Origin of the sequence: Pseudomonas sp. P108, assembly GCF_032613195.1 — a bacterium.
In the GTDB taxonomy this organism is placed as follows: domain Bacteria; phylum Pseudomonadota; class Gammaproteobacteria; order Pseudomonadales; family Pseudomonadaceae; genus Aquipseudomonas.
Window position 1 is genome coordinate 6373207 of sequence record NZ_CP126691.1, and the last position, 56292, is coordinate 6429498.

Consider the following 56292-nt stretch of genomic DNA (forward strand, 5'->3'; position numbering starts at 1 on the left):
ACCGGCCAGCAGCTTGCGCGCTCGCGCATCGGCGGTGTAGCCGTCGGCGCTGTCGAGTTCGGCGTGCAGACGAGCCTGAGCGGCACCGTCATGCGCCGCTTCGGCGGCGGCGAGGTCACGTTGCACCTCGCGTAGACGCAGGTCGCCATCGAGCACATAGTCGACGGCAAGCCGCTCGAGCGTCTCGATCTCCTGGCGCATATGAGCGATGCGCCAGTCGGCCGGCAAGTAGCAGTCACCCGAATCCGGGTGCAGCTCACCCCGAATCAAGGCGAACAGGCTGGATTTGCCGGCGCCGTTGGCACCGATGAGGCCGGCTTTGTGGCCGGCGTGCAGGGTCAGCTCGGCGTCTTCTAGCAGACGTTGCGGGCCACGCTGTAAAGTCAGGTTCTGAAGTCGGATCATAATGGCGGCGGAGTCTACCAGCTTCGCTCACAACTGGCGCGAGTAGCACGATGTCCTCTGACCTGTGGAGCTTTTCCCTTGCCACCTACGCCCGAGCGGGTGTGGAAGATGCCTGCCTGCAACTGCAAACGGCGGGCGCCAACGTGTGCCTGCTGCTCTGCGGTTTATGGCTGGAACAACGCGGGGTGACCTGCGATGAACACCGCATTGGCGTGCTTCAGGCATTGACCGAGCCGTGGGATATCGAAGTGGTGCAGCCGCTGCGAACACTGCGCATGCAATGGAAAGCGCGTGCGCTGGATGATGCGGTGTTGAACGGCATGCGCGAGCAGATCAAATCACTCGAGCTGGAAGCTGAGCGAGCGCTGCTGTCACGGCTTGAAGGTGTGGCGCAGGAGTGGACGCGAAACGACGCAGGTTCAATGACCTGGCTTGAAGGTTTGGCCGGCACAGCGGCCAACCCGAACCGCGACGCGCTGCAAGTGCTGCGCGTCGCGGCTACCGGCACTTAGGAAGCGCTGGTTGGGTTGTTGCTGACGCTCGACACAGCGGCTGGCGTTGGCGCAGTCGAAGGGGTCGAGGTAGTAGCGGCAGGTGCCGGTGCAGCTGGCGCAGCCGAAGTTGTCGGTGCGGCAGGTTTTGCGGCGGGTGCGGTGGCCGGTTTGGCAGCGGCTGGTTTGGCAGCGGCTGGCTTTTTAACTGCTGGTTTTGCGGCAGGCTTGGCGGCGGGTTTTGCAGCAACAGGCTTAGCAGCAGTCGCTGGTTTGGCAGCAGCGGCCGGTTTAGCGGCTGGTTTTGCGGCAGGCTTGACTGCTGGTTTGGCAGCGGCATTCACGGCTGGTTTGGCAGCAGCTTTAGCTGGTGCTTTTGCAGCAGGTTTGGCGGCAGCTGGTTTAGCGGCAGTCTTGGCAGCTGGTTTTGCAGCAGCAGTTTTAGCAACAGGTTTTGCGGCAGCTTTGGCAGCAGGTTTAGCGGCCGGTTTGGCAGCGGCGGTTTTCGCTGGAGCAGCTTTTGCTGCAGCTGGTTTGGTGGCTGGTTTAGCAGCGGCGGCACGGGTAGCCGGCTTGGCAGCGGCAGTACGCGCAGCAGGTTTTGCCGCCGTGGTTTTAGCTGCTGGTTTTGCAGCGCTCGCCGCAGCAGGTTTCTTCGCTGCAGGTTTTGCGGCCGCTTTGGCAGCTGGTTTTGCAGCGGCTTTCACCGGTGCTTTTGCAGCTGGCTTGGCAGCGGTTTTAGCAGCAGCTTTTGCAGCAGGCTTGGCCGCTGCGGTTTTCGCTGGAGCTTTTGCAGCAGCAGGTTTGGCAGCTGCTTTCTTCGCCGGTGCCGCTGCCGGTTTGGCGGCGCGGGTGGACAACACTTTACCCACGGCTTCTTGAACGCGGCCCACGCCCTGGGCCAGCTTCAGGCTTTCCTGAGCATCGCGCTTGAGTTGCAGAATGTAGCTGCGAGTGTCCGACTGACGATCCTTCAAGGCATCGAGCAGGTCTTCCAGCTCTTTCACGGCGCCTTTGGCTTTGGTCTGTGCCTTGGCTTTACCGGCGGCAGCTGCGTCCTGCAATTTGGTGCGGGACTTGTGCAGTTTTTCTTGCGCCTTGCCGCGTTGCTTTTCCAGTTTGGCGAGCAGTTTTTCAGCATCAGCCAAGGCTTGCGAGCAAGCGTTTTCCAGATGCTCGAGCAAGCTGCCCGAGAGTTGTTGGAGTAAGTGCAACGGAGTATTTACAGGCTTCTTGGTGGCCGACATGGTTTACCTCCTGGCTGACGTGAGTGCGGCTCATACTAGACCTCTGCAGTTACCGCCGCTAGGGCATCTTGACAGTATCGATTGCGTTGCGTTGCACCGAATCGAAAATGTTCTGCGTGAAGGCAAAAGCAGTTCACCGTTGCAGACGTTCGCGCTGGCATAATCCACCGCATCTCAGGACGGAGTGTGCCCATGTCGCGCTACTTTTTTTTATCCCTCTGCATGCTTGTTTCGGCCGCTCATGCGGACGAAAAAACCACCGCGAACGATGCTCACGATCTGGCCTACAGCCTCGGTGCCAGCCTCGGTGAACGGCTGCGCCAGGAAGTCCCGCAATTGCAGATTCAGGCACTGGTCGATGGTTTGCAACAAGCCTATCAAGGCAAGCCGCTGGCGCTGAGCGAAGCGCGTATCGAACAGATTCTGGCCGATCATGAAGCGCAAAATGCCGAACATTCTGCGCAGCCTTCGAGCGACGCGGCGATGGAAAACGAGCAACGTTTTCTCACCGCTGAAAAAGCCAAACCGGGCGTGAAGGAACTGGCCGACGGCATCCTGCTCACCGAGCTGACACCTGGCACGGGGACCAAGGCCGGTCCCGATGGAAAAGTGCAGGTGCTGTATGTCGGGCGACTACCCGACGGCACAGTGTTCGACCAGAACACTCAGGCGCAATGGTTCAATCTCGACAGCGTGATTGCCGGTTGGCGCACCGCGTTACAGAACATGCCAGTCGGTGCGAAATGGCGACTGGTGATTCCCTCCGATCAGGCCTATGGCGCCGACGGTGCCGGCGACTTGATCGCACCGTTCACACCGCTGGTGTTTGAAGTGGAATTACGCGGCGCGACGAGTTGAGCAGGCAATAAAAAACGGTGCGCTTTCGGGCGCACCGTTTTTTTGTTCAGGGTTCGGGATCAGGCCTGAACCGGATCTTCTTCCTTGTGTGCTGTATGCAGCACTTCAATCAGGCAGTCTTCAAGTTCGAAGCGCTCGTGCAGCAGGCCTCCGAGCTCTTTGAACTTCTCCGCTACGCATTTGCCCTCATCGCACAGGTCGTTGAACGCGAGCAGCTTCTCGGTGATGACATCGATGCGCGGATAGATCGTCTCGGCGAGTTCGAGGCCGCGCTTGTCGTTGAACGCCTTGGCTTCGCCAGTCAGCTGTTCGTAGATTTCGAAGTGCCCGGCCGACACGTAATCGACCAACACGCCGCAGAACTCCTGCAAGGGCTTGCGGCTCTCGGACAGCGAATCAGGCTCTGCGCCGAGCTTGTCGTAGGCACCGATCAGATCTTCACGCTCCTGCAACCAGCGGTCGATCAGCAGATGAACTCCACCCCAGCGTTCCTGAGCATTCTGACAACTTTCGAGCATGGCGATCTCTCTTCCCTTGTGGGTCATGCTGCTCTACACCCGCGCCCCTCTTTTGATTTTGCCTTGGGGGTCGGCCGGGCAGAGCGTCATCGAGCAACATAAATCCAATGACACGTGCGGGCCAGATTATGCCCGCACGCCTATGGCTTCAAGGTACGCAGGAGATAAAGTTCATACAAGTGTTTAATCCCGCAGCAGCACCGGGTGCGACGCTTCGCCGCTGAGCGGTCGTTGCAGAGCACTCCAGACCAGCCGCAACAATTGATAAACCGCCAGAATCGATACCGCGACAAAGAACAGCAGGCTCCATTCCGGGATGCTCAGATCGAACAACGTCCAGGAAATTTCCGCACAATCGGCACCGCCGCTAAACATCCGCTGCAACGCACAGATCCAGGGCAGACCAGTGAACAACAGCTCCGGGGCAGGCGCGCAATTGAGCAGTTGCAGCAGCGGATCGCTCTGGATCAGCACCTGCCGCCAGGCAGCCGTGGTACCTCCCAGACTCGCGCCCAGCGTCAACAGCCAGTAGAGCCACAAACCGACACGCTTGGGGCCGTGCACCGCCGCCAGGCCACTGGATACACACAGCAACGTGAGGAACAGGCGCTGCACCAGGCACAGGCTGCACGGCGTCAGACCAACAGCATATTCAAGATAATAGGAAGCTCCCAGAGCAAAGGCCCCCGCAGTGAAAGCCATGAAGAACAAGGAGCGTGAGCAGGCCAACGACATGGCTTTTCCGTAACAGTAGAGACAGACGGTTACGGTAGAGGAAAGCGTGTCAGCCTTTCAAGGCGAGGCCCTGCCGACAGTTCACCAGAGGTGTAGGGAAAACCCGACAGGTTCGAGAGGAATCGGTGTAGTCAGTTGTAGGAATTCGCCTCGGGCGCTCACTGAAGTTGAAATTTCAACCACAAAAGGTAAGCGAGGGAGCTGCCTCCCCCGCCACTTCAGACGTGCGCCGGAACCGGCAATGGCGCGGCCAGCAGGCGCTCATCCAGCAGCCCCAGACCCTCCTGGAACAACTGATTGCTGCGCTCGGTATCGCCCAGCTGTGCGAGCAGCCGTGCCAGTTCCGCACAGGCTTCAGGATTGCGCTGCACACGCAGGCTGCTTTCCAGATAGTCCCGCGCCTTGCCCCACAGGCTGGTTTGCAGACACAGGCGGCCAAGGGTCAGCAGCAAGCTCGGATCGTTCGGGTGATCCTTCAGCCAGCCTTCGGCAGTTTGCAACTGACGGGCCGGATCGCTACCGCGCACCAGACCGTAGAGACGGGCCAGATGGCTGTCGTACTTGCGCTTGAGGGCCGTGCGCAGCACTTCTTCCGCTTCGACCTGAGCACCCAGCTGACGCAGCTGTTCGGCGTATGCCAGCACCAGCGGCGGCTCCTGACGCTGCGCCGAAGTGAGCTGCTGCCAGGCACGTGTAAGCGACTGCAAGCCAACACTCCCGTCCTCTTCGCGCTGCGCTGCCAGCGACAGGTTTTCCCCCCAGGCGCGGCGCTCAAGCTCTGCCAGTTCGGCGGGCGGCAGGACTTTGTCCTTGCGCAATTCCGGCAACAAACGAATCACCGCCGACCATTCGCCGCGCTGCTGATACAAGCGCTGCAACTGACGCAGCGTCTGCGCATTGTGCGGATGACGATCATGCATCGCTTGCAGAGTCACCAAGGCACCGTCGGTATCGCCACGGTCGGTCTGCAACTGCGCATGACTCAGAGCGATCGCCAGTTCCGCCTGCGGCTGACGCTCCAGTGCACGCTCCAGCAATCGATCGCACTCTTCGTAATTGCCTTGCTCATTGGCTGCGCGGGCAGCACCGAGGTAGTACAGCAATGGCTGACGCTCGGCTTCAGCCGCTCGATAAAGATGACGCTGAGCACTGGCCCAGCGACCTTCGGCCAGATCCAGTTGGCCATGCTCGATGGCCACCTGCACACGCCGGCTGCGGTTGCGTCGCGACCATGGATTGACCACACCGCTCGACGTCATGACCAGCTCGACCAGCGCCTTGATGCCCCAGATCAGCAACCACAGCACAGCGATTACCGCCAGTGTCGCCCACAGGCTCGACTCGTAGCGGAAGCTTTTGTAGGCCACCAGCACGTAACCGGAATGCTCGGCAATCGCCAGACCCAGCGCCGCCGTCGCCGCGATCACCAGAAACACGATCACATACAAGCGCTTCATGGCGTGGCCTCCTGCGCGGTGTTGGCGGCAGGTTTGGCGAAAGGTTTCACTGACTCTTCAGCGTTGACGTTGCGCCGCTCAAGATAGGCTTGCACCGCACTCAGCGTGCCGGTCAGGTCCGGCGTCGTGACCGTAACCGGTTCCTTGCTCAGCTCGGCGACCTGTTCCAGCATCACTTTGCTTTGCGCATTGTCCGGATTGAAATTGCCTTTGAGCACATCGCGAGCCTCGGCCATGGCTTGGGTGTAGACCGGCGCCTGCCCGTTGAGAGCGGCCCACTGCGCCTGCTCCAGCGCCAGGCTCAGGGCCAGACGCACTTGACTCAGGCTCTGCCCGGCCAGCAGCGGCCGCACGTTTTTGTCAGCGTTGAAATCGATGCGGATGTAGCGCGAAACCTGATCCCACCACTGCGCCCAACGACTGGCGCCGTCACCGTCGGCGGTCAGGCCCAGCAGCGACTCGCCGCGATCCTTGTACTCCGGCGCCAGCTCGGTGAGGTCGATGACCTGATCACGCAATGCGCCGAGACGCAGGAACAGACCGGTGCGATCCGGTTGTGCAGTGCTGCGCAGCGCTACGAGGGTTTTCGCCACTTGCTCGCGAGCGGCAAAAGAGCCGGGATCGTTTTGCTCACGGAGGATTTCGTCAGCGCCCTGCACCAGCGCCTGAGCGCTGCTGATGTCCTGCAACGCCGACAGCCGCAGGCTGGCCAGGCGCAGCAGATGCTCGGCCTCGGCCAGACGCCAGTCCTTGCGGCTGGCACCGAGAACCGTCTCCAGGCGTTGATTAAGGCGCTGTTGATCGCCCTGAAGTTGCGTCACCAGACGCTGGCGCTCGGCAAGTTCGTCGGCCCCCGGCAGTTGCGCGAGGCGCTCGGTCAGGCGCTGCTCATTGAGCTTCAGGCTCTGCGCCTGATCGTTCAATGCCTGCACTTCACCGGACTGCTGCTGAGTATTGGTCTGCAGGTGACGGACCTGCCAGACACCCCAGCCACCGATCGCGACGCCGGCGGCGCCGAGCAACAAGGCGACGATGGCCAATCCATTGCCTCGGCGCGGCTCTGTGGCCGGCGGTGGAGTTTCAACCTGGGTTTCAATCACAGGCTGGACATCATCTTTGGGCAAGGCTGTTTCGCTCACGTATCCATCCTTTGCATTAGTAAACGGGTTCGGGATGCTCCCGCAACGCCGTCAGCAAAGCCGCGGCACTCGCGCCGCGGCAATCCACAACTGTTTGAGCCCCGGCGGCACCTGCCAGCTCGACGACCCTAGGGCTTGGAACAAACAACGGCAACTGCGCGATTGTCGGCCAGGCATCACCGGCCATCTGGCGCAGGTGCTCGAAACCCTGTCCACTGCTGACCACCAGCCCGTTCAAGCGTTCCGCTTCGATCCGCCGCGACAGTTCGTTCGGGGGATAGGCCGGCAAGTCACGTCGATACAATTCCAGATACTCGACACTAGCACCAAGCTCACGCAGGCGCTCGGCGAGTAGCTCACGGCCGCCCTCTCCGCGCAGGATCAAGACCTGCGCCCCGGGCTGGCTCACCGCTGCACGCAGACGCGGCAATTGCAGCAAGGCTTCGCTGTCATCGCCGTCCGCCGGGAAGCTGACGTCCAGACCATAATCGCGAAGAATCTGTGCAGTCGCCGCGCCGACGCTGAACCAAGGCATCGTCAACGAGGGCGAGCCATCGAGCAGATCCAGCGCAATGCGTGCCGCCGGTTTGCTGACCACGATTACCGCGTTGCAACTCGGCAACTGCGCAATCGCCTGACGGATTTTGGCAGAGACCGGCAGCGGAACAATGTCCAGAAGCGGCAAACAGCTACTGAAAATCCCCTGCCCGGCCAACGTCTCGGCCAGCGCCACACAGTCTTCCGCAGGGCGCGTCAGCAGCAGGCGCCAGCCAGTCACTCGTTACCTGCCTCGCCGTAAACCGCTTTGAGAATATCGTCGGCGCCCTGGCTGAGCAGGTCTTCGGCGACCTTCACGCCCAACGCTTCGGCATCGGCACGCGGCGCCCGGGCTTCGGCGCTGAGCAGCTTGCCGCCACTCGGCTCACCGACCAGACCACGCAACCACAACTGCTCGCCTTCAAGTACGGCGTAGCAGGCGATCGGCACTTGGCAGCCGCCATTCAGATGTTTGTTGAGGGCACGTTCGGCGGTCACCCGCGACGTGGTATCGGCATGATGCAACGGTGCGAGCAAGGCGTGGATTTCAGTGTCGGCACTGCGGCATTCGATGCCGACTGCGCCTTGGCCACCGGCTGGCAGACTGTCATCGACGCTGATCGCCGAAGTGATGCGATCTTCGAAACCGAGGCGGATCAGACCGGCCGCAGCAAGGATGATCGCGTCGTACTCGCCAGCATCGAGCTTGGCCAGACGTGTATTGACGTTGCCGCGCAGGAAGCGGATTTGCAGGTCCGGACGACGGGTCAGCAACTGTGCCTGACGACGCAGGCTCGACGTGCCGACAATGCTGCCGGCAGGCAACGCCTCCAGGCTGGCATAGGTATTGGAAACGAAGGCATCGCGCGGATCTTCACGCTCGCAAATGCAGAACAGGCCGAGGCCTTCCGGGAAGTCCATCGGCACGTCTTTCATCGAGTGGACGGCAATGTCGGCTTCGTTTTCCAGCAGCGCAGTTTCCAGTTCCTTGACGAACAGGCCCTTGCCACCGATTTTCGACAGTGGCGAATCGAGCAGCTTGTCGCCGCGACTGACCATGGGCACCAGCGTCACCAGCAGGCCCGGGTGGGCCGCTTCCAGACGGGCTTTGACGTATTCGGCCTGCCAGAGGGCCAGCGCACTTTTACGGGTGGCGATGCGGATTTCGCGAGAGGACATGGATCAATCCGTACTGAATAGATACGGCGGATAATAACAGCTCAGCCAAATCCACTTTGACTTGAATCAGAAACGGCGCGGCCTCCCTGGCCGGCAATGCCTGGTAAAGGAAAGAGAGGCCGCCCGAAATGACCGGGCTACAGCCCCTGCATCATCTTGCGCACACCGGCCACATGCCGACGGCTGACAATCAGCGCATCACCATTGAGACCTTTGAGGAACAGCTGAAAATGTCCCAGTGGTGTGCGTTGCAGTCGTTCGATGCGGTCACGGGCGACCAGCGCGTTGCGGTGGATACGCACGAAGCGCTCGCCGAATTCGTCTTCAAGGGCTTTGAGCGGTTCGTCCAGCAGCACCTCGCCGGCTTCGTGACGCAGGGTCACGTATTTGTGGTCAGCGATGAAGTAGACCACCTGATCCAGCGGGATCAGTTCGATGCCTTTGCGGGTGCGGGCGCTGATGTGGCTGCGCGGGCCGGTGCCGCTTTCGGCAGCAGGACGGGTCAGGGCCGAGAGTTGCGCCCGATTGGGACGTTCAGCCCGTTTCAGGGCGTCATGCAGATGTTCGGTTCGCACGGGTTTCACCACATAGCCCACGGCGCTGGCCTGCAGGGCTTCCACGGCAAATTCATCGGGGCTGGTGCAAAACACCACGGCCGGCGGCGTTTCGCGTTCGCACAGACGGGCAGCGACTTGCAGGCCATCGAGGCCCGGCATGCGGATATCGAGCAGTACGATATCCGGCTTGTGGCTGTCGATCAGTACCAACGCCTCTTCGCCATTGGTGGCGCTGGGCTCCAGAACTGTATAACCCTCGAGCTCGCTCACCATTCGGCTGAGGCGCTCGCGAGCCAGTGGTTCGTCATCAACGATCAGGACATTCATATTGCGCTGGATTCCTGCGTGAGTCTCGCACAAGGATAGCGTAGACAGGTGAAGTGACGTCCGTCACCGCGATCCACGCTAAGACTAGCCCGAGCGCCAAAAAGTGCCGTACGTCGGCCAGCAATATTTGCCAGTGTCCGGGTCGTACTGCTCGAAGCCCGCTGTTTCCTGCGTTTCTCACGGGGATTGCCGAAGGACAATTACACCCACCCCCCTCTTCTTATAGTCGGCGGTCAGACCTTTGCGCGATCCGCAGCCGCGCCGACCCTTATGTCCTACTGTAGACGCTCGTCGGGCCGATATTGCTCAATCGAAAAATATCCTTGCGCAAATCCGCCAGGGCCAGCGCCGACTATGACTGAGCCGATGAGAAAAAAACGTATCGACCGGTGTCAGCGACAGTCTGGGCAACCCTGTTATTATCCGCGCCAGCGTTTCACGCCTTTTTTCTTCAAGCCGATACGAGCGAATTCATGAGCACTGACAAGACCAATCAGTCCTGGGGCGGCCGCTTCAGTGAACCCGTCGACGCCTTCGTCGCCCGCTTCACCGCCTCCGTCACTTTCGACCAGCGCCTGTATCGCCACGACATCATGGGCTCGATCGCCCACGCCACCATGCTGGCCAAGGTCGGCGTGCTGACCGATGCCGAGCGCGACAGCATCATCGATGGCCTGAAGACCATTCAGGGCGAAATCGAGGCCGGCCAGTTCGACTGGCGCATCGACCTCGAAGACGTGCACATGAACATCGAAGCACGCCTGACCGATCGCATTGGCGTCACCGGCAAAAAGCTGCACACCGGGCGCAGCCGCAACGACCAGGTCGCCACCGACATCCGCCTGTGGCTGCGTGACGAGATCGACCTGATCCTCGCTGAAATCACCCGCCTGCAAAAAGGCCTGCTGGAACAAGCCGAGCGCGAAGCCGCGAGCATCATGCCGGGCTTCACCCACCTGCAAACCGCGCAGCCAGTGACTTTCGGTCATCACATGCTGGCCTGGTTCGAAATGCTCAGCCGCGACTACGAGCGTCTGGTTGACTGCCGCAAGCGCACCAACCGCATGCCGCTGGGCAGCGCCGCGCTGGCCGGCACCACCTACCCGATCGACCGTGAATACACCGCGCAACTGCTGGGTTTCGACGCCGTCGGCGGCAACTCGCTGGATAACGTGTCCGATCGTGACTTCGCCATCGAATTCTGCTCGGCCGCGAGCATCGCGATGATGCACTTGTCGCGCTTCTCCGAAGAGCTGGTGCTGTGGACCAGCGCGCAATTCCAGTTCATCGATCTGCCGGATCGTTTCTGCACCGGCAGCTCGATCATGCCGCAAAAGAAAAACCCTGACGTGCCAGAGCTGGTGCGTGGCAAGACCGGCCGTGTATTCGGCGCACTGATGGGCCTGCTGACCTTGATGAAAGGCCAACCGCTGGCCTACAACAAGGACAACCAGGAAGACAAAGAGCCGCTGTTCGACGCCGCCGACACCCTGCGCGACTCGCTGCGCGCCTTTGCCGACATGATCCCGGCGATCAAACCGAAGCACGCGATCATGCGTGAAGCGGCGCTGCGCGGTTTCTCCACCGCGACCGACCTGGCGGATTATCTGGTGCGCCGTGGTCTGCCGTTCCGTGATTGCCACGAAATCGTTGGCCACGCGGTGAAATATGGTGTGGACACTGGCAAGGATCTGGCCGAGATGAGCCTGGAAGAACTGCGCCAGTTCAGTGATCAGATCGAACAGGACGTGTTTGCCGTGCTGACCCTGGAAGGCTCGGTGAATGCCCGCGACCATATCGGCGGCACTGCGCCGGCGCAGGTCAAGGCAGCTGTGGTGCGCGGTCAGGCCCTGATCGCCAGCCGCTAAAGCAAAAGCTTCGCGAGCAGGCTCGCTCCCACAGTTGGATTTTTGTTGAACACAGAATTTGTGGCCGACAAAAATCCCCTGTGGGAGCGAGCCTGCTCGCGAATGCGATCTTCAGAACAGCAGAAAAATCACTTCTTCGCAGCAATCATCGCTAAAAACGCAGGCATCGCCGCTTCTTTGTCCGCCGCTATCCTCTGCACATGCGGATTCTGCTCAAGCCGCTCCAGCAACGCCTTCGCCTGCGGCATCTCCGCCAGTAAATCGATCCCGAACAGCTTCTGCCCGACCGCACAGGCCAGCGGCACGCTGTAAAGGAAGTACAAATCGGCAATACTCAAACTGTCGCCCGCCACGTACGGGGCGAATTTGCCATGCCGGCCCAGCGCCGCAAAACCCAGCAGCAATTCGGTTTTGGTTTTTTCCTTGATTGCCTCCGGCAGGGTCATGCCGAAGAACGCTTCGCCATAGCAGGCGCGTCCCGGCAGTTCGATGTACAGCTCGATTTCCTTGGCAATCGCCAACACCTGCGCGCGCTCGAACGGATCGCTCGGCAGCAGCGGCGTGCCTTTCTGGGTTTGCTCGAGGTATTCGAGGATGATCGCGGTTTCGTTGATGAAACCGGCGTCTACGCCGAGCACCGGGACCTTGCCGCGCGGGCTGATGGCCAGAGATTCCGGTGTCTGCGCCGGATAGAACGTGACCTCTTCGAACGGCAGGCCTTTTTCCAGCAGCGCCAGTTTGACCATGTTGTAGTAGTTGCTGACTGAGAATCCGTAGAGCTTGAACATCACATAGCCTCCAGGCCGTGCGGGGTGGGCAGGGCCTGTTTATAGATCGTGCAGGCGAATCGCGCCAGCAGCATCACCCCGCTGAATGCGGGTAAACTGGCGCCTTTCCATGAGGAGCCTGCCATGAGCGAGCCGACAGACATCGACAACGACGAAGAAGAGTTCACCGAGGCTACGTTGATCGAAGCCATCGAGAACCAGATCGAAAGCGACAACCCGCCAGCGGCGAAAGCGACGTTCAACAAGTTGACCCTGGTGGGCACTCCGCGCGAAGAGATCCTCAATCTGATGGCGCATGTGCTGGCTTACGAGATTGACGCGATGCTCGATGAAGACCGTGCATTTGATACCGAATGGTACGAAGCGGCGCTGCGTGCATTGCCAGAGCTGCCACCCGAAAAGCAGTAACAACACATTCCCCCCTGTGGGAGCGAGCTTGCTCGCGAAGGCGTTTTATCAGTCAACTTATTTGGTGAATGACACATCGCTTTCGCGAGCAAGCTCGCTCCCACACAATTTGTCACCCATCTATCGGCCCTGCGCCTGAGCCCCGACTACACTGGAATTCGCCTCAAGACAAAATCCCTGATCTGAGCACTGGACATGCCGCAAAAGCGGGTTCACCTTAGGGACGCTGTCGTCCAATTCCTAGAAAGTCTGGAGTCCTTATGTCGCTTACCCCTGAGTTGGTTGCCGAACTGGAAGTCCTCGCACTCTTTCCCCTGGACAGTTCCCAGGAAGGTTTGAAAATTCATCAGACCGCTGCCCCGAAACATATTTCTGCCGCCAAACGCCTCTTTGAAAAAGACCTGACGGATCAGCCTGATGGCGGTTATCTGACCAGCCTCGGTCGCGATGCCGCACAAAATGTGCAAACCGTGCTGACCATTCTGAGAGAGCAAGAAACCGCCTGATTCTCCCCGACTTCGCCCACGGGAACTCCTGCCACGGGATTTCCGCGGGCCTGCCCGGTCGTCCGCGATAGAAATCTGACGTCAAAAAACAAATTCAGCTTAAAAGTCCCGCTGCGCAAAGGCTAAACTGCCTCCCATTCCGAGACCCTCTTCGTCCGAGCTTGCGAGCCGGTTTGAGCTGACATGACGCGCACCCACGAAATCCGCCCCGACCTGGACGAAGGCATCGACCGCAAGGTACTCAGCCAGCTGCGTGCGCGCTTTCTCAAACTCAATGAAGGGCGCTTAGGTCGCGCACTGGAAGGCTTGTCGACACGCCAACAAGGCGTACTGACACTGCTTCCGCTGTTTTTCCACGTCAATCACCCGCTGCTGCCGGGTTATGTCTCGAGCAGTACGCCGGCCGGGGTATCCAATTACGAACCGGACGCCGATACACTCGCTGAAGCCCAACGCCTGACCCGCTCGTTCTCCTACAAACCGCGCCACGGCAGCAATCCACCGCGACCGATTCATGGCCTGTTTCTGATGGGCAGTCTCGGCACGCTGGCCCAGGCCGATCAGAGCGACATGGACGTGTGGGTCTGCCACGCGCCGGATCTGAGCGAAAGTGAGCTCGCCGAACTGAGCAAGAAATGTCAGCTGCTGGAAGCCTGGGCGGCGAGTCAGGGCGCCGAAGCGCATTTTTTCCTGATCGACCCGGAGCGCTTCGTCAAAGGCGAACGCGACACTCAGCTCAGCTCGGAAAACTGCGGCACGACCCAGCATTATCTGCTCCTGGACGAGTTCTACCGCACGGCGATCTGGCTGGCCGGACGTACACCGATCTGGTGGCTGGTGCCGGTTTACGAAGAAACCGCCTACGACCTTTACACCCATACCCTGCTGTCGAAGCGCTTTATCCGCGCAGACGAAACCCTGGATCTCGGCCATCTGGCGACGATTCCACCGGGAGAGTTCATCGGCGCCGGATTGTGGCAACTGTTCAAGGGCATCGAGTCACCGTACAAATCGGTACTCAAACTGCTGCTGACCGAGGTTTACGCCAGCGAACACCCACAGGTGCGGTGCCTGAGCCTGCGTTTCAAGAAAGCCGTGTTCGCCAATCAGCTCGATCTCGATGAGCTGGATCCGTACATGGTCGTGTACCGGCGCATCGAGGAGTATCTCACTGCGCGCAACGAACCGGAACGTCTGGAACTGGTGCGCCGCGCGCTGTACCTGAAGGTCAACCGCAAGCTCACCGGCAACAGCCGCACCCAGAGCTGGCAGCGCTCGCTGCTGGAACGGCTGGCCAGCGAATGGCATTGGGATCAGCGGCAACTGACACTGCTCGACAGCCGCAGCCAGTGGAAAGTCCGCCAGGTCAGCGCCGAACGCCGCGCGCTGGTCAATGAGCTGAACTACAGCTATCGCTTCCTGACCCAGTTCGCCCGCACCGAGCAGACCGTCAGCCTGATCAACAAGCGTGATCTCAATGTGCTCGGCCGCCGGCTCTACGCAGCCTTCGAGCGCAAGGCCGACAAGGTCGAGTTCATCAACCCCGGCATCGCCCCGGATCTGGCCGAAGACACCCTGACGCTGGTGCAGTCGCGCAATAAAAAGGAGCCCGGGCAAACCCAGTGGGGCCTGTATAACGGCAGCCTCACGGCGCTGGAGTGGGAACACTTCGCGCCGATCAAGCGCAGCCGCGAATTGCTTGAATTGCTGACCTGGTGCCACCGCAACGGCGTGATCGACAGCAGCACCCGCCTGGCTTTGCATCCAGGCACCAGCGACCTGAGCGAGTTCGAGCTGTTCAACCTGCTCGGCAGCCTGCAACAGTGCATCGCCCTGCCCTTGCCTACAGTCGCCGAGGAGCCGCTGCTACGTGCCGCTGTGCCAAGCGAAGTGCTGATTCTGGTCAACGTCGGTATTGATCCGCTCAAACATCACCGCGACCTGAACATCCTGATGACCACCGAACGCACCGACTCGCTGAGTTACGCCGGCGTGCGCGAGAACCTCGTGCTGACGCTGGATCAGGTCACGCTCAACAGTTGGAACGAGGTGCTGGTCAACCGCTTTGACGGGCCGCATGCCTTGCTCGATTGCCTGCGCGATTACCTTAATAATCTGCCGCGCGGACCATTGCAGCCGACGCTAAAGGTGCGCTGTTTCTGCCACAACCGCGCGCAATTCATCGCCCGCCGCGTCGAGGAAATCATCGACACTGCGCAGAATCTGCTGCTCAGCGATTTGAATCACCGCTACCTGATCCAGGTGCAGCAGCACTATCACGTGCTGGAATTGGTGCCGGGCCAGGTCAACCACGTCGCCCTCGCCACCCTTCCGGCCCTGCTCGACTACCTCGGTGAAGAGCAGCCGCGCTACAGCCCGCTGCATCTGGATCCGATGGCGCTGGAGGATCACGACCTCGCACTGATCCTGCCGATGGGCCAGCCGGAATGTATTCAGGTGTTCTATCGGATCACCGAGCAACAGGCCGAGCTGTACGTGCTGGATGAGTTCAATGCGCTGTGGCAACAACATTTGCCTTACCACGACGAGCAGAGCCTGCTGGTGCCGTTGCAGCGCTTCCTGCAATCGATCCTGTTCCGCCGCGAAGCCGTGCTCCCGATGGACGCCGGCCCGGATGTCCGCCTCGAAACTTTGTATTACCAGTTATTGCCATCGGGCCCGCAACGCGCGCGCCGGGTCGAAGCGCGGCCGGCACCGCAGACACCCGTGAACAAGCCGTTCTACGACGTGCAGGCGATCGTCGGCAAAGCCGCACCGGGCGAAGTGCAGGTCACCCTGTATTGCAATCAACGGGAATTCAGCGAGCTGGAACATGGCGACCAGCTATTCAGCGTGGTCGCCCGGGAGATCGTCGAGCAGCGCCGCGACAGCGAACGCTATCGCTGCTACATCACCGACCTCGACCTTTCAGGCCTGCTCGGTGACGGGCAAAGTTCAAGCAATCTGTATCTGCGCTACAAGGCTGACCTGGAGCGCGCCCTGAACGAGGCGCTCGAACAGGTCTGAGGCGGATTACTCGGGAAACGCGCCACCGTTGGCTGGTTGCGATTCGACTTCCAGCAAAGTCAGTTTGAGGGTCTTGCCACCGGGTGCCGGCCAGTCGATGTGCTGACCGACTTTCAGGCCCAGCAACGCGCTGCCGACCGGAGCCAGGATCGAGATCTTGCCTTCATCGGCGTTGGCATCCTTCGGATAGACCAGCGTCAGGTGATAGTCCTTGCCACTGCCTTCTTCGCGGCAATGCACACGGGAATTCATCGTCACGACATCGGCGGGCACTTCATCGTGGCCGACCACGGTATCGGCGCGGTCCAGCTCGGTTTGCAGCGCAATCACGCCCGGCGCAGCCTGGTCTTTATCGTTCAGGCTATCGATCAGGCGCTCCAGACGTTGCACGTCCAGACGGGTAAGGGTGATGGAAGGTGCGGTCATGATCCGGGCAGACTCCTTTCTTCTGCACACAAAAAAAGCAAAACCCCGCCAAAAAAGACGGGGTTTTCACCAAGCCTCGATGGGTTGAGGCGTGTTCGGACACTATCACAGCTCAAAAAATATACAAGTCACCCACCCGGCAGCTCCTACATTGAGGAGTTGCGGCGGTCTGCGGCTTGGGCGCAGATGACCCGACGGCGTTGATCGTCCGCCGAACGCCACTCGCGAATGTCTTCGACATGGCGGAAGCAGCCGAGGCAGACCTTTTGCTCATCCAGCCGGCATACACCGCTGCACGGCGAAGGCACTGCCGGGCTGATGTTGCTGTAAAGCGGCTTCGGCGGACGAACAGGAGCGGTGTCAGTCACGGAATCACAGACCTTCGAAGTCGAATTCAGCGCCAGCCTGTTGCTTGACGATGCGCTCGAGCATTTCGCCCAGTTGCTCTTCGCTCTTGTCGCACATCCAGCGCTCGCTTTCTTCGTCGTAGTCGAAGTGGAAACCACCGGACACCGCCGCCAGCCACAGCTGACGCAGCGGCTCCTGACGGCTGAAGATCAGCTGCGAGCCGTTTTCGAACTTGACGGTCAGCACACCGGCCGAACTTTCCAGATCGATATCCAGGTCGCTCTCGTCAAAGATGTCTTCCAGTTTTTCCTGGGTTTCATCGACCAGATCGTGGAAACGGGCTTCGGACAAACTCATTGCGGCAACCTCAAAAAATGTTCTGATCAGGCTCAAGCGCCGAAAGATACGGACGCTGCCGGCCGATTGCAAAGATTAACGACCAAGCACCCTGCCCCACTCCTGACACCAAACCCTTGTAGGAGTGAGCCTGCTCGCGATAGCGGTGTGTCAGTCAGCATATAGGCATCTGACACTCCGCTATCACGAGCAGGCTCACTCCTACAGGAGATTGCGGCGGTTCGGGCAGCTTTAGGCAAGCCCCGCCGGACGGGAACCCCCTCGCATAGGCAAGCCGCCGGGTGGCCGGTATACTCCGGCGCAATTAACGCATTTTCAAGGATTTCGCCATGAAGCGCCTGATCTCTTCCCTTGCTGCGCTCGTCGCGGTCGCCTGCCTCGTTTCGGCCTGTGGTCAAAAAGGCCCGCTGTACCTGCCGGATGACGATCAGGACCCGGCCGAACAAGCCCAGTCTTCGCAGAAGCAGCCGTCCAAAGCACACAAGCACGACGTTTACCAATAAGGGATCGCCATGGACGCTTTTAACTACCGTGGCGGGGAGTTGTTCGCGGAAGGTGTGGCGCTGTCCGCCATCGCCGACCGCTTCGGCACGCCCACCTATGTCTACTCGCGCGCGCACATCGAAGCCCAGTATCTGGCTTACGCCGATGCACTGGCCGGCATGCCGCATCTGGTCTGCTTTGCGGTCAAAGCCAACTCCAACCTCGGCGTGCTGAATGTCCTGGCACGTCTGGGCGCCGGATTCGACATCGTTTCCCGTGGCGAGCTGGAACGCGTACTGGCCGCTGGCGGCAGCGCTGACAAGATCGTCTTCTCCGGTGTCGGCAAGACCCGTGACGACATGCGTCGCGCGCTGGAAGTCGGCGTGCACTGCTTCAACGTCGAGTCCACCGACGAGCTCGAGCGCCTGCAAGTGGTTGCCGCCGAACTGGGTGTTCGCGCACCGGTGTCGCTGCGTGTGAACCCGGACGTCGATGCTGGCACCCACCCGTACATTTCCACCGGTCTCAAAGAGAACAAGTTCGGCATCGCCATTGCCGACGCCGAAGACGTGTACGTGCGTGCCGCGCATCTGCCAAACCTGGAAGTAGTGGGCGTTGACTGCCACATCGGTTCGCAACTGACCACGCTGCCGCCATTCCTCGACGCACTTGATCGCCTGCTGGATCTGGTCGATCGCCTCGGCGACTGCGGCATTCACCTGCGCCACATCGATCTCGGTGGTGGTTTGGGCGTGCGTTATCGCGATGAAGAGCCGCCATTGGCTGCCGACTACATCAAAGCCGTGCGCGAGCGTCTGAACGGTCGTGATCTGGCGCTGGTGTTCGAGCCAGGCCGTTTCATCGTTGCCAACGCCGGCGTGCTGCTGACTCAGGTCGAGTACCTGAAGCACACCGAGCACAAAGACTTCGCCATCGTCGACGCGGCGATGAACGACCTGATCCGCCCGGCGCTGTATCAGGCGTGGATGGACGTTACGGCGGTCAAACCGCGTGACACCGCTGCGCGCAAATACGACATCGTTGGCCCGATCTGCGAAACCGGTGACTTCCTCGCCAAGGACCGCGAATTGGCCCTGGCCGAAGGCGATCTGCTGGCCGTGCATTCGGCCGGTGCCTACGGCTTTGTGATGAGCTCCAACTACAACACCCGTGGCCGTGCCGCTGAAGTGTTGGTAGACGGTGATCAGGTTTTTGAAGTGCGTCGCCGCGAGACCGTGGCCGAGCTGTTTGCCGGCGAAAGCCTGCTGCCGGAGTAACCCATGCTGCTGCGTTTTACTAAAATGCACGGCTTGGGCAATGACTTCATGGTTCTCGACCTAGTCAGCCAGCACGCGCACATTCAGCCAAAACACGCCAAGCAATGGGGCGATCGGCACACCGGTATCGGTTTCGACCAGTTGCTGATCGTCGAGGCGCCGAGCAACCCGGACGTGGATTTCCGTTACCGGATCTTCAATTCCGATGGCTCGGAAGTCGAGCAATGCGGCAACGGCGCGCGCTGCTTTGCGCGCTTCGTGCTCGACAAGCGTCTGACCGCCAAGCGGCAGATCCGCGTCGAGACCAAGGGCGGCATCATCGAACTGGACGTGCGTAACGACGGCCAGATCGGTGTGAACATGGGCGCTCCGCGTCTGGTGCCGGCGGACATTCCGTTCGAAGCGCCGGCGCAGGCCATCAGCTATCAGCTGGAAGTGGACGGCACCACCGTCGAACTGGCCGCCGTGTCGATGGGCAACCCGCACGCGGTATTGCGCGTGCAAGACATCAACAGCGCACCGGTGCATGAACTGGGGCCGAAAATCGAACACCATCCGCGCTTCCCCGCGCGAGTGAACGTCGGTTTTCTCCAGGTCATCGACCGTAACCGCGCGCAATTGCGCGTGTGGGAACGCGGTGCCGGGGAAACCCAGGCCTGCGGTACCGGCGCGTGTGCAGCGGCTGTCGCTGCGATCAGCCAGGGGTGGATGGATTCGCCGCTATTGATCGACCTGCCCGGCGGGCGTCTGTCCATTGAATGGGCAGGCCCTGGCCAACCGGTACTGATGACCGGTCCGGCAGTGCGTGTATACGAAGGACAAGTACGTCTTTGAGTGAGCAGAAATCATGACCGATAAGCCTCAGGTACCCGCCCGACAGTCCGACGAATCAGCGTCCGAGAGCCTGGAGGCGGCAGCGGTTGCCGCATACCTCGAGGCGCATCCGGACTTCTTCGTCGAGCACGAAGAACTGCTGCCCGCGATGCGCATTCCTCACCAGCGTGGCGATACCGTTTCGCTGGTCGAGCGGCAGATGACCATTCTGCGCGACCGCAACATCGAGATGCGCCACCGCCTCTCGCAGTTGATGGACGTCGCCCGCGACAACGATCGCCTGTTCGACAAGACTCGTCGCCTGATCCTCGCCCTGATGGACGCCTCCAGTCTTGAAGACGTGGTGATCAGCGTCGAAGACAGTCTGCGTCAGGATTTCCAGGTGCCTTTTGTCAGCCTGATCCTGCTCGGTGACAACCCGGCGCCGGTCGGCCGTTGGGTCAGCCACGCTGACGCCCAAGTCGCCATCGGCGGCCTGCTCACCGAAGGCAAAAGCGTCAGCGGCAGCCTGCGCGAGCACGAACTGGACTTCCTCTTCGGCGAAGAACAGCGCAAGCAGATCGGCTCCACCGCTGTGGTCGCGGTCAGCCATCAAGGCATCCATGGGATTCTGGCGATCGCCAGCCGTGATCCGCAGCACTACAAAAGTTCGGTCGGTACGCTGTTCCTCAGCTACATCGCCGAAGTCATGGGCCGCGTGCTGCCACGGGTCAACAGCTCCCTGCGCTCGGTACGCTGAGCATGGAACGGCAACTGGACGCTTACTGCGAACACCTGCGCAGTGAGCGACAGGTGTCGCCGCACACGCTGTCGGCCTACCGCCGCGACCTCGACAAAGTCCTTGGCTGGTGCGTCAAACAGAACATCGGCAGCTGGGCGGCACTGGATATTCAGCGCCTGCGCAGCCTGATCGCCCGCCTGCATGCGCAGGGCCAATCCTCGCGCAGCCTCGCTCGATTGCTCTCGGCAGTACGCGGGCTCTATCACTATCTGAATCGCGAAGGTCTTTGCAACCATGATCCGGCCACGGGTCTGGCACCGCCGAAAGGCGAGCGCCGACTGCCGAAAACCCTCGATACCGACCGTGCACTGCAACTGCTTGAAGGTGCGGTCGAGGACGATTTTCTCGCACGTCGGGATCAGGCGATTCTTGAGTTGTTCTACTCCTCCGGCCTGCGCTTGTCAGAGCTGACCGGGCTTAATCTTGATCAGCTGGATCTGGCCGATGGCATGGTTCAAGTGCTCGGCAAGGGCAGCAAAACCCGTCTGTTGCCGGTGGGCAAAAAGGCCCGTGAAGCGATCGAACAATGGCTGCCGTTGCGGGCCATGACCAACCCGGCGGACGATGCCGTGTTCGTCAGCCAGCAAGGCCGGCGCCTCGGCCCGCGCGCAATTCAGGTGCGGGTCAAACTGGCCGGCGAACGCGAGCTGGGGCAAAACCTGCACCCGCACATGCTGCGCCACTCGTTCGCCAGCCACCTGCTCGAATCCTCGCAGGACCTGCGCGCCGTGCAGGAATTGCTCGGCCACTCAGATATCAAGACCACGCAGATCTACACCCACCTGGACTTCCAGCACCTGGCGGCGGTCTACGACAGCGCCCACCCACGGGCCAAACGCATGAAAGGCGATGATTCATGAGCATCCAGTTGATCACCTTCGACCTCGACGACACCCTGTGGGACACCGCCCCGGTGATCGTCAGCGCCGAAGCGGTATTGCGCGAATGGCTGAGCGAACATGCGCCGAATCTGGGCGCCGTGCCGGTCGAACATTTGTGGGCGATTCGTGAGCGGGTGTTGACCAGTGAGCCGGGGTTGAAACATCGCATCAGCGCGCTACGTCGGCGGGTGTTGTTTCATGCGATGGAAGACGCTGGGTACGCCCATGGAGAAGCAACCGACCTGGCAGACAAGGGCTTTGAAGTGTTTCTGCATGCTCGGCATCAGATCGAAGTGTTCCCTGAAGTCGAGCCAGTGCTGGAGGTTCTCGCCAATCACTATGCGCTTGGCGTAGTCACCAATGGCAACGCCGATGTGCGGCGGTTGGGGTTGGCGGATTACTTCAAGTTCGCGTTGTGCGCGGAAGATATCGGCATCGCCAAACCGGATGCCCGGTTGTTTCATGAAGCGTTGCAGCGCGGTGGCGCTACTGCGGAAACCGCCGTGCACATAGGTGATCATCCGGGGGATGACATTGCCGGGGCGCAGCAAGCCGGGTTGCGGGCGATCTGGTTTAACCCGGCGGGCAAGGTCTGGGAAGCGGACCGTTTGCCGGACGCCGAAATCCGTAGCCTGAGCGATTTGCCAGCCGTTCTTGCACGCTGGAATGCCCTCTCGAACTGACACAGTTCCCTTGTAGGAGTGAGCCTGCTCGCGATAGCGGTGTGTCAGATACATCAAGGTGGACTGACACACCGCTATCGCGAGCAGGCTCACTCGTGGCGCGTCCGGAATTTCAGGCATGAAAAAGCCCGCAGCGACGGCGGGCTTTTTCAGCAAGCCAGCGGCACGCCTCAGATAGGGCGGCTACCGTACTTGTTGTCTGGCTTCTTCGGTGGATCGGCGACCACGTTGGCCTCCACTTCCTGAACCTTTCCGCCGCGCGACAGAAACTCTTCCATGGCCTTGGCCAGGGCGTCGCGTTCCTTGTTCTTGGCTTCAATGCTCGGCAACTCGTCTACCGACACCGCAGCCTTGGCTTTGCCTTTGGCAGCCGGGGCCGGCGTATCGTCGCCACCATCGTCGTCAGCAACGTCTTCCGCTGCTGCTTCCAGACCTTCCTCGGCCTCGTCTTCGTCGCCTACTTCGAGGTCGTCGTTTTCCAGATCATCGTCGCTCATGTTCTACCTCATGACTTGCGAAAAGCAGATTAGTTATAGACCAGCTTTGGCAACTGTCGAAAGTCGCCGTTAAAAAATCAGTAACCATTGGTGACCAACGGTTTATGCCCCTTCACCGTGCAAGGTGGCGAGGACTTTTCGGGCACCGCCATGATCACGGTGCTCGCCCAGATAAACGCCTTGCCAGGCCCCCAGTGCCAGGCGACCTGCCGAAACCGGCAGACTGATCTGGCAGCCAAGCACGCTGGCCTTGAAGTGCGCCGGGAGGTCGTCCAGGCCTTCGTCGTTATGCTCATAGCCGTCTGTTCCTTGTGGGATCAGACGATTGAAAAATCGTTCGAAGTCGCGACGTACCGCCGGATCGGCGTTCTCGTTGATGGTCAACGACGCCGAGGTATGCTGCAGCCACAAATGCAACAGACCGACCCGGCACTCCCTGAGTTCAGGCAGCCCCGCGAGTAACTCGTCCGTTACCAGATGAAAGCCCCGGGGCCGTGCCCGCAGGGTTATCAGAGTCTGTTGCCACATACAGTTCTCCGCACGTTCGGGGCGCATTCTAGCGCGCTCTGGGAAAAAACAAAGGCCCTAATATTCCTGCAATCATGTAAGCCATTGGCCGCAGAAAAACGCCCGTCGTAAACACGACCAAAGCAGTACGAAAAATCCTTTCAGCTGCTCTCTGAATGACAAATTCCGGACAAAAAAATGCCCGGCGAACCGGGCAAATTTTTTAATGCGCGTACTTACAGGTTGTAGCCGCGTTCGTTGTGTTGTGCCAGATCGAGGCCGACCGACTCTTCTTCTTCGGTCACACGCAGACCCATCACAGCGTCGAGTACCTTGAGGATGATGAAGGTGACGATCGCGGTGTAGATCACCGTGAAGCCCACGCCTTTGACCTGAATCCACACTTGCGCACCGATATCGGTCACGGTGCCGAAGCCACCCAGCGCCGGCGCAGCGAAGACGCCGGTGAGGATCGCGCCGAGGATACCGCCGATACCGTGCACGCCGAACGCGTCCAGGGAATCGTCATAACCGAGTTTGCGTTTCAGGGTGGTGGCGCAGAAGAAGCACACCACGCCCGCCGCCAGACCAATCACCAGTGCGCCCATCGGGCCCACGGTGCCGGCTGCCGGAGTGATCGCTACCAGACCGGCAACCACACCCGAAGCGATGCCCAGCGCGCTTGGCTTGCCGTGGGTGACCCACTCGGCAAACATCCAGCCCAGTGCGGCGGCAGCGGTAGCGATCTGAGTGACCAGCATCGCCATGCCGGCGGTGCCGTTGGCCGCTGCAGCGGAGCCGGCGTTGAAGCCGAACCAGCCGACCCACAGCATCGCCGCACCCATCAGGGTGTAACCGAGGTTGTGCGGGGCCATCGGGGTGGTCGGGAAGCCTTTGCGCTTGCCCAATACCAGGCAGGCAATCAGACCGGCGACACCGGCGTTGATGTGCACCACGGTGCCGCCCGCGAAGTCGAGTACGCCCCAGTCCCACATCAGGCCGCCGTTGCCGGACCAGACCATGTGCGCGATCGGTGCGTAAACCAGGGTGAACCAGATGCCCATGAAGATCAGCATCGCGGAGAACTTCATCCGCTCGGCGAACGCACCGACGATCAGCGCCGGGGTGATGATCGCGAAGGTCATCTGGAAGGTGATGAACACCGCCTCAGGGAACAGAGCCGCTGGGCCGGTCAGGCTCGAAGGCGTGACACCGGCGAGGAACGCCTTGCCCATGCCGCCGAAGAACGAGTTGAAGTTGACGACGCCCTGCTCCATGCCGGTGGTGTCGAACGCAATGCTGTAGCCATAAATGACCCACAGGATGCTGATCAGACCGGTAATGGCGAAGCACTGCATCATCACGGAAAGAATGTTTTTCGAGCGAACCATGCCGCCGTAGAACAGCGCCAGGCCCGGGATGGTCATGAACAGCACGAGTGCCGTCGAGGTCAGCATCCAGGCAGTGTCGCCGGAATTGAGGACTGGGGCCGCCACTTCGTCTGCCGCCATTGCAAGGCTTGGCATTACGATGGACAACAGGGCTCCTAGCCCTGCGAATTTACGCAGAGTCATATTGTTTTCTCCTGGGGCGTTGGGGTTTGTGGCGGCGGTTAAATCGCGTCGGTATCGGTTTCGCCGGTACGGATGCGAATCGCCTGTTCCAGATTGACCACGAAGATCTTGCCGTCACCGATCTTGCCGGTGTTGGCCGCCTTGGTTATCGCCTCGATAACCCGATCCAGATCCTTGTCGTCGATGGCCACGTCGATTTTCACCTTGGGCAGAAAATCGACCACATATTCCGCGCCGCGATACAGCTCGGTGTGACCCTTCTGCCGGCCGAAGCCTTTGACTTCAGTAACGGTAATGCCCTGCACGCCGATTTCGGACAGCGACTCGCGCACGTCGTCCAACTTGAACGGCTTGATGATGGCAGTGACTAGCTTCATGAAAACTCTCTCCCGAATTGGTGGACTTGCCCCAGGAAAACAAACCCGACTCAAGTCTAAGCGCAGTGCCTGGCTTTGTAACGCATCGTCGGCCTTACCTGCCCGACTGACGCCAGCTAACCGCTGCTGACGAAACTCCCCGCTCCGTCTGCCGCACTGCATTCGTCACAGCGACTGCATCAGTGCATGGGTCGAAGGTGACTAAGCAGAAACCTTGCCATCTCGCCAAAATCCCCTGATTTCAATCCCTTGGCCGCTGCTGCAAGCCATTGCACCCAAAACGCCATCCGGATACGCACAACAACGGTGCGTCGCCGTCCATCCGCCTGCGCGAAAAGCGTGCATCCCTGACCACGAGATTGACTATAGACACTGCGTGATACACTGCCGGCCATTGTTTCCAGGACATTCACCATGCTCGCGCCCAAAGACTTCCTCGACGCCCTGAGCGGCACCGCCTCCCGCCTGTTCAACGGCGACACCCCGCTGCCGAAAGCCGAAATCGAAAGCCAGTTCAAGATGCTGCTGCAGAGTGCCTTCAGCAAACTCGATTTGGTGAGCCGTGAAGAGTTTGATAGCCAGATGGTTGTGTTGGCGCGTACTCGCGCTCGCCTCGAAAGCCTTGAAGCCAAGGTTGCCGAGATGGAAGCGAAGCTGACGCCGCCCGCTGAATAATCCGCGCCCCCTGTAGGAGTTGCCGAAGGCTGTGATCTTTTGATCTCCAGCCCTTCAACCATCCCGGCAACGTCCTACAACCTGCACCACCGCCGTCCGATTGCGCCGAAAAGCCCAGGTTTCTAAGCTCACCCGATGCTGAATGTTCAGCACCGGGTTTGGCGACCTGGATAGAGTTCGACGCATTGCGACCATGTTCGACCCTGGGACTTTTCCCATCTCGAATTATGGCGGCTGTGCGTGGGAGACCTTAGGGTCTGCCGGTTCCGGATTCACCGGTTCGCCAACCTGCGCATAGCTGCCACCCCTATCGTTTGGCGACGATCAGAGGCAGTTTTCTTCATTCGAATTCGAGAACTGCACCATGGAAGAAACCTATTTAAAGCCCTACATCTTCACCCGCCACAAACTCCCCCTCCACGCCCTCCTCATCCAGAACCAACCCTGGTTCTGCGCCCGAGACCTGAGTCGCCTGCTGCACATCTACCTCAACGAACGCATGCTGCGAAAACTCGACCCCGACCAATACCAAACCCGCAAAACCCTGATCCACAAGCAGATCGAAAACACCCTGCTGATCAGCGAATCCGGCATCTACGCCCTCCTCGTCTACCACTACTGCCCCGAATACCGGGCACTGCGCGAATGGATCACCCACCAGGTCATCCCTACCCTGCGCGACGCCCAACATCCCAGCACAAGCGAACGCCCACACCTGAGCCTGCTCAGTTGGCCGGATATGTCGTTGAGTTTGTTGCACTGGAATAACCAGCCGTGGATACGGTTGCAGGATGTGCCGCTGATGGTGGTGGAACGGGAACAGACCAAGCGCCCAATAACGGGGCCATGGTGGAAAAGGGCTTCGCGGATGCTGCAATCGCTATAAACCCGCATGCCGGAGCTGGGCCCTGCGCAAATCGTAAGTCGACTGAAGATTCATCCAGAACTCAGGCGTAGTGTTGAGATGAGTGGCAAGGCTGATTGCCAGATCGGCGCAGATCCTGAGGTGGCATTTCACAAGCTTTTCGATCTCATTTTCGGGCCAGTTCGTGGGCATGGCCAGATCCATGACAGTCATGCCCAACGGCTCCATGAATTACTTACTCAGAACCTCGCCCGGATGAATCGGGCGCATACCATTGCGGTCCATTTTTCGCCTCCAGAGGCTGCGTTGAGTGGCCAAACTGGAGCATCCGACTCCCGGATACAAGACCTTCACCCCCCTTTCGCCGGCGTCCTACAACTATTAGGGCATGGCCCTACTAACATCAGCGTCTGCGCCCAGTTACGCAGCCCTTACGCATGTCATTACATTGGCAAACGAAATACGCCCATCAAGATGGAGGTATCTGTGAAGGATAAGAAGAGGAAGGAAAAGCTATTTCAGATTGTTGATTTGCACCTCGAAGCACTCCGTTTGGCTGGGGATATGTCAGCCAACCAACGGCGTTTTATTGAAGTTGCTGTTACATGTGGGCCAGCGCTTGAGCCAAGCGGCGCGCTGGCCGGTAGAAGGTCCTGAGTGAAAAATAAAAAAGGCGTCCATAGGGCGCCTTTTTTTGTTCGGAGGAATAGTCGCAGCGATTCTTTAGCTCCTGGCTTTACGGCCTTGGGTTCAGAATCCGACAGGCTAGCCCGTCGTCACTACTTCAGAGAAACCAGCTTTCTCTGCTGCCAAAAATGCGGGGGAGCTTTTGCTGATGCCCAGTCCCGACGAATGCGCAGTTGCAGTCCTCGGACGTGAGGATCCTTCAGTACCGCTCAGGAGTCAAAGCTCATTTACGATCGAGAGCAGCGCAAAACCCTCATCCATGCCGGTATAAAGTATTGCCTCTCCGCCCTCTCACACCCTGAACTGGCCATCTCCAACGTCCTTCACTAACGCAAGCACAGTCCTACGAGGACCGTCCCCTACGTCTGATTACGTAAGCATCAATGCCTTCGATATCGTCTGCAGATTGATCCCACAGAACAAGACGATGCGAAGAAAAGGCAAAGGTACCGAACTTCGAAATCAGACACTCAAATCTGAATCCCGAAAACTCGCACATCAAACAATGTCCATGGACCCAGAAGCCCTGGCAGCTGGAGTTGATGCTCTATCACTCAGGATCGATCCGATTACTCCAGTAGCAATCAACGCATTCCACCAGTGGACCGGCCCCGTTGGGTATCCATGGGACGCTGTTTTGGACTGGAAGACCAAAGATGCAAAAGGGCTGGACTTGGCGTTCTGGTACGAAGAAGAACTGTGCGGACTGTGCTACGCAACGCCGCGAAGAAGCACGATCTGCATGAAAATCGTCCTTTTGCAGGGACACACCTGCAAGACGAATATCTTGCGGGGCTGGATCGCTCCTATGGCATTGCTGACAACAGAGTTCTACGCCCGGAAGCTGGGGTGCACACAAATCGAAGTACAAGAGCCAGATTCAGGTGCCATCCCTTACTATCAAACGCTGGGATTTTATTTTGATACAACCGGTCGCCTTGTCTTTCCATTGGACGACCAATAAGATCGAATCAAGCATCCCGGCACGTGAGGTGTTTATGAAGCAGAAGAAGCAGAAAACCCAACCGGCACGGGTTTCCAAACCAGGTACCGAGACACTCGGTTTGCCGGACAGAGTTTCAGCCAGTCAGCGGCATTTTCTGAAAGTGGCCGCTACCTATGGCAAGGAAATGGAGCCCGATGGCTGGCTCGCCGGTGGTGGAACCTGAGTACCGCAAAAATGACCGCCAAACAGGCGGTTTTTTTATGCCTGAGGATTAGTGCCTTCAGCAACATCCAGTGAAAGTTCGCCCTTAAAACTGTCCGACCAACGCCCTCTCCCCAGACTACCCTTAAAAAACCCGCAGGAAGCGGCTCCCCGATTCAGCTCAAGGAACGACCATGTCCCTCTCCATCGTCCACAGTCGCGCCCAGATAGGCGTGGAAGCCCCCGCTGTCACCGTCGAAGTCCATCTGGCCAACGGTCTGCCGTCGCTGACTATGGTCGGGCTGCCCGAGGCGGCGGTGAAGGAGAGCAAGGATCGGGTGCGCAGCGCGATCATAAATTCCGGGCTGCAGTTTCCGGCGCGGCGGATCACCTTGAATCTGGCGCCGGCGGATCTGCCCAAGGATGGCGGGCGGTTTGATCTGGCGATTGCCTTGGGGATTCTGTCGGCGAGTGTGCAGGTGCCGTGTCTGACGCTGGATGATGTGGAATGTCTGGGTGAGTTGGCGTTGTCCGGCGCAGTCAGGGCGGTGCGCGGGGTGTTGCCGGCAGCGTTGGCGGCGCGCAAGGCGGGTCGTGCGTTGGTGGTGCCGCGGGCGAATGCCGAGGAGGCGTGCCTGGCTTCGGGGTTGAAGGTGTTTGCGGTGGATCATTTGCTGGAGGCGGTGGCGCATTTCAATGGGCATACGCCGGTTGAGCCCTATGTATCAGACGGGTTGATGCATGCCAGCAAGCCTTATCCCGACTTGAATGAAGTGCAGGGACAAGTGGCGGCGAAACGAGCGCTGCTGATTGCTGCTGCGGGCGCCCATAACTTGCTGTTCAGCGGGCCGCCTGGGACGGGTAAGACATTGTTGGCGAGTCGCCTGCCGGGGCTGTTGCCGCCGCTGGCCGAGAGTGAAGCACTGGAGGTGGCGGCGATTCAGTCCGTCGCCAGTGGCGCACCGCTGACCCATTGGCCGCAGCGTCCCTTCCGTCAACCGCACCACTCGGCATCCGGGCCGGCACTGGTCGGCGGCAGCTCAAAACCGCAACCTGGCGAAATCACCCTCGCCCACCATGGTGTGCTGTTTCTCGATGAGTTGCCGGAATTTGATCGCAAGGTTTTGGAGGTTTTACGGGAGCCTTTGGAGTCGGGATTCATCGTGATAGCCCGGGCCAAGGATCGCGTACGTTTTCCGGCACGCTTCCAGTTGGTGGCGGCGATGAATCCCTGCCCTTGTGGATATCTTGGCGAGCCCAGCGGCAAGTGCTCGTGCACACCGGACATGGTGCAGCGCTATCGCAACAAGCTATCGGGGCCGTTGCTGGATCGGATTGATCTGCACCTGACGGTGGCGCGGGAGGCGACGGCGTTGAATCCGGCAATTAAACCCGGCGAGGACAGCGCCAGCGCCGCAGCACTGGTAGCCGAGGCTCGCGAACGACAGCAAAAGCGTCAAGGCTGCGCCAACGCGTTTCTCGATCTGCCAGGACTGAAAAAACACTGCAAGTTATCCACAACCGATGAGAGTTGGTTGGAGTCAGCCTGTGAACGCCTGACGCTTTCGCTGCGCTCGGCCCATCGCCTGCTCAAGGTCGCCCGCACTCTGGCAGACCTTGAGCAAGTCGATGCAATCAAACGCGAGCACCTGGCCGAGGCACTGCAATACCGGCCGGCGACACCTTAATGCTCGGTCAGATCCACCAACGGCGTCTGCCGCACTTCGGTGTCGCGCCCGGCCTGAATCTCGGTCACGCGCTTCAAGGCGTTATCCACAGCGCCTTTGTCTGCGAGCAGGCTGTAGCTGATCTGGAACTGTTTGTGTTCCTTGGATGCGATGGTCGGCACCAGATTCAGCGGGCGCTGATAGCGACGGTTGTAGGAAAAGCTGGTGCCCGGCTCCAGCCCGGTGACGTAGCCCTGGCCTTGAGTGTCGGTATTTTTCCACAGGGAGAACACCGGCAACTGCTGGGTATTGAAGCCAACAGAAACACCGAGGCTGCCGGCCTTATTGTGCAAAACAGTCAGGGTTTCGCCTTTGGCGTCGGCATAGGGCACGACGTTGTAGACGGTTTCGTCGTAGTCCTTGGTCGGCGCGCGGTAAGTCTGCCAGTCAGCCAGATCACCCTTGGCCTTGTCGTTGAACGGCGAAACCTGTTTTACCGGCGCAGCAAAACGTGCGCCCTGCTCGAGGAACGGCGTACTGAAATTGCTGTGATACAGCGCCTGGTATTCCTTCGGATAGTCGCCGTTGTTGGTCAGCGTATCGTTGAGTGCAAAGCGCACGCTGCCAGGTTCGGTGACCAGTTCAGTGACGACCGAGAAATCGACTTTCTTGAAGGCTTGCTCTTTCAGCTCGCCGCGCAGACTGATGGCGTAGGGCGGCTTTTCGTCGATGTGCAGCATGACCGTACTGGCCGGGATGTTGGCGGCGCGTCCGTGCAAGGTCAGCAATTCACCATTGTCCATACCGGGATGGCCGACCCACTCGTAACCGCAGCGGGTCACCAGCTCGTTGAAACCTTCCAGCCAGCCCAGCCCACCGCGTCCGTTAAGTTCAATGAAGGCTGGGTTGACCACGTCCTTGACCGGCGAATCCCAACCCATGCGTACATTGCCAACAGAAGCTTGCAAGACATTCATGCCTCGGGTTGGCACCACCGAGAGTTTCATCGTGCCGTTATCGATATCAACAATGCTGACGCCTTCCTGCCGCCCACCGTGCAAGGTACGCAGGCTTACGGAGAAGGGTTTGTCGGTTTTCACACCGATCTGCTCACTGGTGATGCTCCAGTTTTCTGCGGGCTTGTTGGTATCGAGAAGGACGTAATCCCAGGCCATGGCGTGGGAAGCAGCAGTGAAGGCGCCGAGGGCGACGGCGAGTTTGAGCGGGGTCATGGCAGCAGCCTTTATTGGAGTTGTGCCATTTTTATAGCGCTGCGGAAACGTTTCAGCAAGTGTATTAGATCGACAGATCGCCTGTTCTGCCGGAGATCTTCAGTGATGCAATCGCGAGCAGGCTCGCTCCCACAGGGGATCCGGGTCTTCACAAAATCTGTGAATCACACCGAACACTGTGGGAGCGAGCCTGCTCGCGAAAGCTATTTCAAAGGCGCATCAACGAAAGCGATCAACCTCGGAACGCAAATCCGCCGCCAGCTTCTCAAGCTCCTTGGCGGTAACAGCCAGGTTCGACACAACCTCACGCTGCTCACTGTTGGCCAGTGCGATGCTCTGCAAATTACTGCTCAACAACGTCGCAGTGCTGCTCTGCTCCTGAGTCGCCGTGGTGATCGCGGCAAACTGCTGCCCCGCCGAACGGCTCTGCTCGTCAATACGCGCCAGCGCCGACGCCACGTTGGCGTTGCGCGACAAGCCTTCCTGCATCAGCACATTGCCCTGCTCCATGGTGCTGATGGCGTTGCCGGTTTCCTGCTGGATGCTGTGGATCATGCTGGAAATTTCATCAGTCGCCTGGCGGGTACGCGAGGCCAGGCTGCGCACTTCATCGGCTACCACGGCAAAGCCGCGACCTTGTTCGCCGGCACGGGCCGCTTCAATCGCAGCGTTGAGTGCCAACAGGTTGGTCTGCTCGGCGATCGAGGTGATCACACCGACGATGCCGCCGATTTCCTGCGAACGCTGACCGAGGGTGTTGATCACGCTGGCGGTGCTGTTCAGGGCGCCAGCGATTTGCTCCAGCGAGGACGACGCTTCTTCCATCGAGCTGCGGCCAATCTGGGTTTGCTGGGCGTTTTCCTGCGCCAGACGCTGGGTCGCGCCCATGTTGTCGGCAATGTTCAGCGAGGTCGCGCTGAACTCTTCCACTGCGCCGGCCATACTGGTGATTTCGCCGGACTGTTGCTCCATGCCTTCATAGGCACCGCCGGACAAACCGGACAGGGCCTGGGCACGGCTGTTGACCTCTTCCGAGGAGCGACGAATGTGCTCGACCATGGTCGACAGCGCTTGGCTCATCTGGTTGAACGCGCGGGACAGCTGACCGATTTCGTCGTTGCTCGACACGTTCAGGCGCACGCTCAGATCACCGGCGCCCAAGGCTTCCGCCTGACGGACGAGATCGCTCAGTGGCGCCAGTTTGCTACGCAGCAACCAGACCACGGAACCGACCGCCAGCAGCATCGCCAACAGACTGCCGATCGCCAGTTGCGTACCGACGCTCCACGTCACTGCGCGGATTTCGGCTTTCGGCATGCTTGCTACCACCGACCACGGGCCACCATCAAACGGCACCGCGACGCTGTAGAAATCTTCGGACTTGTCGCCCCAGAACTGACCTTTGCCCGGCGATTTCGCCAGATCCTTGATCACTGGAATCGCTTGATCCAACGCCTGCACACCTGCCGGTGCAACCAGCCATTTGCTCTGCTCATCGAGCAGCGCCAGCGAGCCGGTCTGGCCAATGCGGAAGCGCTTGAGGTTGTCGAACTGGGCGTTTTGAGCATCGGTGTAATCGAAGCCGACGAACAGCACCGCAATCACCTTGCCGCTGCCATCGCGCACCGGGGTGTATTGGGTCATGTAGGAACGATCGAACAGCAACGCGCGGCCGACATAGCTCTGCCCCGCCATCAACTTCGCGTACGCCGGGTGCGCGTGGTCAAGCAAGGTGCCAATGGCGCGAGTGCCGTCCTGCTTGGTCAGCGAGGTGCTGACCCGTACGAAGTCTTCGCCGCTGCGCACGAACAGCGTGGCGACGCCGGCGGTCATCTGCTTGAACTCGTCGACTTCCTTGAAGTTGTTGTTCAACACTTCGCTGCCCAGGTGCAGGCCCGGGGTCTGGGTGCCGGCCACCGTCACCGGTTCACTCGGGTGAATGCTCAGACCCGCGCTGAAGCGCTTTTCGAACAACCCGCTGAGCCGCTGGGTGCTTTCACGCAGCGTGCCGTGAAAGGTGCTCAGTTGGTCGGCCAGCAGCCGCGCCTCACTGGCCAGATGCTCTTCACGGGTAGCGAGGTTTGCGGAATCCAGCGAACGCAGGGCGAACACCGTACTGCCACTGATGACTATCGCCAGTATCACGGCGAGGGCGAGACCTAACTGTGAGGCGATCCGAGCGCGAGGTTGAGACATGACAGCTCCTGGCCGAACTTTCCGATCCTCCTTGATCGCAGCTCGGATAATTTTTAATAGTGGGGGTGAATCGTGGATACCGGCACGACGGTTCCACATGCACGTATTCGGCGGTAAAGCCGAATACTTGAGCGAGCAGCAGGGTTATGGCACAAGGCCGCCATTGTGGCGGCTCGAACGTTTCAGCTCAAGCGCGCAACCGCCGGCAGTTCCATGGCGCGGACTTCGCCTTGCAGGAAGTCGCTGAGGCGGCGCAAACGTTCACCTCCCGGACGGGTCTTTGGCCACACCAGGTAATAATTCAGTCCGCTGGCGACGGCCGTCGGCCACGGCAGGCTCAGTCGTCCCTGCGCCACATCTTCGGCGACCATCAACAGGTCGCCCATCGACACACCATAACCGCGCGCCGCGGCGATCATCCCTAACTCGAGGGTATCGAACACCTGTCCGCCCTTGAGCGACACCTGATCGGACAGCCCCATGTGCTCCAGCCAACTGCGCCAGTCACGACGATCCGGGGTTGGATGGAGCAATTCGGTGGACGCCAGCCGGGCCAAATCCCATGGCTGATCATTCAGCAGGTTTGGCGCACCCACCGGAATCAGTTCTTCGGGAAATAACAGGCTCGCCTCCCAGTCCGGTGGAAAATGCCCGTCACTCAGCAACACCGCGCAATCAAACGGCTCATCGTTGAAGTCCACCGAATCCACATCCATCCAGGCGCTGGTCAGTTGCACTTCGTTGCCCGGCTGCAAGTGGCGGAAGCGACTGAGCCGTGCCAGCAGCCAGCGCATGGTCAGGGTCGACGGCGCCTTCATGCGCAGAATGTCGTCTTCGGCGCGCAAGGTATTGCAGGCCCGCTCCAGCGCCGTGAAGCCTTCGCGGATGCCGGGCAACAGCAGGCGAGCGGCCTCGGTCAGTTGCAGGTTGCGACCACTGCGATGGAATAGCCGGCAAGCGAAATGATCTTCCAGCGTTCGAATATGCCGACTGACTGCGCTCTGGGTGATCGACAACTCTTCCGCCGCACGGGTGAACGAACTGTGCCGTGCCGCTGCTTCAAATGCGCGCAGGGCATACAAGGGAGGAAGACGACGAGACATGCAGAAAGCTCCTATAGCGGGATGCAGCCAGTCTGACGAAAACTGCTCAAGATGAGTTTTAATCATGCCACCCATCCTTTTTATCCCTTTGTGCAAAACCTGCCAAGCGCCGAGAATCGACGGTCTTCTGTTCCCTCTGAAAATCGAGTGGTGATGACCATGCAGCATCCTGTGCGTACCGAACTCTGGGCCATTCTGCGGCTGGCAGGGCCGTTGATTGCTTCACAGTTGGCACACATGTTGATGGTGCTGACTGACACTTTAATGATGGCCCGCCTGAGTCCCGAAGCGCTCGCGGGCGGCGGTCTCGGTGCAGCGACTTACTCGTTCGTATCGATTTTCTGCATCGGCGTGATTGCGGCAGTCGGCACGCTGGTGGCGATTCGCAAAGGCGCCGGCGACATCATCGGCGCTGCACGGCTGACTCAGGCCGGGTTGTGGCTGGCGTGGCTGATGGCGTTGGGCGCCGGGTTGTTGCTGTGGAATCTGAAACCGGTGTTGCTGTTGTTCGGCCAGACCGAAACCAACGTCAACGCCGCCGGGCAATTCCTCATCGCCCTGCCCTTCGCCCTGCCCGGCTACTTGAGCTTCATGGCCCTGCGCGGTTTTACCAGCGCGATTGGCCGGGCGACGCCGGTGATGATTATCAGCCTGGCCGGCACGGTGGCCAACTTCCTGCTCAATTACGCGCTGATCACCGGCATGTTCGGCCTGCCGAAAATGGGTCTGACCGGGATCGGCCTGGTCACGGCGATTGTCGCCAACTGCATGGCGTTGGCATTGGCCTGGCACATCCGTCGGCATCCGGCGTATGACGCTTACCCTTTACGTGCGGGCCTGTCGCGACCGAACCGGCAATACCTGAAAGAACTGTGGCGCCTCGGTCTGCCGATTGGCGGCACCTACGCTGTGGAAGTGGGCTTGTTCGCCTTCGCGGCGCTGTGCATGGGCACCATGGGCAGCACGCAGTTGGGCGCACACCAGATCGCCCTGCAGATTGTTTCGGTGGCATTCATGGTGCCGGCGGGGATGTCGTACGCAATCACCATGCGCGTCGGCCAGCATTACGGCGCCGGTCAATTGAGCGATGCACGGATGTCCGGCCGGGTCGGGATCGTCTTTGGCGCCGTGGTCATGCTGGGTTTCGCCATGGTGTTCTGGCTGCTGCCAAATGAGTTGGTCGGGTTGTTCCTCGATCACAACGATCCAGCGTTTGCCGAGGTGATTCGCCTCGCGGTGAGCCTGCTGGCGGTGGCGGCGTGGTTTGAGTTGTTCGACGGTACGCAGACGATTGCCATGGGCTGCATACGTGGGCTCAAGGATGCGAAGACCACGTTTCTGGTCGGGCTCGGCTGCTATTGGCTGATCGGCGCGCCGGCGGCCTGGTGGATGGCGTTCCACTTGAACTGGGGGCCGACGGGGGTCTGGTGGGGATTGGCGTTGGGGTTGGCGTGTGCAGCGGTGAGTTTGACCCTGGCGTTCGAATGGAAGATGAAGCGGATGATTCGGCTGGAGCCGCAATCTCGGGGCTTCAACATCCCTCAGCCTGAATGAGATTCCCCTTGTGGGAGCGAGCCTGCTCGCGAATGCGATCGGCCAGTCAAATCATCTTTGCCTGACACACCGCTTTCGCGAGCAGGCTCGCTCCCACAGGGGCTCATGCCTGACCCGGAGATTGTATTTAGCTGACGATTTCCAGGGCTGACTGCTGGCTTGAGCCGAAGGTTAGATATTCAACCAGTTCCGCCAACGGCAACGGTCGGCTGATCAGATATCCCTGCACCTGATCGCAGCCAAACCCACGCAGCAGCTCCAGTTGCTCCGGAGTTTCCACCCCCTCCGCCACCACTTCCAGATGCAGGTTGTGCGCGAGATTGATCATCGCGTGCACCAGTTTGCGGTTCTCCTCGCGCTGCTCCATGCCGCCGACAAAGCTCTTGTCGATTTTCAGCAAGGTGATCGGCAGGCTGTTGAGGTGCACGAACGAGGAAAACCCGGTGCCGAAGTCATCCAGCGAGAAACGCACACCGAGGCGGCCGAGGGCGTCCATGGTCTGCTTGACCAGATCGCTGCGGCGCATCACTGCGGTTTCGGTCAGTTCAAACTCCAGCCACTGCGCTTCAACACCGCGCTCAGCAATCAAGCGACTAAGCGTCGGCAACAACTGACTGTCCTGAAACTGGCGGAACGACAAGTTGATCGCCATGTGCAGCGCCGGCAACCCGCGCTCGCGCAACGCCTGCATGTCACGCAGGGCTCGGGAAATCACCCAGTAACCCAGCGGCACGATCAAACCGCTCTGCTCGGCCAAAGGGACAAATTCACTGGGCGGCAGCAAACCGCGTTCGCCATGGCGCCACCGCACCAAGGCCTCGAGGCCAACAATCTGGCCATCCTGAAGATTCAGGCGTGGCTGGTAATGCAGCTCCAGCTCATCGCGACGCAAGGCCCGGCGCAGTTCGCTTTCCAGATCAGCCATGCTCCGCGCATTGCGGTTGATACGTTCGTTGAAGATATGAAAGGTGCAGCCCTGGGTACTTTTCGCTTGCTGCATGGCGATGTGCGCGTGCCACATCAGCGGGTCAGCGCCACCCTGCGCACGGGCATGGGCGATGCCGAGGCTGGAGCCGATCAGCAGGCTTTCGCCATCAACCCAATACGGTTCGGCGAGCGCTTCGGTGATGCGTTCGGCCATCCATTCGGCGCGCTGCGGCGCCCGGCGGGTGTCGATCAGCAAAGCGAATTCGTCGCTGCCCAGCCGCGCCAGTTGATCACCGGCCTCCAGCTGACTTTTCAGCCGCGCGACAACCTGCAGGATCAAGCGATCGCCAGCCTGATGGCCAAGCGCATCGTTGGCATGACGGAAGTTGTCGAGATCGAGATGCCCGAGGGCCAGGCCACGACCGTCGTTTTCCGCGAGGCGCGCGGCGAGCAAGGTCTGGAAACCCTGACGGTTGGCGATGCCGGTCAGCGGGTCCTGTTCAGCGAGGCGTTGCAGGGTGTTTTCGAGAACGCCGCGTTCGCGCACATGGCGCAGGCAACGGCGCAGCATATCGGCGTCGAGGGTATCGAACACCAGCCAGTCACTGACGCCAACCGGCGCGGTGTCCGGTTCGTGTTCCAGCAGCAATACCGTCGGCAGGCTGCAACGGCCGGGTGCCGGTTGCAATGCAGGTATGGTCAACAACACCGCGTGGCGGTTGTCTTCGAACAAACTGCTGACCGACTCCCAGCTCGGCGCGCTGATCAGCACCGCCGCGCTCCCCATCGGAGCCAGACACTCACGCAATAACGCTGTCCACGCCGGCTCTTCGGCCAGTAGCAGCAAACGCAAGGGTTCGACAGGCGTAGACAAGCTAGCTCCCTAGACTCTGCAAAGATGTGGGCGGGGCATTATGCCGTTGCGATGTTCAATGACCAAATGACAACGGTTATCAAAACGTTATTTTGTGTCACGAATGAGTACATTAGCCGCAAAATCACCGCGCATCCTCCGCGAAAGTAACAAAACCGGCAAATTTGAATCGCGTGATACGTCACAAGTCGGAGAGAGCAGCACAATTCTCTGAGCCTGTTAAAATGCCGGCCCATTTCGTCAACGACTCCCGAATTTTCGTATGTCCCGACTCAATCCCCGGCAGCAAGAAGCCGTGAACTACGTCGGCGGCCCTCTATTGGTGCTCGCCGGTGCTGGCTCCGGCAAGACCAGCGTGATCACGCGCAAAATCGCGCACCTGATCCAGAACTGCGGCATCCGCGCCCAGTACATCGTCGCCATGACCTTTACCAACAAGGCCGCGCGCGAGATGAAAGAGCGGGTCGGCACCCTGCTGCGGGCCGGCGAAGGGCGCGGCCTGACCGTCTGCACCTTCCACAACCTCGGTCTGAACATCATCCGCAAGGAACACGTGCGGTTGGGCTACAAACCCGGTTTTTCGATCTTCGACGAGACCGATGTAAAAGCGCTGATGACCGACATCATGCAGAAGGAATACGCGGGCGACGACGGCGTCGACGAGATCAAGAACATGATCGGCGCCTGGAAAAACGACCTGATCCTGCCGCCTCAGGCGCTGGAGAACGCGCGCAATCCCAAGGAACAGACCGCCGCGATCGTCTACACCCACTATCAGCGCACGCTCAAGGCGTTCAACGCGGTGGATTTCGACGACCTGATCCTGCTGCCGGTAAAACTCTTCGAAGAACACGCCGACATTCTCGAAAAGTGGCAGAACAAGGTCCGTTACCTGCTGGTCGACGAATACCAGGACACCAACGCGAGCCAGTACCTGCTGGTGAAAATGCTCATCGGCACGCGCAACCAGTTCACCGTGGTAGGCGACGACGACCAGTCGATCTATGCCTGGCGCGGCGCGCGGCCGGAAAACCTGATGCTGCTCAAGGACGACTATCCATCGCTGAAAGTGGTGATGCTCGAGCAGAACTACCGCTCGACGAGTCGCATCCTGCGCTGCGCCAACGTGCTGATTTCGAACAACCCGCACGAATTCGAAAAGCAGCTGTGGAGTGAGATGGGCCACGGCGACGAGATCCGCGTGATCCGCTGCCGCAACGAAGACGCCGAAGCCGAGCGCGTGGCGATGGAAATCCTCAGCCTGCACTTGCGCACCGACCGCCCGTACAGCGATTTCGCCATCCTTTATCGCGGTAACTATCAGGCCAAGCTGATCGAACTGAAGCTGCAGCACCATCAGGTGCCGTACCGCCTGAGCGGCGGCAACAGCTTCTTCGGCCGTCAGGAAGTGAAAGACCTGATGGCCTACTTCCGCCTGATCGTGAACCCGGATGATGACAACGCCTTCCTGCGCGTGATCAACGTGCCGCGCCGTGAAATCGGCTCGACCACCCTGGAAAAACTCGGCAACTACGCCACCGAGCGCAAGATCTCGATGTACGCCGCCACCGACGAAATCGGTCTGGGCGAACATCTGGACAGCCGCTTCACCGATCGCCTGTCGCGCTTCAAGCGCTTCATGGACAAGGTCCGCGAGCAGTGCGCCGGCGAAGACCCGATCTCGGCGCTGCGCAGCATGGTCATGGACATCGACTACGAGAACTGGCTGCGCACCAACAGCTCCAGCGACAAAGCTGCCGACTACCGGATGAGCAACGTCTGGTTCCTGATCGAGGCGTTGAAAAACACCCTCGAGAAGGACGAAGAAGGCGAAATGACCGTCGAGGACGCCATCGGCAAACTGGTCCTGCGCGACATGCTCGAGCGTCAGCAGGAAGAGGAAGACGGCGCCGAAGGCGTGCAGATGATGACCTTGCACGCCTCCAAAGGTCTGGAATTCCCCTACGTGTTCATCATGGGCATGGAAGAGGAAATCCTCCCGCACCGTTCCAGCATCGAAGCCGACACCATCGAAGAAGAACGCCGCCTGGCCTACGTGGGCATCACCCGCGCGCGCCAGACCCTGGCCTTCACCTTCGCCGCCAAGCGCAAGCAGTACGGCGAGATCATCGACTGCGCGCCGAGCCGCTTCCTCGATGAGCTGCCGCCGGACGATCTGGCCTGGGAAGGAAACGACGACACACCGACCGAAGTCAAAGTCGTGCGTGGCAATAGCGCATTGGCTGATATACGCGCGATGTTAAAGCGCTAGAATTGACCACTTTTTACTAGACCTTCGGCGCACAAAGCGCCAAATGAGGACAGCTTCATGGAAGCATTGCACCAGAAAATCCGCGAACAAGGCATTGTGCTTTCCGACCAGGTCCTGAAGGTCGACGCCTTCCTGAACCACCAGATCGACCCGGCCCTGATGAAGCTGATCGGCGACGAATTCGCCACGCTGTTCAAGGATTCGGGCATCACCAAGATCGTCACCATCGAAGCCTCGGGCATCGCCCCGGCGATCATGACCGGTCTGAACCTCGGCGTGCCGGTGATCTTCGCCCGCAAGCAACAGTCCCTGACCCTGACGGAAAACCTGCTGTCAGCGACCGTTTACTCGTTCACCAAAAAGACCGAAAGCACCGTGGCCATCTCCCCGCGTCACCTGACCAGCAGCGACCGCGTGCTGATCATCGACGACTTTTTGGCCAACGGTAAGGCGTCGCAAGCGCTGATCTCGATCATCAAACAGGCCGGCGCGACCGTTGCCGGTCTCGGCATCGTCATCGAGAAGTCGTTCCAGGGCGGCCGCGCCGAACTGGATTCGCAGGGCTACCGCGTTGAATCGCTGGCTCGCGTGAAATCGCTGAAGGATGGCGTCGTCACCTTCATCGAATAAGCCAGCAGCACCGCAGTCCCCCTGTAGGAGTGAGCCTGCTCGCGATAGCGTAGTGTCAGTCGACACCTTGGTTGACTGACACTACGCGCTCGCGAGCAAGCTCGCTCCCACAGGTAAGTCTCAAGCCTTCGACAAATCCATTCTGTACCCCGCCCCCGGCACTCCCTCATGCATCGCAGCTTGAATATCCGCATACAAGGCATTCGCCTCGCCGGTAGTAATCGAGCGCGAACAATCCCGTAGCACGACATGCAAAAGCACGTTCTCCTGACCCGGCAGCATTCCGAGTCGCTCAATGGCTTGCGCCGGTAAATCCGTACGCTGCCAACGCCCCTTGATTCGCATCTCCTCGATCCACCCAGAACAATCACCCGCCGCTTGCAACATCCTCTCGGTCAATACCTCTTCACTCAATCCCGGCGTTACCGCCAACGAGATATCGCGGGCAATCGACGGCAAACGAGATACCGCAGTCCAAGAATCCAGATCATGCATCTGCGCCTGCACGCGCACATTCTGATCACGCAACAAACGAATATCAGGAATGCCTTTGCGCAACATCGTCAGGCGATCCAGCCCCATCCCAAGAGCGAGCCCGCCATGGCGCAGAGGATCAATCTGCAAACGCTGCAATAGCGACTTCGCGATACGCCCGCACTCTAGAACCTCAACCGGCACGCCATCATTCAACACATTCACTTCAATCCCGCCCTCGGTGTAGTGATGTGGACTATCGCTATAAACCCAGGATTTTTCAGGAACGGCCAACTGCAAAATATCGCCAACAAGCCGCAGCAAATGCTCATGGGATGCCAACTCCGGGTCGCCCAACACCCAAATATCCATTTGATGCGGCTCGGCGCAATGCCAACGATCTCGGCTATCACGCCTGAAGGTAATGCCTGGCGCTGCCAGCAAAATGGTTTGTCCCGGCTGACGAACCTCGGCGGCCTGCTGAAGCGCCGCAGGGATCTGGCTCGTGGTCTGTGTTCGCAAAAGCGAATGCTCATCGACCCAACGTGTGTGCTCACTGCCGAGGGTAATTTCTGTCGGGTCGTAACCAAGCAAACCGTAGTTTTCTTCTGCGGACACAATTCTTGGGCCAATCTGCAACTGTGCTCGGGGCCAGCCCTTTTCTTCGAGTCCCTGAAGGACCTCATTCAGTAATAGTCGGATAGCGTGATCAGGGTGGCTCTTTTCGGTTAAGTCAGTGAGGAGTAAGGCTTGGTGGACAGATACATCTGTCAGGTATTTCTTTGATGTGTGCACTGTGTGCCCTCTGGATTTCGGCTGGCTAGAAGTCCTCTTAAAAAACGCCCACAAACAAACCTATCGATAGGCGAACGCCGACGACAATCCAAATACTCATTGATTGATGATTTTCAGAACGGGACTACAGAAGTCATTCCGTATCCATTCAGATCTCGGGCATACCCCTGTAGGAGCTGTCGAGTGCAACGAGGTTGCGATCTTTTGATCTGCTCAAAGATCAGGATCAAAAGATCGCAGCGTGCCGCAGCTTCTACGGGGTTTGGATGGTGGCTTTCAGGCCGGTGAGGAGCAGGCGTTGGAAGAGGTCTTCTTTCAGGCCTTCCGGGTGGGTGAGTTGCATGCGTTCAAGGTGTTCGGGGTGGAGCGATGCTTCGGGGGCGTCGAGGGCTGCTTTGCCGAGTTCGAGGATTTCGGTGAGTTTGAATTTGCTCTTCAGCCAGTTCAGCGCGCGCAGCAGATCGCGTTCGATCGCAGTGAAATCACAGCCCAGCGGGTACTCCGGAAACAGGTTTTTGTGCCGTGCGGCAATCGCTTGCAAACGCTGCGGCGTGTTCTCGGTGAAGCGTGGATCGAGACGGAAATCCTTTGGCAGCTTGCCGACTTTTTGCGCTTGCTCGATCAAACCCTGCTGGAAGCGAGAGTCACTGATATTCAGCAATGACTCAATCACCACCGCGTCGGATTTGCCACGCAAATCAGCGATGCCGTATTCGGTCACGACGATGTCGCGCAGGTGCCGTGGGATCGTGCAGTGGCCGTATTCCCAGACGATGTTGGAGCTGACGTCGCCACCGGATTCGCGCCAGCTACGCAGGATCAGAATCGAACGGGCATCGTGCAACGCGTGACCCTGCGCGACGAAGTTGTACTGCCCGCCGACACCGCTGAGTACCCGTCCGTCTTCGAGTTGATCCGCCACGCCAGCGCCAAGCAGGGTCATGGTGAACACGGTGTTGATGAACCGCGCATCAAGGCGCTGCAGGCGCTTGAGTTCTTCCTGTCCGTAGAGCTCGTTGATGTAGCTGATGCGGGTCATGTTGAATTCGAGGCGTTTGCTCTGCGGTAACTCACGCAGGCGCTCGTAGAAACTGCGCGGGCCAAGGAAGAAACCGCCGTGCACCGAGATGCCGTCAGTCTGCGCCGCCTCGTTGAGGGTGCCGGCGTTGGCCTGTTCCTGCGTTGGCACATCGGGGTAGACCTTGCGGCGGATGATCCCGGCATCCGCCAGCACCAGCAGACCGTTGACGAACATTTCGCTGCAACCGTACAGGCCTTTGGCGAACGGCCCCGTGCCGCCCTCGCGCTCGATCAATTGCGCCCACTGGCTGAGGTTGATGTCGTCGAGCAACGCCCTATAACCGGTGTTATCCGCCTGACGCGCCAGCAATGCGGCGGTCAACGCGTCGCCCATCGAACCGATGCCGATCTGCAACGTACCGCCGTCGCGCACCAGCGTACTCGCGTGCAGGCCAATGAAATGATCCTGAAATCCCACCGGCATGTTCGGCGTGGAGAACAGCGTGCTGCTGTCCTTCGCGTCGATGAGCAGGTCGAAGGTGTCGATATCGACTTCTGCATCGCCGGGCATATATGGCAAATCGGTGTGCACCTGACCGACCAGCAAAATAGTCTCCCCGGCTTCGCGACGTTTGGCGATCATCGGCAACAGGTCGAGGGTGATGTCGGGATTGCAACTCAGGCTCAGTCGATCGGGATGCTCGCTGCTGCTGGCCAGTAATTGCGCCACCAGATTGAGCCCGGCGGCGTTGATGTCACGGGCGGCGTGGCTGTAATTGCTGCTGACGTAATCCTGCTGGGCCGGCGCGCTGTTGAGCAGGCTGCCGGGCTGCATGAAGAACTGTTCGATGCGGATGTTGGCGGGCAGGCTGTCGCGGTGTAGGTCGGCGAGGAAATCGAATTCCGGATAGTCACCGAAGACGCGCTCGACGAAGGGTTCGATGAAGCGTTTTTGCAAGCCGTCGCCCAACGCCGGGCGGCCCAGGCACAGCGCGGTGTAGATCGTCAGCTGCCGCTCGGGCAGACCTTTGATCCGCCGGTACAGCGCGTTGACGAAGTGATTGGGTTTGCCCAGGCCCAGCGGCATGCCCATGTGGATATGCGCCGGCAAGCGCGCCAGCACGTCGTCCACTGCCTGTTCGATCGAACACAACTGCACCATCTGAAGCCTCCTGCCCGTTCCGTGAATAGGGGTAGACCGAGCTTGCCTTGAGTTTGCTGCAATGAACAGCTTCAGAGTAAGTGTGCGCTGTTCTTGAAATGTTTTTCCGACTCGAAATTGTTGCCCTCACCCTAGCCCTCTCCCAGAGGTAGAGGGGACTGATTGGGGGTTGCTGTGAAGATACGCCGACGTGAAAGTGATGTGCTGAATCCATAATCGCTAAGGTCTTTCAGGTCGATGCATAGCAAAAGACACCTCGGTCGGCCCCTCTCCCTACGGGCGGTCCGACGTTTCGGGAGGGCTGGGGTGAGGTGAGGTGAGGTGAGGGCTACTAAATCGCAGGCACAAAAAAACCGTCCGAAGACGGTTTTTTTCGTCAGAAGCGCGGCTTATTTCAGGCCGGACATCTTCTCGATTGCGCCTTTCAGGTCGGCGTCGGAGCAGTCAGCGCAGGTGCCTTTAGGCGGCATGGCATTGATGCCGGTGATGGCCTTGGCCAGGATGCCGTCGAGGCCGCCCTGGTGATCGGCTCGTTCTTTCCAGGCTGCGGTGTCACCGATTTTCGGCGCGCCTAAAAGGCCGGAGCCATGGCAAGCGTTGCAATGTTTGGCAATGATTGAGTCTGGAGTCTTGGCATCACCGCCGCCGGCAGTTGCAGCCACTTCCATCCCCTTGCATTCCTGCCCTTGGACACACACCTGGCCGACCGGCTCGAGGCGTTTGGCAATGTCGTCATTCGTCGCAGCTTGAGCGCTGACAGCCCAGAGGGCCAGTACGGTTGCTGGTGCGGCCAGCATTTTCATAATTAGGTTCACGCGTTCACCCTCAATGGTGGCTATTCACGCCTGCGGCCACGGTTCGCAGGCGGGCGGAAGTATAGCGGGTAGCCCGTCACACTGAAACAACCCCATAGTCGAAGGGGTTATACCGCACGGTAGAAAAACGGTCCGGATGCCTTTGCCATCATGGCTTGGCACCTCTTTGTTAAAAATTCGCCGGCGTGGCTGCGCTGATTAGTCGCGCAGGTGCGTCGAACGGATTACGGAAACGATGCGGCTTGGTACTTTCAAAGTAGTAGCTGTCGCCGGCTTCGAGAATAAAAGTTTCCAGACCCACCACCAGTTCCAGACGACCTTCCACCAGAATCCCGGTTTCCTCGCCTTCATGGGTGAGCATTTCTTCGCCGGTATCGGCGCCCGGCGGGTAGATTTCATTGAGGAAGGCGATGGCGCGGCTGGGATGCGCGCGACCGACCAGTTTCATGGTCACGGCGCCGTCGGAAATGTCGATCAGCTCGTTGGCCTTGTAGACGATCTGGGTCGGGACTTCCTGCAGGATTTCTTCGGAAAAGAACTCGACCATGGACATGGGGATGCCGCCCAGTACCTTCCTCAGCGAACTGATCGAAGGACTGACGCTGTTCTTTTCGATCATCGAAATGGTGCTGTTGGTGACGCCCGCGCGTTTGGCGAGTTCACGCTGGGAAAGCCCTTTGAGCTTGCGGATCGATTGCAGTCGTTCACCGACGTCCAAGGCGGGAGCCTCCTGATGTTGTAAGAATATTGAGCGTTATCATGGCGACAGCGTTCAGTATTTACAACACTTGGCCCCCGCAGCGGCGTCAACCCTCGGAATAGAGCCTTGGCACCCGACGCAGGTTGCAGAAGATCTGGTACGGAATGGTGTCGGCCCACTGCGCCACTTCGCTGGCGAGGATGTTTTTGCCCCACAATTCGACGGTCGAACCGAGGTCGGCTTCCGGCACATCGGTCAGATCGATGCAGAGCATGTCCATCGACACGCGACCGAGAATGCGGCTGCGCTTGCCAGCCACCAAAACCGGCGTGCCGGTCGGCGCCTGACGCGGGTAGCCATCGGCGTAACCCATGGCGACCACGCCGATGCGCATCGGCTTGTCGGTGATGAATTTGGCGCCGTAGCCTACGGGCTCGCCAGCCGGCAGTTCACGCACGCTGATGACTTTCGACTCCAGGGTCATTACCGGTTGCAGGCGATCAGCCACGGCGTTGGCCTCTTCGAACGGGGTCGCGCCGTAAAGCATGATGCCCGGGCGCACCCAGTCACTGTGAATCCTGGGCCAACCGAGCACGGCCGGCGAGTTGCGCAGGCTGACTTCAGCGGCCAGCCCCTGACGCGCTGCTTCAAACACCGCGACTTGCTCGGTGCTGCTCTGCGCGTGCAATTCATCGGCGCGAGCGAAGTGGCTCATCAGGACGATTTTTCCCACTTTACCGCTGGCCAGCAGCCGCTGATAGGCCGCTGGGTAGTCCTTTGGATGCAGACCGACGCGGTGCATGCCCGAATCGAGCTTCAGCCAAACAGTGATCGGTTTGCTCAGGGCTGCCTGTTCGATCGCTTCGAGCTGCCACAGCGAATGCACGACGGTCCAGAAATCATGCTCGACGATCAACGCCAGCTCATCGGCCTCAAAAATCCCTTCCAGCAACAACACCGGCGCACGGATACCCGCAGCGCGCAGCTCCAATGCCTCCTCGATGCAGGCAACGGCAAACCCGTCGGCCTCGGCTTCCAGCGCCTGCGCGCAACGCACCGCGCCATGGCCGTAGGCATCGGCCTTGATCACCGCAAGCGCCTTGGCGCTGGTGACTTCGCGGGCAATTCGGTAGTTGTGGCGCAGGGCTTCTAGGTCGATCAGGGCACGGGCAGGACGCATGGCGGCAGACTTCTAGGCGGTCATGGGAAGAAAAACCGGCGCCGACTGACGACGTGAACCGCCAACAGCGCCGGGAGAGGGATCTTTAAAACAGTTACGGCAGCGCGGCGACGATGGAGATCTCCACCAGAATGCTCGGCTTGGCCATCTTCGCCTCGACGGTGGCGCGGGCCGGAGCAGCACCTTTTGGCAGCCACTGATCCCACACCGAGTTCATCCCGGCAAAATGCGCCTCGATGTCGTTCAGATAGATCGTCGCCGAGAGCAGGTGTTGTTTGTCAGTGCCGGCCAGATCAAGCAAACGCTCGATATTGGCCAGTACGTCGCGGGTCTGCTGTTCAATTCCGGCGTCGAAGTCGTCGCCGACCTGCCCGGCCAGATACACGGTGCCGTTGTGGCTGACGATCTGACTCATGCGCTCATTGGTGAGCTGGCGCTGGATTGACATGTTTTGCGGACTCCTGGGTTTTGTTGCCGTAACGGGAAATATCGAGGCCTTCGGCGCTGATCTGTGGCTTTTTCTTCGCCATCAGGTCGGCCAGCAAACGACCGGAACCGCACGCCATGGTCCAGCCGAGCGTGCCGTGACCGGTGTTGAGGAACAGGTTCTTGAACGGCGTGGCGCCAACGATCGGCGTGCCGTCCGGGGTAGTCGGCCGCAGGCCGGTCCAGAAACTCGCCTCGGCCAGATTGCCGCCCTGAGGATAAAGGTCGTTTACGATCATCTCCAGGGTTTCGCGGCGACGCGGGTTCAGCGACAGGTCAAAACCGGCGATCTCGGCCATGCCACCGACGCGGATGCGGTTGTCGAAACGGGTGATCGCGACCTTGTACGTCTCGTCGAGAATAGTCGAGGTTGGGGCCATGGCCGGATTGGTGATCGGCACAGTCAGCGAGTAACCCTTGAGCGGATACACCGGGGCTTTAATGCCCAGTGGCTTGAGCAGTTGCGGCGAATAACTGCCGAGGGCCAGCACGTAACGGTCGGCGGTTTCCAGCTTGCCATCGATCCATACGCCGTTGATGCGATCACCGGCGTAGTCGAGTTTCTGGATGTCCTGGCCGAAGCGGAATTCGACACCGAGCTTCACGGCCATTTCGGCGAGGCGCGTGGTGAACATCTGACAGTCGCCAGTCTGGTCGTTCGGCAGGCGCAGGGCACCGGCGAGGATGTCAGTCACGCCCGCCAGCGCCGGTTCAACCCGGGCAATGCCGGCGCGGTCGAGGACTTCAAACGGCACACCAGACTCTTTCAGCACGGCGATGTCTTTGGCGGCGCCATCAAGCTGCGCCTGAGTGCGGAACAGCTGAGTCGTGCCGAGGCTGCGGCCTTCGTAGGCAATGCCGGTTTCAGCGCGCAGTTCGTCGAGGCAGTCGCGGCTGTACTCGGACAGGCGCACCATGCGCTCCTTGTTCACCGCGTAACGGCTGGCGGTGCAGTTGCGCAGCATCTGCGCCATCCACAGGTACTGGTCGATGTCGGCGGTGGCCTTGATCGCGAGAGGGGCGTGGCGTTGCAGCAACCACTTGATCGCCTTCAGCGGCACGCCCGGCGCGGCCCACGGCGAGGCATAGCCCGGCGACACCTGGCCGGCGTTGGCGAAACTGGTCTCCATGGCCGCAGCGGGCTGCCGGTCGACCACCACCACTTCAAACCCGGCACGGGCCAGATAGTAAGCACTGGCGGTACCGATGACGCCGCTACCCAAGACCATTACGCGCATTTTTGTATCCCTCATCGCGGCAGGGCCGCGTACGTCTGTTGTTAGAGCAATGATGCGCGCAGTGTAAAAAAGAAATGCCAGTGCTTTTCACTATATAAGCGCCTATATTTGGCGACAATTCTCGGCAAAAACCCTTTTCACGGAGGCGCATCCCCTATGCGTACCAACACTCAGACCAAACGTGAGCTGGACAAGATCGACCGCAACATCTTGCGGATCCTGCAGGCGGACGGGCGGATTTCCTTTACCGAACTCGGGGAAAAGGTCGGCCTCTCCACCACGCCATGCACCGAGCGGGTGCGGCGTCTGGAGCGCGAAGGGATCATCATGGGCTACAACGCCCGGCTGAATCCGCAGCACTTGAAGGGTAGCTTGCTGGTGTTCGTCGAGATCAGCCTCGACTACAAATCCGGCGACACGTTCGAGGAGTTCCGCCGCGCGGTGCTGAAGTTGCCGCACGTGCTGGAGTGTCACTTGGTGTCGGGGGATTTCGACTATCTGGTGAAGGCGCGGATTTCCGAGATGGCCTCGTACCGCAAGCTGCTGGGCGACATCCTGCTGAAGCTGCCGCATGTGCGCGAGTCGAAGAGCTATATCGTGATGGAAGAGGTTAAGGAGAGCCTGAGCCTGCCGATTCCGGATTGAGTTTTTGAAGATCAAAAGATCGCAGCCTTCGGCAGCTCCTACATGGGAATGCATATCTCTGTAGGAGCTGCCGAAGGCTGCGATCTTTTAAACCAACACCTGCCGATTCGCCGCCATGTACTCGAAAATCTGCTTTTCAACTCGCGGATGAATCAGCTCCACCGGCCGCCGCTCATTCGGGCACGGCAAGGTTTTGGTCGTGCCGAACAAGCGGCAAATCAGCGGCCGCTCCTCATATACCGTGCAGCCATTCGGCCCCAGATGCACACAGTTCAACTCTTCCATCGCCGCATCTTGTTCGGCGCGGGTCTTGCGCGGCAGGCGGGACATTTCTTCCGGCGAAGTGGTCACCGGCCCGCAGCAGTCGTGGCAGCCGGGCACGCACTCGAACGAGGGGATCTGCTGACGCAAGGTGCGGACTGTCTGGCTGTTGCAGCTCATCGAAACGGTAACCAAGGTGGAATAGACGGCAATTGTGCCGCAAAAGCCGTGATCCAGACACCGCAGGCCGACCAGTGTTGCCCACGTTCAGGCGTGCGGCTTATGCTCCGTCAAATTTTCTCGACACTTAGCCGTTGGATGACGCCCATGACTGCCCGCGCCTTCACCTCCGCGAGCCAACCCCACGTTGCCTCTTACTACGCCGCCAGCAGCCTGCCGCAGCCGGATCATCCTGCGCTGCAAGGTGAAATGGTGGCTGATGTCTGCGTGGTTGGTGGCGGTTTTTCCGGGTTGAACACGGCACTGGAACTGGCTGAACGCGGCCTCAGCGTGGTGTTGCTCGAGGCGCACAAGATCGGCTGGGGCGCCAGCGGCCGCAACGGCGGGCAGTTGATTCGCGGCGTCGGTCACGGTCTCGATCAGTTCGCCAATGTCATCGGCAGCGACGGCGTGCGCGAGATGAAACTCATGGGCCTGGAAGCGGTGGAAATCGTTCGCCAGCGGGTCGAGCGCTTTCAGATTGCCTGCGATCTGACCTGGGGCTACTGCGATCTCGCCAACAAGCCCGCCGACCTCGAAGGTTTTGCCGAAGACGCCGAAGAACTGCGCAGCCTAGGCTATCGCTACGAAACCCGTCTGCTGCAAGCCAACGAAATGCACACGGTGGTCGGCTCCAAGCGCTATGTCGGCGGTTTGATCGACATGGGGTCAGGACATCTGCATCCGCTGAATCTCGCGCTGGGTGAAGCCGAAGCGGCGCAGCAATTGGGCGTCAAACTGTTTGAACACTCCGCAGTGACGCGTATCGATTACGGCCCTGAAGTCAAAGTCCATACAGCCCAAGGTTTGGTACGCGCGAACACGCTGGTCCTCGGCTGCAATGCCTATCTCAATGATCTGAATCCGCAACTCAGCGGCAAGGTCCTGCCCGCAGGCAGCTACATCATCGCGACCGAACCGTTGAGCGAAGAACAGGCGCACAGCCTGCTGCCGCAGAACATGGCAGTCTGCGACCAGCGTGTCGCGCTGGATTACTACCGGCTCTCGGCGGATCGTCGTTTGCTGTTCGGCGGCGCCTGCCATTATTCCGGGCGCGATCCGAAGGATATCGGCGCCTACATGCAGCCGAAGATGCTCGAGGTATTTGCGCAACTGGCTGGGGTGAAGATCGATTATCAGTGGGGCGGCATGATCGGCATCGGCGCTAATCGTTTGCCGCAGATTGGCCGGCTCGCGGACCAGCCGAACGTGTATTACGCACAGGCCTATTCCGGACACGGGGTGAATGCCACGCACCTGGCGGGCAAGTTGCTGGCCGAGGCGATCAGCGGGCAACAGGGTGGCGGGTTTGATCTGTTTGCCAAGGTGCCGCACATCACCTTCCCGGGCGGCAAGCATTTGCGCTCGCCGTTGTTGGCGTTGGGGATGTTGTGGCATCGCCTTAAAGAGTTGGTCTGATTGATCGTTCCCACGCTCTGCGTGGGAATGCATCCAGTGACGCTCTGCGTCACAACGGACGCGGAGCGTCCGGGGCGGCGTTCCCACGCAGAGCGTGGGAACGATCAGTGGTTGTCAGATCCGCCAGAACGGCTTCAACCCCTCCTCCAGCGCCTGCTCACGGGTCAGCCCGATATCCTTGAGCTGGTCCGCCGTCAGCGCCAGCAACGCCTTGCGCGTGTGCAGACGATGCCAGAACAGGTTCCAGCGGCTAAGACCGGATGGCGCGTTACGCATGAGATTGCGTGCGTTGTCCTTCTGCCCTGCCGCCAGTTCCTGACTGTGTAACGTCAGCCGCACATCGCTCAAGCCGTTCATTTTCAATGCTCCTGTTTACTTGGGTAGCCAGAGATTCCATGATGCGCGGGCGAGCAAAACCGTTACAGATTCAAAGCGACTGTATTAACTCCATACAGATTTGCCGCTTTGCCGACTGAATTGTCGTTTTTTGCCACATCTGTACTGGTATATCGAATCACCGCACCGAGGCAGAACCATGACCCTTTACGTAAACCTCGCCGAATTGCTCGGCACGCGCATCGAAAACGGTTTCTATCGACCCGGCGATCGGTTGCCGTCGGTGCGCGCCTTGAGCGTCGAACACGGGGTCAGCCTGAGCACGGTGCAACAGGCCTATCGCATGCTCGAGGACAGTGGCCTGGCCACACCAAAACCCAAGTCCGGCTACTTTGTACCGGTCGGTCGCGAGCTGCCGGAGCTGCCCGCCGTCGGTCGTCCGGCGCAACGGCCGGTGGAGATTTCGCAATGGGATCAAGTGCTGGAATTGATTCGCGCGGTGCCGCGCAAGGACGTCGTGCAACTGGGTCGCGGCATGCCCGACATCAGCTCGCCAACCATGAAACCGTTGCTGCGCGGTCTGGCGCGGATCAGCCGCCGCCAGGACATGCCCGGTCTGTATTACGACAACATTCACGGCACTCTCGAACTGCGCGAACAGATCGCTCGGCTGATGCTCGATTCCGGTTGCCAGTTGAGCGCCAGCGACCTGGTCGTCACCACCGGGTGCCACGAAGCGCTGTCCACCAGCATCCACGCGATCTGCGAGCCGGGCGACATCGTCGCGGTCGATTCGCCGAGCTTCCACGGCGCCATGCAAACGCTCAAAGGCCTGGGCATGAAAGCCCTGGAAATTCCCACCGACCCGCTTACCGGCATCAGCCTCGAAGCGCTGGAACTGGCGCTTGAACAATGGCCGATCAAAGTCATCCAGCTCACCCCGAACTGCAATAACCCGCTCGGCTACATCATGCCGGAGTCGCGCAAACGCGCCCTGCTCAACCTCGCGCAACGCTTTGATGTGGCGATCATCGAGGACGATGTGTATGGCGAACTGGCCTACACCTACCCGCGTCCGCGCACGATCAAATCCTTCGACGAAGACGGCCGTGTGCTGCTGTGCAGTTCGTTTTCCAAGACCTTGGCGCCGGGGCTGCGCATTGGTTGGGTCGCACCGGGCCGATACCTCGAGCGCGTGCTGCACATGAAATACATCAGCACCGGATCGACCGCACCGCAGCCACAGATCGCCATCGCCGAATTCCTCAAGGCCGGCCACTTCGAACCGCACTTGCGGCGCATGCGCACGCAATATCAGCGCAGCCGCGACCTGATGATCGATTGGGTGACCCGCTATTTCCCGGCAGGTACCCGCGCCAGTCGGCCCCAAGGCAGCTTCATGTTGTGGGTCGAATTGCCGGAAGGTTTCGACACCCTGAAACTGAATCGTGAGTTGCACGACCAAAGCGTACAGATTGCCGTCGGCAGCATCTTTTCCGCTTCGGGCAAGTACCGCAATTGCCTGCGCATGAACTACGCTGCCAAACCGACAGCGCAGATCGAAGAGGCGGTGCGCAAAGTCGGCGAGACCGCTGTCAGATTGCTGGCCGAAGCCGACTGACCTTTTTCCAGAGAACCGCGTCCATATGCCGACCCTAGCCGCCATTCGGAATGACCCTACGTGAGCTTCAGACAGCCCCTGTTCGCTTTGCTGTTACTCGCCTCGTTCCTGAGTGGCTGTGCCAGTCTCGATGTTCCGCGCGAGCCGAGTCAGGCATTGCCGGCATCCGATTCCAGCTTCGGCCGTTCGATCCAGGCGCAAGCGGCGCCCTATCAGGGCCGCTCGGGTTTTCGCCTGCTGTCCAACAGCAGCGAGGCGTTCACCGCCCGCGCCGAACTGATCCGCAACGCCCAGACCAGCCTCGATCTGCAGTACTACATCGTCCACGACGGCATCAGCACGCGAATGCTGGTGGAGGAACTGCTCAAGGCTGCCGACCGTGGCGTGCGCGTGCGCATCCTGCTCGATGACACCACCAGCGATGGCCTCGACCAGATCATCGCCACACTCGCGGCGCATCCGCAGATTCAGATTCGTCTGTTCAATCCACTCCACCTTGGCCGCAGTACCGGCGTCACGCGGGCAGCAGGCCGCTTGTTCAATCTATCGCTGCAACATCGGCGTATGCACAACAAGCTGTGGCTGGCGGACAACAGCGCGGCCATCGTCGGCGGACGCAATCTGGGTGACGAGTATTTCGACGCCGAGCCGAATCTGAATTTCACTGATATCGACATGCTCAGTGTCGGGCCTGTCGCCGAGCAGCTCGGCCACAGTTTCGACCAGTACTGGAACAGCGCCCTGAGCAAACCGATCGACGAATTCCTCTCCAGCCAGCCGACCGCCAAAGACCTGAAAAACACCCGCACGCGCCTGGAAGAGTCGCTGGAAGAAACCCGCAAACAGAATCACGCGCTGTATCAGCAATTGATGACCTTCAAGACTGCGCCGCGCATGGACATCTGGCGCAAAGAGCTGATCTGGGCGTGGAATCAGGCATTGTGGGACGCGCCGAGCAAGGTCTTGGCCAAGGGTGAGCCGGATCCGCAATTGCTGCTGACCACGCAACTGGCACCCGAGCTCAGAGGCGTGAGCAAAGAGCTGATCATGATTTCGGCGTACTTCGTGCCGGGCCAGCCAGGTCTGGTTTACCTGACCGGTCGCGCCGATGCCGGCGTCTCGGTGAGCCTGCTGACCAACGCGCTGGAGGCCACCGATGTACCGGCGGTGCATGGCGGCTATGCACCGTATCGCAAGGCGTTGCTGGAGCATGGCGTGAAGTTGTATGAACTGCGGCGCCAGCCTGGGGATAACTATGGCAGCGGCCCGCATGTGTTTTACAGCAAGTCGTTTCGTGGTTCGGACTCAAGCCTGCACAGCAAAGCAATGATCTTTGATCGGCAGAAATCGTTTATCGGCTCATTCAACTTCGACCCGCGCTCGGTGCTGTGGAATACCGAGGTCGGGGTGTTGGTCGACAGCCCGGAACTGGCCGGGCATGTGCGCGAACTGGCCTTGCAGGGCATGGCGCCAGCGTTGAGCTATGAGGCGAAGCTTGAGAACGGGCAGATCGTCTGGGTGACTGAGGACAACGGCCAGATGCACACCCTGACCAAGGAGCCGGGGAGTTGGTGGCGACGATTCAACGCGTGGTTCAGCACCACTGTCGGCCTTGAGCGAATGCTTTAAAAAGCAAAAGATCGCAGCCTTCGGCAGCTCCTGCAGTTGAAATGCATTCCTCCTGCAGGAGCTGCCGAAGGCTGCGATCTTTTGACTTCAAGCCGTCTGAGCTGTGCCAAACGCCCCTTGGCGCAAGAGCAGAATCACCAACCCGAACGCCCCGATCGCCATCAGCAACGGCAACGCATGCCCGCTGATCCACTGGCTGCCCGCCCCCGCCGCGAGCGGCCCGACCAGACAACCGACACCCCACAATTGCGCGATGTGCGCATTGGCGCGCACCAGCGCATCGTCGCGATAACGCTCGCCAATCAGAATCAGCGACAGGGTGAACAAACCACCGGCACTCGCCCCGAACAATACCCACAATGGCCAGATCAGCAGCGTGTCGAGCAACATTGGAATCGCCAGACTCGACAGCATCAACACCACCGCACAACCCGCGAACAACGTACGTCGCGACAGGTAATCGGCCAACGCGCCAATCGGCAATTGCAGCAACGCATCCCCCACCACCACGGTGCTGACCATCGCCAGCGCGATCTCGGCCGTGAAACCCTGCTGCAGGCAATACACCGGCAGCAACGTCAGGATCATCGCTTCGAACGCGGCAAACAACGACACCGCCCAGGCAATTGCTGGCAGCTCGCGCGCAAATCCCCAGAGGTCGCGGAACGTCACGCTGCTCGCTTCACTGCTTGGCGCACCGCTGCGACCGAGTAACAGCAACGGCGAAACCACCAGCAAACCGACACCGACCCAGAAACCGTAATCATGTTCAGTGCCCAACGCGCCCAGCAACAACGGCCCCGACAGTTGGCTCAACGCATAGCTGCTGCCATACAGCGCCACCAACCGGCCACGCCAGTGCTCGACCACCAACTGATTGATCCAGCTCTCGCCGAGGATGAACACGATAGTCAGGATCACGCCGATCATCAGGCGCAGCACCAGCCAGATCGGATAGCTCGGCAACAGCGCCAGCAAACCGATCGACAATGCCCCAGCCCACAGGCACAGGCGCATCAGGTTCGCCGTGCCAAAGCGCGCCGCCAAATGGCTGGAAATCTTCGCGCCCAACAACACGCCAATCGCCGGCATCGCTGCCATTACACCGATGGCGAAGGAACCGTAACCCCAGCCTTCCAGGCGCAACGACACCAACGGCATGCTGACCCCCAGGGCCAGACCGACACTCAAGACAGACGCCAACACGGCGAAATACGTCGCCCACCGCATGTTCCACGCTCCTGTGGATAATTATTTTTAGAGACCACATCAAACAAATGTGGGAGCGAGCCTGCTCGCGAAAGCGGTTTCACATTCAGCACATGGGCTGACTGATACACCGCTTTCGCGAGCAGGCTCGCTCCCACAGGGATCTGCCTCGTCTGGAGGAT

At 59.9% G+C, this 56292-nt stretch carries 56 protein-coding genes and 1 pseudogene (1 of these 57 only partly in view); 24 read left to right on the forward strand and 33 right to left on the reverse strand.

The genetic code is table 11. The annotated features are described in order from the left end of the window. Nucleotides 1-405 carry the 5' portion of an ATP-binding cassette domain-containing protein gene (locus tag QOM10_RS28315; RefSeq protein ID WP_127930193.1) on the reverse strand. Its footprint begins 1506 nt before the window's first position, so 405 of the gene's 1911 nt are visible here — the first part of the coding sequence; it begins with the start codon at nucleotides 403-405; the stop codon falls past the left edge of the window. Nucleotides 406-455: 50 nt separating this feature from the next. Here QOM10_RS28315 and QOM10_RS28320 point away from each other — a divergent pair, with 50 nt between their 5' ends. Then, nucleotides 456-917, forward strand: coding sequence for a TIGR02444 family protein (locus tag QOM10_RS28320; RefSeq protein ID WP_127930194.1), 462 nt, complete (start codon nucleotides 456-458; stop codon nucleotides 915-917). Here QOM10_RS28320 and QOM10_RS28325 read toward each other — a convergent pair. After that, on the reverse strand, nucleotides 914-2143 hold the full coding sequence (locus tag QOM10_RS28325; RefSeq protein WP_127930195.1) for an AlgP family protein: 1230 nt from the start codon (nucleotides 2141-2143) through the stop codon (nucleotides 914-916). The genes QOM10_RS28320 and QOM10_RS28325 overlap by 4 nt on opposite strands. A 192-nt stretch (nucleotides 2144-2335) precedes the next feature. Here QOM10_RS28325 and QOM10_RS28330 point away from each other — a divergent pair, with 192 nt between their 5' ends. Beyond that, nucleotides 2336-3001, forward strand: coding sequence for an FKBP-type peptidyl-prolyl cis-trans isomerase (locus tag QOM10_RS28330; protein ID WP_316917304.1), 666 nt, complete (start codon nucleotides 2336-2338; stop codon nucleotides 2999-3001). Nucleotides 3002-3060: 59 nt separating this feature from the next. Here QOM10_RS28330 and rsd read toward each other — a convergent pair whose 3' ends face one another. From rsd to QOM10_RS31435, 8 genes and pseudogenes are all read right to left on the reverse strand, one after another. Next, a complete protein-coding gene (gene rsd, locus QOM10_RS28335) occupies nucleotides 3061-3519 on the reverse strand; it encodes a sigma D regulator (protein ID WP_127930197.1) in 459 nt (152 codons plus the stop codon). Between the two features lie 183 nt (nucleotides 3520-3702). After that, the gene (locus QOM10_RS28340) at nucleotides 3703-4254 is read right to left on the reverse strand and encodes a disulfide bond formation protein B (RefSeq protein WP_127930198.1); all 552 of its coding nucleotides are present in this window, start codon (nucleotides 4252-4254) and stop codon (nucleotides 3703-3705) included. A 218-nt stretch (nucleotides 4255-4472) separates the two neighbouring features. Beyond that, entirely contained in the window at nucleotides 4473-5711 is a 1239-nt protein-coding gene (locus tag QOM10_RS28345; protein WP_127930199.1) for a heme biosynthesis protein HemY, read from the reverse strand. Then, the gene (locus tag QOM10_RS28350; RefSeq protein WP_316917305.1) at nucleotides 5708-6850 is read right to left on the reverse strand and encodes a uroporphyrinogen-III C-methyltransferase; all 1143 of its coding nucleotides are present in this window, start codon (nucleotides 6848-6850) and stop codon (nucleotides 5708-5710) included. Before QOM10_RS28350 ends, QOM10_RS28345 begins: the two co-directional genes overlap by 4 nt. Before the next feature lie 16 nt (nucleotides 6851-6866). Continuing rightward, nucleotides 6867-7628: a uroporphyrinogen-III synthase gene (locus QOM10_RS28355; protein WP_127930201.1), complete on the reverse strand. Its 762-nt coding sequence runs from the start codon at nucleotides 7626-7628 to the stop codon at nucleotides 6867-6869. Continuing rightward, a complete protein-coding gene (hemC, locus tag QOM10_RS28360) occupies nucleotides 7625-8566 on the reverse strand; it encodes a hydroxymethylbilane synthase (RefSeq protein ID WP_127930202.1) in 942 nt (313 codons plus the stop codon). Before hemC ends, QOM10_RS28355 begins: the two co-directional genes overlap by 4 nt. 137 nt (nucleotides 8567-8703) lie before the next feature. Beyond that, on the reverse strand, nucleotides 8704-9450 hold the full coding sequence (locus QOM10_RS28365) for a LytR/AlgR family response regulator transcription factor (protein WP_127930203.1): 747 nt from the start codon (nucleotides 9448-9450) through the stop codon (nucleotides 8704-8706). Beyond that, nucleotides 9447-9650 (reverse strand): annotated as a pseudogene (locus tag QOM10_RS31435) (sensor histidine kinase); the annotation flags it as partial. The gene QOM10_RS28365 and the pseudogene QOM10_RS31435, both read right to left, overlap by 4 nt. Before the next feature lie 273 nt (nucleotides 9651-9923). Here QOM10_RS31435 and argH point away from each other — a divergent pair. After that, nucleotides 9924-11318: an argininosuccinate lyase gene (argH, locus tag QOM10_RS28370; protein ID WP_007911110.1), complete on the forward strand. Its 1395-nt coding sequence runs from the start codon at nucleotides 9924-9926 to the stop codon at nucleotides 11316-11318. Between the two features lie 128 nt (nucleotides 11319-11446). On the opposite strand, the gene QOM10_RS28375 is transcribed toward argH, so the two are convergent. Continuing rightward, the gene (locus tag QOM10_RS28375) at nucleotides 11447-12106 is read right to left on the reverse strand and encodes a glutathione S-transferase family protein (protein WP_150749826.1); all 660 of its coding nucleotides are present in this window, start codon (nucleotides 12104-12106) and stop codon (nucleotides 11447-11449) included. 123 nt (nucleotides 12107-12229) lie between these two features. On the opposite strand from QOM10_RS28375, the gene QOM10_RS28380 reads away from it, so the two are divergent. The 3 genes from QOM10_RS28380 (at nucleotide 12230) to QOM10_RS28390 (ending at nucleotide 16047) form a co-directional block, all read left to right on the forward strand. Continuing rightward, nucleotides 12230-12514: a hypothetical protein gene (locus tag QOM10_RS28380; RefSeq protein ID WP_316917306.1), complete on the forward strand. Its 285-nt coding sequence runs from the start codon at nucleotides 12230-12232 to the stop codon at nucleotides 12512-12514. A 260-nt stretch (nucleotides 12515-12774) separates the two neighbouring features. Then, nucleotides 12775-13020, forward strand: coding sequence for a TIGR02647 family protein (locus QOM10_RS28385; RefSeq protein ID WP_008084565.1), 246 nt, complete (start codon nucleotides 12775-12777; stop codon nucleotides 13018-13020). 183 nt (nucleotides 13021-13203) lie between these two features. Then, nucleotides 13204-16047, forward strand: coding sequence for a class I adenylate cyclase (locus QOM10_RS28390; RefSeq protein WP_150749828.1), 2844 nt, complete (start codon nucleotides 13204-13206; stop codon nucleotides 16045-16047). Between the two features lie 6 nt (nucleotides 16048-16053). Here the strand turns inward: QOM10_RS28390 and rnk are convergent, their stop codons facing one another. From rnk to cyaY, 3 genes are all read right to left on the reverse strand, one after another. Beyond that, nucleotides 16054-16473, reverse strand: a complete 420-nt coding sequence (gene rnk, locus QOM10_RS28395; RefSeq protein WP_016985881.1) for a nucleoside diphosphate kinase regulator — start codon at nucleotides 16471-16473, stop codon at nucleotides 16054-16056. Between the two features lie 146 nt (nucleotides 16474-16619). Next, nucleotides 16620-16841: a DUF1289 domain-containing protein gene (locus QOM10_RS28400; protein ID WP_134175979.1), complete on the reverse strand. Its 222-nt coding sequence runs from the start codon at nucleotides 16839-16841 to the stop codon at nucleotides 16620-16622. Nucleotides 16842-16845: 4 nt separating this feature from the next. Next, nucleotides 16846-17178, reverse strand: coding sequence for an iron donor protein CyaY (gene cyaY / locus QOM10_RS28405; protein WP_077575013.1), 333 nt, complete (start codon nucleotides 17176-17178; stop codon nucleotides 16846-16848). Nucleotides 17179-17507: 329 nt separating this feature from the next. Between cyaY and lptM the strand changes: the two genes are divergently transcribed. Genes lptM through QOM10_RS28435 form a run of 6 tightly spaced genes read left to right on the forward strand, consistent with a single transcriptional unit; the run spans nucleotide 17508 to nucleotide 22117 of the window. Next, nucleotides 17508-17681 (forward strand): LPS translocon maturation chaperone LptM, encoded by a 174-nt coding sequence (gene lptM, locus QOM10_RS28410; RefSeq protein WP_007911098.1) that lies wholly within the window; start codon nucleotides 17508-17510, stop codon nucleotides 17679-17681. Nucleotides 17682-17690: 9 nt separating this feature from the next. Continuing rightward, nucleotides 17691-18938 (forward strand): diaminopimelate decarboxylase, encoded by a 1248-nt coding sequence (lysA, locus tag QOM10_RS28415; protein ID WP_064389521.1) that lies wholly within the window; start codon nucleotides 17691-17693, stop codon nucleotides 18936-18938. Between the two features lie 3 nt (nucleotides 18939-18941). Then, nucleotides 18942-19772, forward strand: a complete 831-nt coding sequence (gene dapF, locus QOM10_RS28420; RefSeq protein ID WP_008084573.1) for a diaminopimelate epimerase — start codon at nucleotides 18942-18944, stop codon at nucleotides 19770-19772. A gap of 13 nt (nucleotides 19773-19785) precedes the next feature. Continuing rightward, nucleotides 19786-20511 (forward strand): DUF484 family protein, encoded by a 726-nt coding sequence (locus tag QOM10_RS28425; protein WP_127930209.1) that lies wholly within the window; start codon nucleotides 19786-19788, stop codon nucleotides 20509-20511. Nucleotides 20512-20513: 2 nt separating this feature from the next. Further along, nucleotides 20514-21413 carry a tyrosine recombinase XerC gene (gene xerC, locus QOM10_RS28430; protein ID WP_160042307.1) on the forward strand — a complete coding sequence of 300 codons (900 nt, stop codon included), beginning with the start codon at nucleotides 20514-20516 and terminating at the stop codon, nucleotides 21411-21413. Next, nucleotides 21410-22117 (forward strand): HAD-IA family hydrolase, encoded by a 708-nt coding sequence (locus QOM10_RS28435; protein ID WP_316917307.1) that lies wholly within the window; start codon nucleotides 21410-21412, stop codon nucleotides 22115-22117. The genes xerC and QOM10_RS28435 overlap by 4 nt, the downstream gene beginning before the upstream one ends. Before the next feature lie 170 nt (nucleotides 22118-22287). Here the strand turns inward: QOM10_RS28435 and sutA are convergent, their stop codons facing one another. From sutA to glnK, 4 genes are all read right to left on the reverse strand, one after another. Continuing rightward, nucleotides 22288-22614 carry a transcriptional regulator SutA gene (gene sutA, locus QOM10_RS28440; RefSeq protein WP_007920420.1) on the reverse strand — a complete coding sequence of 109 codons (327 nt, stop codon included), beginning with the start codon at nucleotides 22612-22614 and terminating at the stop codon, nucleotides 22288-22290. A 102-nt stretch (nucleotides 22615-22716) separates the two neighbouring features. Then, nucleotides 22717-23142, reverse strand: a complete 426-nt coding sequence (locus QOM10_RS28445) for a secondary thiamine-phosphate synthase enzyme YjbQ (protein WP_160042311.1) — start codon at nucleotides 23140-23142, stop codon at nucleotides 22717-22719. A 215-nt stretch (nucleotides 23143-23357) separates the two neighbouring features. Next, nucleotides 23358-24695 (reverse strand): ammonium transporter, encoded by a 1338-nt coding sequence (locus QOM10_RS28450; RefSeq protein ID WP_007920417.1) that lies wholly within the window; start codon nucleotides 24693-24695, stop codon nucleotides 23358-23360. Nucleotides 24696-24733: 38 nt separating this feature from the next. Further along, nucleotides 24734-25072, reverse strand: a complete 339-nt coding sequence (gene glnK, locus QOM10_RS28455; protein ID WP_002555808.1) for a P-II family nitrogen regulator — start codon at nucleotides 25070-25072, stop codon at nucleotides 24734-24736. Between the two features lie 414 nt (nucleotides 25073-25486). On the opposite strand from glnK, the gene QOM10_RS28460 reads away from it, so the two are divergent. Beyond that, nucleotides 25487-25747, forward strand: coding sequence for an accessory factor UbiK family protein (locus tag QOM10_RS28460; RefSeq protein WP_008086041.1), 261 nt, complete (start codon nucleotides 25487-25489; stop codon nucleotides 25745-25747). A gap of 364 nt (nucleotides 25748-26111) precedes the next feature. Then, entirely contained in the window at nucleotides 26112-26633 is a 522-nt protein-coding gene (locus QOM10_RS28465) for a Bro-N domain-containing protein (RefSeq protein WP_150749832.1), read from the forward strand. On the opposite strand, the gene QOM10_RS28470 is transcribed toward QOM10_RS28465, so the two are convergent. Further along, a complete protein-coding gene (locus QOM10_RS28470; protein WP_224790075.1) occupies nucleotides 26628-26840 on the reverse strand; it encodes a HigA family addiction module antitoxin in 213 nt (70 codons plus the stop codon). The two genes, QOM10_RS28465 and QOM10_RS28470, sit on opposite strands and share 6 nt — an antisense overlap. 970 nt (nucleotides 26841-27810) lie before the next feature. On the opposite strand from QOM10_RS28470, the gene QOM10_RS28475 reads away from it, so the two are divergent. From QOM10_RS28475 to QOM10_RS28485, 3 genes are all read left to right on the forward strand, one after another. After that, nucleotides 27811-28263, forward strand: coding sequence for an N-acetyltransferase (locus QOM10_RS28475; RefSeq protein WP_316917308.1), 453 nt, complete (start codon nucleotides 27811-27813; stop codon nucleotides 28261-28263). 34 nt (nucleotides 28264-28297) lie between these two features. Further along, nucleotides 28298-28468 (forward strand): hypothetical protein, encoded by a 171-nt coding sequence (locus QOM10_RS28480; RefSeq protein WP_167351291.1) that lies wholly within the window; start codon nucleotides 28298-28300, stop codon nucleotides 28466-28468. Between the two features lie 172 nt (nucleotides 28469-28640). Further along, nucleotides 28641-30134, forward strand: a complete 1494-nt coding sequence (locus QOM10_RS28485; RefSeq protein ID WP_316917309.1) for a YifB family Mg chelatase-like AAA ATPase — start codon at nucleotides 28641-28643, stop codon at nucleotides 30132-30134. Here the strand turns inward: QOM10_RS28485 and QOM10_RS28490 are convergent. The 3 genes from QOM10_RS28490 to QOM10_RS28500 form a co-directional block, all read right to left on the reverse strand. Beyond that, nucleotides 30131-31345 carry an aldose 1-epimerase family protein gene (locus tag QOM10_RS28490; protein ID WP_316917310.1) on the reverse strand — a complete coding sequence of 405 codons (1215 nt, stop codon included), beginning with the start codon at nucleotides 31343-31345 and terminating at the stop codon, nucleotides 30131-30133. The two genes, QOM10_RS28485 and QOM10_RS28490, sit on opposite strands and share 4 nt — an antisense overlap. Nucleotides 31346-31564: 219 nt before the next feature. Further along, on the reverse strand, nucleotides 31565-33541 hold the full coding sequence (locus QOM10_RS28495; RefSeq protein WP_127930216.1) for a methyl-accepting chemotaxis protein: 1977 nt from the start codon (nucleotides 33539-33541) through the stop codon (nucleotides 31565-31567). Between the two features lie 182 nt (nucleotides 33542-33723). Next, a complete protein-coding gene (locus tag QOM10_RS28500; protein WP_034152038.1) occupies nucleotides 33724-34644 on the reverse strand; it encodes a LysR substrate-binding domain-containing protein in 921 nt (306 codons plus the stop codon). A gap of 159 nt (nucleotides 34645-34803) precedes the next feature. Here QOM10_RS28500 and QOM10_RS28505 point away from each other — a divergent pair, with 159 nt between their 5' ends. Then, nucleotides 34804-36198 (forward strand): NorM family multidrug efflux MATE transporter, encoded by a 1395-nt coding sequence (locus tag QOM10_RS28505; protein ID WP_127930465.1) that lies wholly within the window; start codon nucleotides 34804-34806, stop codon nucleotides 36196-36198. Nucleotides 36199-36325: 127 nt separating this feature from the next. Here QOM10_RS28505 and QOM10_RS28510 read toward each other — a convergent pair whose 3' ends face one another. Further along, entirely contained in the window at nucleotides 36326-37999 is a 1674-nt protein-coding gene (locus tag QOM10_RS28510) for a bifunctional diguanylate cyclase/phosphodiesterase (protein ID WP_316917311.1), read from the reverse strand. 262 nt (nucleotides 38000-38261) lie between these two features. On the opposite strand from QOM10_RS28510, the gene rep reads away from it, so the two are divergent. Both rep and QOM10_RS28520 read left to right on the forward strand, forming a co-directional pair. Next, nucleotides 38262-40271, forward strand: coding sequence for a DNA helicase Rep (rep, locus tag QOM10_RS28515; protein WP_127930218.1), 2010 nt, complete (start codon nucleotides 38262-38264; stop codon nucleotides 40269-40271). Between the two features lie 57 nt (nucleotides 40272-40328). After that, entirely contained in the window at nucleotides 40329-40901 is a 573-nt protein-coding gene (locus QOM10_RS28520; RefSeq protein ID WP_003229440.1) for a xanthine phosphoribosyltransferase, read from the forward strand. Between the two features lie 120 nt (nucleotides 40902-41021). Here the strand turns inward: QOM10_RS28520 and QOM10_RS28525 are convergent, their stop codons facing one another. The 7 genes from QOM10_RS28525 to dadA form a co-directional block, all read right to left on the reverse strand. Beyond that, nucleotides 41022-42170 carry a hypothetical protein gene (locus QOM10_RS28525; protein ID WP_316917312.1) on the reverse strand — a complete coding sequence of 383 codons (1149 nt, stop codon included), beginning with the start codon at nucleotides 42168-42170 and terminating at the stop codon, nucleotides 41022-41024. A 253-nt stretch (nucleotides 42171-42423) separates the two neighbouring features. After that, entirely contained in the window at nucleotides 42424-44352 is a 1929-nt protein-coding gene (locus QOM10_RS28530; protein WP_160042326.1) for an acetyl-CoA hydrolase/transferase C-terminal domain-containing protein, read from the reverse strand. Nucleotides 44353-44741: 389 nt separating this feature from the next. Continuing rightward, nucleotides 44742-45155, reverse strand: coding sequence for a c-type cytochrome (locus QOM10_RS28535; protein WP_102901447.1), 414 nt, complete (start codon nucleotides 45153-45155; stop codon nucleotides 44742-44744). 181 nt (nucleotides 45156-45336) lie between these two features. Next, nucleotides 45337-45885, reverse strand: coding sequence for a cupin domain-containing protein (locus QOM10_RS28540; RefSeq protein ID WP_007920393.1), 549 nt, complete (start codon nucleotides 45883-45885; stop codon nucleotides 45337-45339). Nucleotides 45886-45973: 88 nt separating this feature from the next. Next, entirely contained in the window at nucleotides 45974-47047 is a 1074-nt protein-coding gene (gene alr, locus QOM10_RS28545) for an alanine racemase (RefSeq protein WP_160042328.1), read from the reverse strand. Between the two features lie 94 nt (nucleotides 47048-47141). Next, nucleotides 47142-47495: a RidA family protein gene (locus QOM10_RS28550; RefSeq protein WP_034152045.1), complete on the reverse strand. Its 354-nt coding sequence runs from the start codon at nucleotides 47493-47495 to the stop codon at nucleotides 47142-47144. Beyond that, entirely contained in the window at nucleotides 47467-48771 is a 1305-nt protein-coding gene (gene dadA, locus QOM10_RS28555) for a D-amino acid dehydrogenase (protein WP_034152046.1), read from the reverse strand. Before dadA ends, QOM10_RS28550 begins: the two co-directional genes overlap by 29 nt. A gap of 156 nt (nucleotides 48772-48927) precedes the next feature. Here dadA and QOM10_RS28560 point away from each other — a divergent pair, with 156 nt between their 5' ends. Beyond that, the gene (locus tag QOM10_RS28560) at nucleotides 48928-49416 is read left to right on the forward strand and encodes an Lrp/AsnC ligand binding domain-containing protein (protein WP_003177284.1); all 489 of its coding nucleotides are present in this window, start codon (nucleotides 48928-48930) and stop codon (nucleotides 49414-49416) included. Nucleotides 49417-49503: 87 nt separating this feature from the next. On the opposite strand, the gene QOM10_RS28565 is transcribed toward QOM10_RS28560, so the two are convergent. Next, a complete protein-coding gene (locus tag QOM10_RS28565; protein WP_016985827.1) occupies nucleotides 49504-49857 on the reverse strand; it encodes a YkgJ family cysteine cluster protein in 354 nt (117 codons plus the stop codon). Nucleotides 49858-50004: 147 nt separating this feature from the next. On the opposite strand from QOM10_RS28565, the gene QOM10_RS28570 reads away from it, so the two are divergent. Then, nucleotides 50005-51315: an NAD(P)/FAD-dependent oxidoreductase gene (locus tag QOM10_RS28570; RefSeq protein WP_160042330.1), complete on the forward strand. Its 1311-nt coding sequence runs from the start codon at nucleotides 50005-50007 to the stop codon at nucleotides 51313-51315. A 114-nt stretch (nucleotides 51316-51429) separates the two neighbouring features. Here the strand turns inward: QOM10_RS28570 and QOM10_RS28575 are convergent, their stop codons facing one another. Next, nucleotides 51430-51672, reverse strand: coding sequence for a DUF1127 domain-containing protein (locus QOM10_RS28575; RefSeq protein ID WP_127930225.1), 243 nt, complete (start codon nucleotides 51670-51672; stop codon nucleotides 51430-51432). 178 nt (nucleotides 51673-51850) lie between these two features. On the opposite strand from QOM10_RS28575, the gene QOM10_RS28580 reads away from it, so the two are divergent. Next, complete coding sequence (locus tag QOM10_RS28580; protein WP_160042332.1) at nucleotides 51851-53272, forward strand: PLP-dependent aminotransferase family protein; 1422 nt, start codon at nucleotides 51851-51853, stop codon at nucleotides 53270-53272. 60 nt (nucleotides 53273-53332) lie between these two features. Beyond that, a complete protein-coding gene (locus tag QOM10_RS28585) occupies nucleotides 53333-54901 on the forward strand; it encodes a phospholipase D family protein (protein WP_160042334.1) in 1569 nt (522 codons plus the stop codon). Nucleotides 54902-54988: 87 nt separating this feature from the next. On the opposite strand, the gene QOM10_RS28590 is transcribed toward QOM10_RS28585, so the two are convergent. Next, the gene (locus QOM10_RS28590) at nucleotides 54989-56131 is read right to left on the reverse strand and encodes an MFS transporter (RefSeq protein ID WP_127930227.1); all 1143 of its coding nucleotides are present in this window, start codon (nucleotides 56129-56131) and stop codon (nucleotides 54989-54991) included. Nucleotides 56132-56292: the final 161 nt, after the last annotated feature.

Bases quoted from the DNA above. Each gene is read 5' to 3' on its own strand.
- QOM10_RS28535 (WP_102901447.1), bottom strand. From the start codon at position 45,155: ATGAAAATGCTGGCCGCACCAGCAACCGTACTGGCCCTCTGGGCTGTC.
- QOM10_RS28500 (WP_034152038.1), bottom strand. From the start codon at position 34,644: ATGTCTCGTCGTCTTCCTCCCTTGTATGCCCTGCGCGCATTTGAAGCA.
- xerC (WP_160042307.1), top strand. From the start codon at position 20,514: ATGGAACGGCAACTGGACGCTTACTGCGAACACCTGCGCAGTGAGCGA.
- dadA (WP_034152046.1), bottom strand. From the start codon at position 48,771: ATGCGCGTAATGGTCTTGGGTAGCGGCGTCATCGGTACCGCCAGTGCT.
- QOM10_RS28520 (WP_003229440.1), top strand. From the start codon at position 40,329: ATGGAAGCATTGCACCAGAAAATCCGCGAACAAGGCATTGTGCTTTCC.
- QOM10_RS28495 (WP_127930216.1), bottom strand. From the start codon at position 33,541: ATGTCTCAACCTCGCGCTCGGATCGCCTCACAGTTAGGTCTCGCCCTC.
- alr (WP_160042328.1), bottom strand. From the start codon at position 47,047: ATGCGTCCTGCCCGTGCCCTGATCGACCTAGAAGCCCTGCGCCACAAC.
- QOM10_RS28580 (WP_160042332.1), top strand. From the start codon at position 51,851: ATGACCCTTTACGTAAACCTCGCCGAATTGCTCGGCACGCGCATCGAA.
- QOM10_RS28570 (WP_160042330.1), top strand. From the start codon at position 50,005: ATGACTGCCCGCGCCTTCACCTCCGCGAGCCAACCCCACGTTGCCTCT.
- QOM10_RS28375 (WP_150749826.1), bottom strand. From the start codon at position 12,106: ATGTTCAAGCTCTACGGATTCTCAGTCAGCAACTACTACAACATGGTC.
- QOM10_RS28330 (WP_316917304.1), top strand. From the start codon at position 2,336: ATGTCGCGCTACTTTTTTTTATCCCTCTGCATGCTTGTTTCGGCCGCT.
- dapF (WP_008084573.1), top strand. From the start codon at position 18,942: ATGCTGCTGCGTTTTACTAAAATGCACGGCTTGGGCAATGACTTCATG.
- QOM10_RS28340 (WP_127930198.1), bottom strand. From the start codon at position 4,254: ATGTCGTTGGCCTGCTCACGCTCCTTGTTCTTCATGGCTTTCACTGCG.
- QOM10_RS28575 (WP_127930225.1), bottom strand. From the start codon at position 51,672: ATGAACGGCTTGAGCGATGTGCGGCTGACGTTACACAGTCAGGAACTG.
- QOM10_RS28505 (WP_127930465.1), top strand. From the start codon at position 34,804: ATGCAGCATCCTGTGCGTACCGAACTCTGGGCCATTCTGCGGCTGGCA.
- argH (WP_007911110.1), top strand. From the start codon at position 9,924: ATGAGCACTGACAAGACCAATCAGTCCTGGGGCGGCCGCTTCAGTGAA.
- rnk (WP_016985881.1), bottom strand. From the start codon at position 16,473: ATGACCGCACCTTCCATCACCCTTACCCGTCTGGACGTGCAACGTCTG.
- QOM10_RS28460 (WP_008086041.1), top strand. From the start codon at position 25,487: ATGCTCGCGCCCAAAGACTTCCTCGACGCCCTGAGCGGCACCGCCTCC.
- QOM10_RS28320 (WP_127930194.1), top strand. From the start codon at position 456: ATGTCCTCTGACCTGTGGAGCTTTTCCCTTGCCACCTACGCCCGAGCG.
- lysA (WP_064389521.1), top strand. From the start codon at position 17,691: ATGGACGCTTTTAACTACCGTGGCGGGGAGTTGTTCGCGGAAGGTGTG.
- QOM10_RS28465 (WP_150749832.1), top strand. From the start codon at position 26,112: ATGGAAGAAACCTATTTAAAGCCCTACATCTTCACCCGCCACAAACTC.
- QOM10_RS28450 (WP_007920417.1), bottom strand. From the start codon at position 24,695: ATGACTCTGCGTAAATTCGCAGGGCTAGGAGCCCTGTTGTCCATCGTA.
- QOM10_RS28480 (WP_167351291.1), top strand. From the start codon at position 28,298: ATGAAGCAGAAGAAGCAGAAAACCCAACCGGCACGGGTTTCCAAACCA.
- rsd (WP_127930197.1), bottom strand. From the start codon at position 3,519: ATGCTCGAAAGTTGTCAGAATGCTCAGGAACGCTGGGGTGGAGTTCAT.
- QOM10_RS28490 (WP_316917310.1), bottom strand. From the start codon at position 31,345: ATGACCCCGCTCAAACTCGCCGTCGCCCTCGGCGCCTTCACTGCTGCT.
- QOM10_RS28345 (WP_127930199.1), bottom strand. From the start codon at position 5,711: ATGAAGCGCTTGTATGTGATCGTGTTTCTGGTGATCGCGGCGACGGCG.
- lptM (WP_007911098.1), top strand. From the start codon at position 17,508: ATGAAGCGCCTGATCTCTTCCCTTGCTGCGCTCGTCGCGGTCGCCTGC.
- QOM10_RS28560 (WP_003177284.1), top strand. From the start codon at position 48,928: ATGCGTACCAACACTCAGACCAAACGTGAGCTGGACAAGATCGACCGC.
- QOM10_RS28325 (WP_127930195.1), bottom strand. From the start codon at position 2,143: ATGTCGGCCACCAAGAAGCCTGTAAATACTCCGTTGCACTTACTCCAA.
- QOM10_RS28550 (WP_034152045.1), bottom strand. From the start codon at position 47,495: ATGTCAATCCAGCGCCAGCTCACCAATGAGCGCATGAGTCAGATCGTC.
- hemC (WP_127930202.1), bottom strand. From the start codon at position 8,566: ATGTCCTCTCGCGAAATCCGCATCGCCACCCGTAAAAGTGCGCTGGCC.
- QOM10_RS28435 (WP_316917307.1), top strand. From the start codon at position 21,410: ATGAGCATCCAGTTGATCACCTTCGACCTCGACGACACCCTGTGGGAC.
- QOM10_RS28530 (WP_160042326.1), bottom strand. From the start codon at position 44,352: ATGGTGCAGTTGTGTTCGATCGAACAGGCAGTGGACGACGTGCTGGCG.
- rep (WP_127930218.1), top strand. From the start codon at position 38,262: ATGTCCCGACTCAATCCCCGGCAGCAAGAAGCCGTGAACTACGTCGGC.
- cyaY (WP_077575013.1), bottom strand. From the start codon at position 17,178: ATGAGTTTGTCCGAAGCCCGTTTCCACGATCTGGTCGATGAAACCCAG.
- QOM10_RS28475 (WP_316917308.1), top strand. From the start codon at position 27,811: ATGGACCCAGAAGCCCTGGCAGCTGGAGTTGATGCTCTATCACTCAGG.
- QOM10_RS28470 (WP_224790075.1), bottom strand. From the start codon at position 26,840: ATGGAGCCGTTGGGCATGACTGTCATGGATCTGGCCATGCCCACGAAC.
- QOM10_RS28385 (WP_008084565.1), top strand. From the start codon at position 12,775: ATGTCGCTTACCCCTGAGTTGGTTGCCGAACTGGAAGTCCTCGCACTC.
- QOM10_RS28380 (WP_316917306.1), top strand. From the start codon at position 12,230: ATGAGCGAGCCGACAGACATCGACAACGACGAAGAAGAGTTCACCGAG.
- QOM10_RS28485 (WP_316917309.1), top strand. From the start codon at position 28,641: ATGTCCCTCTCCATCGTCCACAGTCGCGCCCAGATAGGCGTGGAAGCC.
- sutA (WP_007920420.1), bottom strand. From the start codon at position 22,614: ATGAGCGACGATGATCTGGAAAACGACGACCTCGAAGTAGGCGACGAA.
- QOM10_RS28445 (WP_160042311.1), bottom strand. From the start codon at position 23,142: ATGTGGCAACAGACTCTGATAACCCTGCGGGCACGGCCCCGGGGCTTT.
- QOM10_RS28390 (WP_150749828.1), top strand. From the start codon at position 13,204: ATGACGCGCACCCACGAAATCCGCCCCGACCTGGACGAAGGCATCGAC.
- glnK (WP_002555808.1), bottom strand. From the start codon at position 25,072: ATGAAGCTAGTCACTGCCATCATCAAGCCGTTCAAGTTGGACGACGTG.
- QOM10_RS28590 (WP_127930227.1), bottom strand. From the start codon at position 56,131: ATGCGGTGGGCGACGTATTTCGCCGTGTTGGCGTCTGTCTTGAGTGTC.
- QOM10_RS28425 (WP_127930209.1), top strand. From the start codon at position 19,786: ATGACCGATAAGCCTCAGGTACCCGCCCGACAGTCCGACGAATCAGCG.
- QOM10_RS28565 (WP_016985827.1), bottom strand. From the start codon at position 49,857: ATGAGCTGCAACAGCCAGACAGTCCGCACCTTGCGTCAGCAGATCCCC.
- QOM10_RS28365 (WP_127930203.1), bottom strand. From the start codon at position 9,450: ATGAATGTCCTGATCGTTGATGACGAACCACTGGCTCGCGAGCGCCTC.